Below are 43,698 nucleotides of genomic sequence, written 5' to 3'. Positions count from 1 at the left end.
ATGCCGAACACGGAAGTTAAGCGCTTCAGCGCCGAAAGTAGTTGGGGGTCTCCCCCTGTGAGGATAGGACGTTGCCAGGCCAACGCGAAAGACGATCAAGCATCCGCTTGGTCGTCTCTTTTTGTATATATATGTCGTATTTAATTCGGATGGGAAGGTGTCTAAATGACTCGAAAACCTAAACATAATCCTTTTACATTTATGGAGACGCTTGAGCAACATGTGCGAGAAGGACGGGTTTCTTTTCATGTACCTGGCCATCACAATGGAACGGTGAGAGATGAAAAGCTTCCGACGGCCTTCCAAAAAATTATGCCATATGACTTAACAGAGCTTGGTCACTTGGATGATTTACACCATGCGGAAGGTATTATTTTAGAAGGTGAAAAGGCATTAGGATCCCTTTACCAGAGTAAAAGCAAATGGTTGGTAAATGGCTCTACTGCAGGGAATTGGAGTCTATTAGCAGCAACCGTAAAACGGGGAGAACGAGTGTATGTACAACGTAATTCCCACAAATCGGTTTGGAACGCCATTGAGTGGCTCGGTTTAGAACCCATTTTACTCACTCCTGAATTAGATAGGGGGAGCAGTTTACCGACTGTCGTCACATTAGAAACAATTCAAGATGCTGTCACGCAGTACCCAGGTGGGAAAGCCCTCCTACTGACGTCTCCTACTTATTACGGAGATATGGCAAACATCCCGGAGATCAGTGCTTATTTGCGTTCGTTGCATATTCTTCTCTTAGTTGATGAAGCACATGGCGCTCATTTGATTCATCCTACATTTCCAAAGCGATCCGCTATTTTCGAAGGAGCTAGCGCAGTCGTACAATCAGCCCACAAAACATTGCCCGCTCTCACGATGGGGGCATGGATTCATTATAAAGAAGAAATCGATGAAAAACGTCTCTTTCATGCGCTTTCATCTTTCCAAACATCTAGCCCATCTTACTTGATTATGGCCTCGCTTGATTACGCCCGAGAGTACCTCGAAAACTTGAGTGACCGAGATTGGACTCATATTCAAACGAGTCATTTTTCATTCATCATGGAAATGAGACGTGCTGGGTTTTCAATCAAAGTGGGCGATGATTTCACCAAGATGACTGTGTTAACATACCCTAAAAATGGTCTGATCTTTAGCCAGCATTTAGCGTCAATCGGGATTGACGTGGAACTGGCTGCAGAAGATCACGTGTTATTCTGCTTGCCGTTAAGGGAATTAAAAAGCCAAGAGATTCAACATTGGGTCAAACTGATTAAAAATGCATCGCAGCACGTCCCGCTCATTGTTGAAGATGAGACAATCTATCCTTACCCGATGACTGAACGCGTTTCGTTGTTGCGTTCTATATCGGACGACGCTGATATTGAACGTCTACCGTTTGAGCAAGCGATTGGTTCTGTTGCGGCAGAGACCGTTATTCCGTATCCGCCGGGGATTCCTTGGATTCTAAGAGGAGAAGTCATCACAGACGAGAAAATCCGAGTTTTGAATGAATGGATTTCATTAGGACGGAACCTGCAGGCAAGTAGACATGTTATGATGAAACAAATTGATGTTATCGTAGAGGAGTTTTAAGCGTGAAAGGTATGTTTATTACTGTGGAAGGACCAGATGGTTCTGGGAAAACAACACAGCTACAATTGTTAGTTCAGTCATTGACTGAACAAGGGTATGAAGTGGTCGTCACCCGAGAGCCAGGGGGAACGAAGGTCGGAAACAGTATTCGAGAAGTCTTGCTCTCGCCAGAACATGATGAGATGACGCCTCGAGTCGAAATGATGCTCTATGCCGCATCCCGAGCTCAAAACATTGATCAAGTGATTCGACCGGCTCTCCACCGTGGAGCAGTTGTCGTATGTGATCGATTTGTGGATGCCTCGATTGCGTATCAAGGCTATGGGCTCCAATATGATTTGTCACAAATTTTGTCGTTAAACGACTGGGCGACTGCTGGGATCAAACCAGATTTGACGTTTCTCTTTGACTTGACCCCGGATCAAGCGAGCCATCGCATGAAAGATAGAGGCCAATTAGATCGAATCGAGAGCCGTGATGAGTCTTTCCATCAACGCGTATACGAAGGATTTCAAATATTATTAGAGCAACATCCAGAACGAATGGTACGTATTGATGCGAACGCCTCGATTGAAACCATTCAGGATGAAGTGTTAGATATTACGTTAGAACGATTAAAAGAAAGAGGAGTGATGCAATGATGAAGATGGTAATCGCGATTGTACATGATAAGGACAGTGCCCGCTTGTCAGATGCTTTGATTGAAGAGGACTTCCGTGCAACGAAATTAGCCACAACGGGAGGTTTTTTGAAAGAAGGAAACACCACGTTTATGATTGGTGTACCGAAAGAGCGGTTAGATGACCTACTTGCGTTAATCAAATCAAACTGCTCGAGCAGGGATCAAATGATTACGCCGATTTCACCGATGGGTGGACACGCTGATTCATACATTCCTTATCCTGTAGAAGTCCAAGTTGGCGGAGCGACTGTGTTTGTCTTGCCGATTGAAGGATTTCATCAGTTTTAATGGGGACGGTCACGAACATGAGTTTTCAGGAGTTATCAAAATCTCAAACGGTTATTGCGAAAGTGATTGAAAACTCGATCGTTGCTCAAAAGGTCGGTCATGCATATATCTTTTCAGGTGACTATGAACCGTACTTGATTGAAACGGCACAGTTGTTTGCGAAATCCCTTTTTTGCGAGTCGCCTGACGGGGTAGAACCCTGCGGTAACTGTCGAAACTGTAGACGAATGGATTCGGGAAACCTTGTCGACTACATGGAAGTCGAACCGGATGGAGCCAGCATTAAGAAAGAACAGGTGCAACAGTTATTGAGTGACTTGTCTTTACGTGGTGCAGAAGGTGACCGTCAAGTGTATGTGATTCACCAAGCCCATAAGATGACGCCACAAGCCGCCAACAGCCTATTGAAGTTCTTTGAAGAGCCAGGTGTAGGGAAACTAGCCATCTTGGTAACAACTCAGCCACAACTTCTCTTACCGACGATTCGTTCGCGAGCTCAGCATTTAGTATTCCGACCGATTGATCGAGAACGGCTTGTGGAAACGTTGGTCGCAGACGTGCAATGTACGAGCGATTTAGCGCGTCTTGCTTTAGAGACATATCCGAAATTCGAAGACGCGCGTGAGGCGCTTCACAACGACTGGTTTGTACAGGCGTATGGGCTAGTGGTACAATTAGTTGAAGTATTGACAAAACGCCCGCAAGAATTGCTTTTATTCGCCCAAGAAAAATGGCTCGGTCATTTTAAAGGGCGGAATGAACTGCGAGTCGGTCTCGAGCTGTTCGGAAATTGGTTGGAGCAAGCGCTCCACTTCAAAGTGCGAACAGACTATGTCCCGGAGTTGTTTACGAGAGAACAAGCGCTATATACCGCGTTTGTAAAAGATCGTCCGGTTCATAAAATCGTCCATGCTATTGAATCTGTCCATGAGGCGATTCGACGACTAGAGGCAAACGTCAATCCTCAATTAACGTTCGAACGGTTAACGTTCGATTTGCAGAAAGGATAGGAGAGCGTGCTTGAAGTAGTCGGAGTCCGTTTTAAAGAAGCGGGAAAAATCTATTACTTTTCACCAGGCGAAGCAACGCTTGAACGTGGGGACCATGTCATCGTAGAGACGGTACGAGGCATCGAGTACGGTGAAATCGTCCAAGTTGGTAAACAACTAGGTGAAGACGAAGTGGTTTTACCGCTAAAGACAATCCTTCGTGTCGCCGATCAAAAAGATGCCGAAATCGTACAAGATAATCGATTGGCCGCTTTTGACGCTCACGCCGTCTGTGAAGAAAAAATTCGTGAACATCGACTTGAGATGAAGTTAGTAGATGTTGAGTATACATTCGATCGTAATAAAGTCATCTTTTATTTCACGGCAGAAGGCCGTGTTGATTTCCGTGAGCTCGTTAAAGATTTAGCGAGTGTGTTTCGGACTCGAATCGAGCTTCGCCAAATCGGGGTTCGAGATGAAGCGAAACTGCTGAGCGGAATCGGACCTTGTGGCCGTGTGTTGTGTTGCTCCTCGTTCTTAGGGGAATTTGAACCGGTATCCATTAAGATGGCCAAGGATCAGAACCTATCCTTGAACCCGAACAAGATCTCCGGTGTATGCGGTCGTCTCATGTGCTGTCTAAAATACGAGAACGATACGTATGAAGAATTAAAGCGGGATTTGCCAGACGTCGGAAAACGAATCAAAATTCCAGAAGGTGACGGACGTGTCATCGGTCTCAACATCTTGGATCAATTGATTCAAGTCGAGTTGAATGATCGGACCCGTGTTGTGACGTATACAATCGACGAACTCGTCGAAGTCGGTGCAGTCAAACGAAAACCGTCGAAACAGTGATGGGGTGCTGAGCAGTGGAAAGAATGGATAAAAAGGAAGTCATGATGCGGGTCGATGCGATCGAGCAACAGATGCAATTGTTGACGGAGCATTTAGGGGTGCTCAAAGAGCAACTCGCCTATTTGCTCGAAGAAAACCAACACATGTATCTCGAGAACCATCATCTGCGCGAAAAAGTAGAACAACTCGCAGAAGTCGAGACACCTAACGGAGATCCTCAAATTGCCTTGTCTGGAAAAGGACAAAATAACTTGGCGGCGTTATACCAAGAAGGGTTTCATATCTGCAATTTGCACTATGGACAAGTCAGAAAAGACGGGGATTGTCTCTTCTGTATGTCAATGCTAAATAAACATTAATAAGGGGCGATAGACGGGTATATACTCGTCCGTCGCCTTTGTACGTTATGTAGGAGGGAAATGGCGTGACTGTAAAACAAGGTGAACGTCTTGATGATTTGTTAGGACGTCCCGGAAAAATCATTCAAAGTGATGATGTATTTTCGTTTTCATTGGATGCGGTGTTGCTGGCTGAATTTGTGTGGGTCCCGATTCAAAAAGGGAGACTCGTTGATTTATGCGCCGGTACGGGGGCTATTCCGCTCTTTTTATCGTATCGGACGAAAGGAACGGTGACAGGACTTGAAATCCAGCCCCGTCTCGTTGATATGGCGAATCGAAGCATTGCCGTTAACGATTTAAGTGACAGACTGCACATCCTTGAAGGCGATGTGAAACATGCGACCAGCGTACTAGGGCATGCTCGTTATGACGTTGTCACGTGCAACCCACCTTATTTTTTAGCAAACGAAACTTCGCTCCGTAATCAAAATGAACATCATACGATTGCACGTCATGAAGTGCTTTGCACGTTAGAAGACTGTATCCGCTCAGCCAGTCAACTCGTCAAACCGGGTGGGAAGGTAGCCTTCGTCCATCGACCGGAGCGATTACTCGATATTCTAACGCTCATGCGGGCGTATCGGATTGAACCGAAACGAATGCAACTCGTTTACCCGAAACAAGGCCGAGACGCAAATACACTTTTAATAGAGGGGTCGAAAGATGGAAAAGCAGGGCTCACAATCTTACCTCCGTTTGTCGTTTATGAGGAAGATGACACGTATACGAGCGACATGCGGGCCATCCTCGATGCGTAAGCACTTTGCCTATATTCTCGAGTGTAGCGATGGCACATACTATACCGGATATACGACGGATGTAGATAAGCGGATGGACGTGCACAACAGCGGTAAAGGTGCGAAATATACGCGAGCGCGTCTCCCGGTGACGTTACGATATGTCAGGTCGTTTGCGACCAAACGTGAAGCCATGCAGTACGAATGGTCCATTAAACAACTCACTCGGGCTCAAAAACAGCAATTGATGGAGGGAACGAGTAATGAACTCACAGAAAAGTTATCAGACTGATGGGCCCACGCTCTATGTTGTGCCGACGCCGATTGGAAATCTAGAAGACATGACGTATCGAGCGGTTCGAATTCTAGGAGAAGTCGATTTGATCGCGGCCGAAGACACACGCCAAACGATGAAGCTCTGTCGCCATTTCGGCATTGAGACGAAACTAGTCAGCTACCATGAGCACAATAAGCACGTGAGTGGCCCGCGCTTAATCGAAGATATCGAGGCCGGCAAATCAGTCGCCGTCGTCTCAGACGCGGGCATGCCGGGGATTTCGGACCCGGGGAGTGACCTCGTGCGGTTGGCCATTGAAGCGAAGCTCCCTGTCGTCGTGCTCCCTGGAGCGAACGCGGCGTTGACGGCTCTTGTCGCCTCTGGTCTTGCGACCGAGCGGTTTTTGTATTACGGATTCTTGCCACGTAAAAAGAAAGAGCGGCTCGATGTGTTATCTTCTTTGCAATATGAACCGGGCACCATCATTTTTTATGAAGCGCCACATCGGTTAAAAGAGATGCTGACCGGGATTCAGGACGCGTTCGGCAATCGGCAACTCGTTCTCGGACGAGAGTTGACGAAAACGTTTGAAGAGTTTTTACGCGGGACGGTAGAAGAAGCGCTTGTTTGGTGTGAAGGTGAGGTACGTGGTGAGTTCGTCGTCATGGTGGCTGGTTCGACGGAAATAGCACCGACACACGATTGGTGGGAGGCGTTATCGCCGCTCGAACACGTCGATCGTTATATCGAAGACGGATTGAAGCCGAACGCCGCTATCAAACAAGTTGCTAAAGAGCGCGGTTTATCACGTGGCGAGGTGTACGACGCCTATCATCAAGTCGACAAAAAAGAGTAAGCAAGGAATTCCTTGCTTACTCTTCGCTGTAGTAGTTTTCGAGCATGTTTTTCAACTCGACGAGAACGCGTTGTGCGCCTTCTGGTGAAAGGATCAATTTACCGTCAGCCAACTTGAAGTTGTCATCCGATACTTCGCCCGTCACTTGGCAAGTCATGTTCGGTTTGTATTTTTTCAACACGATTTGATCGTTGTCGACGTAGATTTCAAGAGCGTCTTTCTCAGCGATCCCGAGTGTGCGGCGCAATTCGATTGGAATGACGACACGACCGAGCTCATCAACTTTCCGTACGATACCTGTAGATTTCATTTTGTGTTTCCTCCTCCAATGGTGTCGAAATCTCTTGGTGACATGAGTCGTCAAAATTCGACAATGTTACTACAGCAAAAAGCATACTAAACTTTCCAATTGCAGTCAACTGCTTACTATTGGAAATCTACATTTTCGAAAATTGGCGATATGAGAACGATATATACCTAAAATTCCCCGAAAGTTAGGACATGAAACAAAGAAAGGGTTTTTTTGGAACATTTTTTATGAGGTAATAACAAAATAATTCCAAACAATTGGTTTGGAAATTCTTTTGTCGAACCGTGTATAATGGAAATTGCAAATGTCGAAAGGATGGAGAACATACAATGGCGAAGCCTACTTTTTATATTACGACTCCGATTTACTATCCGAGTGCCAAACTACACATCGGTCACGCCTATACGACGGTGGCTGGCGATGCTATCGCGCGTTATAAGCGTCTGAAAGGATTTGACGTCCGTTATTTGACGGGGACAGACGAGCACGGTCAAAAGATTCAGGAAAAAGCGAAAGAAGCTGGCGTGACGCCGCAAGCGTTTGTCGATGAAGTCGTTAAAGACATCAAGGTGTTATGGGACCGTCTTGAAATCTCGTACGATGATTATATTCGTACGACCGATGCCCGCCACAAGGCCGTCGTCGAGCACGTATTCGAGACGCTTCTGAAAAACGATGACATCTATCTCGGTGAATACGAAGGGTGGTATTCGATCCCTGATGAAACGTATTACACGGAGTCACAGCTCGTTGATGGGAAGAGCCCTGACAGCGGTCACCCGGTCGAGCTTGTACGCGAAGAGTGCTATTTCTTCCGTCTCAGCAAGTACGCCGATCGTTTAATCGAGTACTTCGAGTCGCACCCTGACTTCATCTTGCCAGAATCGCGCAAAACCGAGATGATCAACAACTTCTTGAAGCCGGGCCTCCAAGACTTGGCCGTCTCACGGACGACGTTTGACTGGGGTGTCCAAGTACCATCGAACCCGAAACACGTCGTGTACGTATGGGTCGATGCTCTCACGAATTACATCTCTGCCCTCGGCTATGGGTCGGACAACGACGAGTTGTTCAACCGCTATTGGCCAGCCGACGTGCACTTGGTCGGAAAAGAAATCGTCCGGTTCCATACGATTATTTGGCCGGCGTTGCTCATGGCGCTTGACCTTCCATTACCGAAACAAGTTTTCGCCCATGGTTGGTTGCTCATGAAAGACGGCAAAATGTCGAAATCGAAAGGCAATGTCGTCGATCCGATTCCACTCATCGATCGCTACGGACTCGACTCACTCCGCTACTATCTTCTTCGTGAAGTTCCATTTGGAGCGGACGGCACGTTCACACCGGAGGCGTTTGTAGATCGCTTGAATTTTGACCTTGCCAATGACCTCGGTAACCTGCTCAACCGGACCGTGGCCATGATTAAGAAGTATTTCGATGGCGAGATCCCTGCCTACGCGGGCAACGTGACGGAGTTCGATGCCTCGTTGCTTCAAGTTGTCAATGAGACGACAGAGAAGACGGAAGCGGCCATGGAACACATGGAGTTTTCCGTCGCGCTCACAAGCATTTGGCAACTCGTGAGCCGTGCCAATAAATATATCGATGAGACGCAACCGTGGGTCCTTGCGAAGGACGAAGCGAAGCGTGGTGAACTCGCATCCGTGATGACGCATCTGGCCGGCGTACTTCGCCATGTGGCGGTCATGATTCAACCGTTCATGACACGGGCACCAAAAGAAATGTTCCGCCAGCTCGGTCTTGAAGGAAAAGACATGTCATGGGAAGCGCTCGATACGTTTGCGGCCTTCGATGGAGCGGTCGTCACCGACGGGACACCGATTTTCCCACGTCGTGATGTAAAAGAAGAGATCGATGCAATTCAGGAAATGATGCGTCAAGCATCGAAAGCACGTGTCGAGGAAGCCGAAGTGGAGGCGAGCGATGCTGAGGATGAGGACGTCCGTCCAGAAATCACAATCGACGTCTTTGACCAAGTCGAGTTCCGTGTCGGTCAAATCGTCGAGGCCGATAAAATCAAGAAGGCGAAGAAGCTGTTGAAGCTTCAAGTCGACCTTGGTAGCGAGACACGTCAAATCGTCTCAGGCATTGCCGAATGGTATGCGCCGGAAGACTTGGTCGGGAAGAAAGTCATCGTCGTCGCCAATTTGAAGCCGGTCAAACTACGTGGCGAGTTGTCACAAGGGATGATTTTAGCGGCTGATAAAGACGGTAAGCTTGAGCTTGCGACCGTATCTGAGAATATGCCGAACGGGGCCGTCGTCAAATAATCGTTTGGGGGAGACTTCGGTCTCCCTCTTTGTCTATATAAGGAGGAAGCACCATGTTGATTGATACGCATACCCATATCAATGCCGAGCAGTTCAATGAGGATGTCGAGGCGACGATCGAGCGGGCTCGTGCCGCGGGCGTTTCCCCGATGCTCGTCGTCGGATTCGATAACCCGACCATCACGCGGGCAATCGAGCTCGCGGAAACGTATGAGGATATCTATGCCATCGTTGGCTGGCATCCGGTTGATGCCGTCGATTGTACGGATGCTGATTTGAAGAGAATCGAGACGCTAATGGCTCATCCGAAAGTGATGGCGCTCGGGGAAATCGGTCTCGATTACCATTGGGACAAGTCGGAGAAAGATGTCCAACAACGCGTGTTCCGGCAACAAATCGCTATCGCGAAGCGGACGAACATGCCCATCGTGATTCATAATCGGGAAGCGACAGCCGACGTGCTCGATATTTTAGAGGAAGAACATGCCGAAGAGGTAGGCGGCGTGTTCCATAGTTACAGCATGTCCGTCGAATTGTTGGAACGCTGTCTGCGCTTGAACTTCTATATCTCTCTCGGAGGACCAGTGACGTTCAAGAATGCGAAAGTACCGAAGGCGGTGGCGCAACAAGTCCCGCTCGATCGGCTCCTTGTCGAGACGGACTGCCCGTATTTAACGCCGACGCCGTTCCGTGGTAAACGGAACGAACCCGCTTACGTCACGTACGTCGCCGAAGAGATTGCATCGCTACGTGACATGTCCTACGACGCGCTCGCTGAAGCAACGACAGCCAATGCGAAGCGCCTATTCCGTCTCCCATGATGTTCAGGCGCATCATCTTGAGTATTGGTGTCGTAGCGACGGCAGTGTTCGCCTATATGGCGATGCAGCCTGAACCGATCACCATCGTCGACGACGGCGTGACAACCGTGCATGAAAGCCGCGGCGATTCGGTGCTAGAAGTGCTTAACGAGACCGGTATCGTGATCGACGAGGCGGATATGGTGACTCCCGCCTTAAGTGCCGACGTCCCGACGGATCGAGTGATTCATATCGAACGAGCTCGTACCGTGTCGCTTCAAATCGGTTATGGCCAGGTCGAGACGATCGAGACGCGTGAACGGACCGTCAAAGACGTGTTGCTTCGTTATGGAGTGAGTGTACGCGAAGGGGACGACGTGTACCCGGGCGTACGTGCACCGGTCACATCAGGGATGACGATTCGCTACCAGCCTGTCGTCGCCCTCGATGTCATCGTCGGGGACGAGGCGAAGACCTTGTATACGATGGCTCAAACTGTCGAACAGGCGTTACGGGAGGCGAATGTGACGGTTTCTGACCAAGATACGGTCGTCCCGGCTCTCACGACACCGGTACGGGATGGAATGACCATCAGCGTCAATGTGAGTCGAGACGTCGTACAATATGAGAGTCGTCTCATCCCGTTTGAAATCGTCATGGAAGAGGACGATACGCTCGAACTTGGAGAGACCGAAGTCGTGCAAGTCGGCATCCCGGGACTCGAACGGACGCGGTATGCACTGACAGTGGAAAATGGTACAATTACAAATCGGACCGAAACGAGCGTGGAAACGCTACAAAGCGTACGCCCTCAAATCATTAAACGTGGGACGAAAGTCGTGGCCGAACCGGAGATTGAACCGGCAACGAATCAAGAAACGACCGCCACGACCGAACCGTCGAGTCCGTTTCGAGACGAGGCGGAGATTAAGATTGAAGAGACACCTCGTGCCGAGGATGCGCTGGACTTCACTTCCGCGAAACAACTTCTCGTCGAAGCGACCGCGTATACGAACAATGCAGAAGACACGGTCACATTTGATGACAGGGTTCTGACCCGTAGTGGTTATGATGTGACGGATACGATTTTGTATGAAGGGATGCGAATCATTGCTGTCGACCCCGCTATTATTCCTCTTGGCACACGTGTGTACGTTGAAGGGTTTGGCATGGCGATTGCTTTAGATACAGGCAGTGCGATCAAAGGTCATAAAATTGACTTGATGATGGACACGAAAGAAGAAGCGGTAACGTTTGGGCGTCAGCCGCTCACGATTTGGGTTATCCCGAAGCAAGAAGAGAAAGAAGGAAACGATGATGCGTGAAAAAATACAAGAGGTGATTGTCGTCGAAGGTCGAGATGACACGACGCGGCTTCAAGAAGTATATGACGTCGATACGATTGAAACGAACGGATCTGCCGTCTCGAAACAGACGATCGAACGAATCAAACGCGCCCAAGAAACGCGCGGCGTTATCATTTTGACGGACCCAGACTACCCGGGTGACCGAATCCGGGCCATCGTCGAGGAGCAGGTTAAAGGATGTAAGCATGCCTATTTACCTCGGGCCGAAGCGAAAGATAAACGTGGCAAGATTGGGGTCGAGCATGCTTCACCGGCAACGATTCGCCGTGTACTCGAAGCGGTGTATGAACAGCGAGTTGAGACTGACATGCCGCTCGTCACCCGCCAGATGGTGCTCGAAGCCGATTTGATTGGCGGAGCGGACGCTGCGCGCCGTCGTAAACGGCTCGGCGTGTTACTCCGAATCGGTGAACCGAACGCCAAACAGTTTGTAAAGCGCGTGGAAGCGTTACGGGTCACGATTGAGGAATGGGAACGGGCACTGGCTCAGTTAGAGGAGGAAAATCATTGAAAGACATTGCAACAATCCAACGCACGAAATCAATTCTAGAACGTCACGGCTTCTCTTTCAAAAAGTCGCTTGGGCAGAACTTTTTAATTGATTTAAATATTTTGAACAAGATAGTGGATGCAGCTGAGTTGGGCGAAGCGAGCGGGGTTCTTGAAATCGGTCCCGGCATCGGGTCATTGACGGAACAGTCTGCCAAGCGGGCTAAAAAGGTCGTCGCCCTCGAAATCGACCAACGTCTGCTTCCGATTCTGGAAGATACGATGTCTCCTTATCCACATGTGCATGTCATCCACGGCGATGCCCTCGAGCTCGATATTCAAGACATCGTCGAGCGTGAGTTTTTCAGTCAAGGAATCGAAGACATCTCGGTTGTGGCGAACTTGCCGTATTATGTGACGACGCCGATTATCATGCGCTTACTGGAAAGCCAAATCAAGTTCCGTTCACTCGTCATGATGATTCAAAAAGAAGTTGCCGAGCGCATTGGAGCGAAGCCTGGGACGAAAGCATACGGCTCTCTCTCGATTGCGATCCAATATTACGCGGAGGCGAACGTGAGCTTTATTGTTCCAAAAAGCGTGTTCATGCCGGCCCCGAACGTCGATTCAGCGGTCATCACGTTGAAGATGCGTCCCAAACCGGCGGTCGACGTGAAAGATGAAGCCTTCTTCTTCGAGCTTGCCCGGGCCAGTTTCGCACAACGTCGAAAAACGATCTTAAATAACTTGACGAATCACCTCGGGAAAGACAAAAAAATGGAAATCGAACAGTTTTTAAGTGAAGCTGGAATCGATCCGAAACGGCGAGGCGAAACGCTTTCGCTTGAGGAGTTTGCACGGTTAGCTGACACAATTTTACCACTTAAAAACAGTTGACGACCGGATAACGAATCGATATAATATTAATCTTTATTTTTGTTTTTGAATGTGTTATACTTGTAACAGTGAGGTGAAGCGTATGCCAAAGACGTTGCAAGAAATCAGACAGAAACTCGAATCGCATGTTGGAGAACGATTGACGTTGAAAGCAAACGGCGGTCGTAAGAAAGTCGTTACTCGGTTTGGAACGCTCGTTGAGACGTATCCCGCGGTGTTCGTCGTCAAATTGGATGAAGACCATCATAACGTGGAACGTGTCTCATATAGCTACGCTGATGTCCTAACGGATACAGTTAAAATTGAATTCAGTAATTGAACGATAAATGAGGGGCGGATGCATTGGCAGCTGCTTCTTTTTTTGTGCGCTCGTTTACGGTACAATGGCGAACAGGAGATACATGGGAAGGGTGAACGATATGCGCACGATCAGTGTGAAAGCGCCGGCAAAAATCAACTTGACGCTCGATGTCCTTGGGAAGCGGACAGATGGCTATCATGAAGTGGAAATGATAATGACGACAGTAGACTTATCGGACCGGTTAGAATTGACTGTGCTCGATACAGATGAGATTCGGATTCAGTCCGAGCATGCCTACGTGCCGAACGACCATCGAAATTTGGCTTATCGTGCGGCTGAGCTGTTACGGAAGCGATTCAATATCAAACAGGGTGTCGAAATTGTATTAGATAAGCAAATCCCAGTGGCGGCAGGGTTAGCTGGCGGCTCGAGCGATGCGGCGGCGACACTTCGGGGTATGAACGAATTGTTCGACCTTGGCCTGTCGTTAGAAGAGTTGGCCGAACTCGGAGCCGCCGTCGGATCGGACGTATCGTTTTGTGTCATGGGAGGAACAGCCATCGCGCGCGGACGCGGCGAACAGCTGGAGACGATTCCGTCACCGCCGCCGTGCTACGTCGTATTGGCGAAGCCGAAAATCGGAGTGTCGACGGCTGACGTCTATCGTGCCGTGCAGATGGAGAAGATTGTGCATCCAAACACCGAGGCGATGGTCACGGCGATTCGGGATCGGGATTTTGATGGCATCTGTGTAAACTTAGGGAACGCCCTCGAGGCGGTCACGCTCGAACTTCATCCGGAAGTTCGCCAAATCAAAGAGACGATGCTGCACTGCGGAGCGGATGGTGTCCTCATGAGCGGCAGCGGTCCAACGGTATTCGCATTGATTGAGCACGAGCAAAAAGCACATCGTGTCTATAATGGACTGAAGGGATTTTGTCCTGAAGTGTTCGTCGTTCGGATTCTCGGCAAAAAACATTGAACAAAGACGAATGAGAATGATATATTCTGTTTAGAACATTCGTCTATTATTGAAGAAGTGAAGGGGAATCCGTATGAAAATTCGTAGAAGTGGTCGTCTTGTCGATATGACCCGTTATTTGCTGGACCATCCACACCAGCTCGTCTCATTATCGATGTTTTCGAGTCGTTATAAAGCAGCCAAATCATCCATCAGTGAAGATTTGGTCATCGTCAGTGAAATGCTTTCGCATGATGGCACGGGAAAACTCGTCACAGTGCCAGGGGCAGCCGGCGGTGTCATGTTCATTCCAGGCTGGAGCAAGGAAAAGTCGCTCTCGATGATCGACGGCCTATGTGAGCAATTGTCGAAACCGGAACGGTTGCTTCCGGGAGGCTATCTCTATTTGACAGATGTCCTCGGGAACCCGCGTCAAGTGAAGCCGATGGGGCAAGTCTTCGCCTCTGTGTTCGCCGATCGTAAAGTTGACGTCGTCATGACAATCGCGACAAAAGGGATTCCGCTCGCGTACGCTGTCGCCGAGCAACTTGGTGTCCCGTTCGTTATCGTTCGTTCTGACAGTCGTGTCACAGAAGGTTCGACGGTCAGCATCAACTACGTATCAGGCTCATCAAAGGCGATTCGCACGATGGCGCTCGCTCGTCGCAGCTTGCCGCGTGGCGCGAACGTCTTGTTGATTGACGATTTCATGAAAGCGGGCGGTACGATTCGCGGGATGATGAGTCTCTTGAATGAGTTCGAGGCGAACCTCGCGGGTGTCGGTGTCCTCATGGAAGCGGAAGGCGCCGAGAAGAAAATGGTAAGCGAATACGTCAGTTTGATGAAATTGACGAACGTCGATTCGGATGAAGGACTCGTCACCATTTCGCGAGGGAACGTCGAACAGTTCTTAAAGTGATTGGCAAAAATTTGATTTCGTTTTATGATGAAAGGGTATAAGATTCGTACGAAGTCAATCGGTTCGCTTGGAATCATCTCAACCTTTTAGAAGGTACACCACGGTCTAGACAACGATGAAAAGGGGATGCGAAACATGCAGATCACAGACGTAAAAATTCGCAAAGTCGCGACGGAAGGTAGAATGAAGGCACTGGCCTCCATTACACTCGACCATGAATTTGTGGTACACGATCTTCGAATCATTGAAGGGAGTACCGGTCTTTTCGTAGCGATGCCGAGCAAGCGGACGCCAGAAGGGATTTTCCGCGATATCGCTCACCCGATTAATGGAGATATGCGTCAAAAAGTCGAGGCGGCTGTTCTAGAGGCGTACGGCCAAGAGGACGTCGCTATTGCCGAGACGCAAGCACGATACAATGCCATGAATGAGTAATCTTTGACAGCGGATGGGGACCCTTCCGCTGCCTTTTTACGTTTCATTGGTTACGAATGGTTACAACGGTTGAAACCACGTCACGGTTTCGATATAGTAGATACGGTGTAAATAAGATTTGAATGTAGAAAAAAACCGAACAATTGAGTACATTACAGTCGATATGAGATAGGAGCGAATCAAGAATGGATCGTTTTGCAGTCATTTTGGCAGCAGGTAAAGGGACCCGTATGAAGTCGAAGCTATATAAAGTGCTTCATCCGGTCCTCGGAAAACCGATGGTCGAACACGTCGTCGATCAACTCGACAAAATCGGGGTCAGTCGTCAAATCGTCATCGTCGGCCATGGGGCTGAAGCGGTACAAGAGACGTTGGGCTCACGCGTGGAATATGCGGTCCAAGAAGAACAGCTCGGGACAGGTCATGCAGTGCAGATGGCAGAAAGCGAACTCGCGGGTAAACCGGGCGCAACGCTCGTCGTTTGCGGCGACACGCCACTGTTGACAGCGGAAACGCTCGAGGCGCTGTTGGCCCATCATGAAGCCCAGCAAGCGAAAGTGACAGTACTGACAGCCATCGCTGACGATGCGACAGGATATGGTCGTGTCATCCGTGGGGAAGACGGAAACGTTACAAAAGTCGTCGAGCATAAAGATGCGTCTGACACTGAACTAGAAATCCGTGAAATCAACACAGGCACGTACGTGTTCGATAACGAGCTCTTGTTTGATGCATTGAAGCAAGTCGGGAACAACAACGCTCAAGGTGAGTACTACTTGCCGGACGTCATCTCGATTGCGAAAGAAGCAGGCGAAGTCGTGGCAGCACACACGGCGCCGACATTCGATGAAACGATCGGCGTCAACGACCGTGTCGCTCTTTCACAAGCTGAAGCGGTCATGCGCAAGCGGACGAACGAACGCCTCATGCGTGAAGGTGTCACATTCATGGATGCAGCTTCGACATACATCTCACCAGATGCCGTCATCGGTTCGGATACGATCATCTATCCAGGGACGGTCATTCTCGGGAAAACGATTATCGGTTCAGAGTGCGTGATTGGTCCGAATTCAGATATCCGCAATAGCGTCATCGAAGACGGTGCGACGGTTCGTCAATCGGTCGTGAGTGACAGCCGTGTCGGAACTGAAGCACAGGTCGGGCCGTTCGCCCACCTTCGTCAACAAGCAGTCCTCGGCGCGAATACGCGCGTCGGTAACTTCGTGGAAATCAAAAAATCAACGTTCGGAGACGGTGCGAAAGCATCACATCTCAGCTATATCGGAGATGCTTCGATCGGGGAACGCGTCAACCTCGGCTGTGGCTCGATCACGGTCAACTATGACGGCAAGAACAAGTTCGAAACGGTCGTCGAAGCCGATGCCTTCGTCGGCTGCAATGTGAACTTGATTGCTCCGGTGAAAGTCGGAAAAGGCTCAATCGTAGCAGCCGGTTCGACGATCACGGATGACGTTCCTGAAGAGGCGCTTGCGATTGCACGCGAACGCCAAACGAATAAAGAAGGTTACACGAAACGATAAGTTGCTGCCTATTATTATGGAAAACGATGGAGGAGAATCCTAAACATGTCTACTGTATATGAACGTGAAATTCGCCTATTTAGCTTAAACTCAAACCGCCCACTCGCCGAAGAGATTGCCAAGGAAATTGGCATCCCGCTCAGCGATTGCCAAGTGAAGCGGTTTAGCGACGGAGAACTTTACATCAACATCGAGGAGAGCGTGCGAGGCGATGATGTGTACATCATTCAATCGACGAGCTCACCGGTGAACGAAACGCTCATGGAGTTACTCGTCATGATCGATGCGTTGAAACGAGCATCGGTTCGGACGATTAATGTGGTCATGCCATACTATGGTTACGCTCGCCAAGACCGCAAGGCGCGCTCACGTGAGCCAATCACAGCGAAACTTGTCGCTGATTTATTGACGGTTGCAGGTGCCACGCGTTTAATCACGATGGACTTGCATGCTGCTCAAATCCAAGGTTTCTTCAATATCCCAGTAGACCAATTATTAGGTGTTCCACTCATCTCGACGTATTTTGAGACAGATGAATTTAAAGCGAAAGACATTGTCGTCGTCTCACCGGACCACGGTGGCGTCACGCGTGCCCGTAAGCTTGCCGAACGCTTGAAGGCTCCAATCGCCATCATCGACAAGCGTCGTCCTGAAGCGAACGTGGCTGAAGTCATGAACATCGTCGGCAGCGTTGAAGGCAAGACGGCCATTTTGATCGATGACATCATCGATACAGCTGGAACAATCACGCTCGCGGCCGATGCCATCGTCCAAGCTGGTGCAAAAGAAGTGTACGCCTCGTGTACACACCCAGTCTTATCTGGACCGGCGATGGAACGGATCGACAACTCGTCAATCAAAGAACTCGTCGTTTTGAACACGATCGATTTAGAAGGTCGCGAATGTTCGAGCAAAATCAAGCAGATGTCGGTTGCCCGTTTGCTTGGGGAAGCGATCATGCGTGTCCACGAGCACAAATCGGTGAGCACGCTGTTCGATTAAAAAAACGAGGCCCGAAGGCGTTCGCCTTTGGGCTTTTTTGTTCAGGAGGAATAAGATGAAATGTATCGTCGGCCTCGGGAATCCAGGCAAAAAGTATGAGATGACCCGTCACAACGTCGGTTTTTTAGCGATTGATCGCTTAGCTGACAAACATGGGATTCAACTTGATGAAGCCAAGTTTAAAGCATTGATCGGAACGGGAAGAATCAATGGAGAACGTGTCGTCCTCGTCAAACCGCTCACCTACATGAATCTATCAGGGGAGTCGGTACGTCCGATTTTAGATTATTATAAGATTGAGATTGATGACTTGCTCGTCATTTATGACGACTTGGACATGGTGCCAGGGAAACTGCGATTCCGTCCGAAAGGCAGTGCCGGTGGACATAACGGCATCAAGTCGCTGATTCAACACCTGGGAACCCAAGATTTCAAACGTCTGAAACTCGGCATCGGTCGTCCGCCGCATCCGATTAAAGTCGTCGATTGGGTGCTCATGAACTACCGGAAAGAAGATATGCCAGAATTGAATGATACGCTCGATCAAGCGGTGTCCGCCGCGACTGATTTTGTGGACACGGAATGGATCGCGCTCATGAATCGATATAACTAAAGGGTCAACGTACCCTTTTTTGTCGTATGAGGTGGAGGAAATCAAAATGAATGCTTTAGAGAAATTCATGTTGGCATTGCCTGAGACGAATGTGATTCGGGAGCGGTTGCCAAAAGTTGATCGTCAACTCGTCACCGGATTGACGACGAGTGCCAAAGCGCTCGTGTTGGCAGGTTTGGCGAAAAATTCGCCCCGACGTCTCGTGGTCGTCACACATAACATGTACCAAGCCCAAAAAATGTACGATCAGCTCGAGTCGCTCGTCGGCCCGAGTCAAACATTGCTTTATCCGATCGATGAGACGCTCGCTGGAGAACTGTCACTCACATCGAGCCCAGAACTTCTTGCCGCACGGATTGAAGCTCGAACACGTCTCCTTGACGAAACGGGAGGCGTCCTTGTCGTGCCACTCGGTGGGTTACGTCGCTTTATCCCGAGCCCGACGGACTGGCGGACAAGCCATCGAGTCATCAAACCAGGTCAAGAGCTTGATTTGAAGCCGTTTGCTGAGACGCTGATCACGCTCGGATATGAACGAACGGCTACCGTCACCGCACCGGGTGAATTCTCCGTCCGCGGCAGCATTTTAGATGTCTATCCGCTCACGGAAGCGCGTCCGTATCGCATCGATTTGTTCGACACCGAGGTCGATTCGATTTTTACGTTTGATGCTGAGACACAACGCTCACTAGGGGTCGTCGCCGAAGCGGTCATTCCCCCGGCGACCGAGTTTATCGCTTCGACAGAACAATTGAAAAAAGCTGGACAGGCACTCGAACGTCAATATGATCGGACGCTCTCGTTGATTGAGACGGAGACGATTCGTCAAGCACTTGAGGACGGGATTGCCCGGGACATCGAACAGTTCGGTCGAGGTGAGGCGCCCGAAAAAGTTGGAAAGTACACGCCGCTGCTATATAGCTCGACACTCCTCGACTATGTCGGACCGGATGCTGTCTTGATTTTAGATGAAGTGGCCCGGATTGAAGACGCCGCCGATGTGCAAGATCGCGAGGAAGCCGAATGGTTCTCGTCGCTCATCGAACGCGGGGAATCCGTCAGCAACTATACGCTTGCCGTTCCGATGCATAAAGTGTTTCGTGATTTGAAGCAAGTGGCGTTCTCGCTCCTCCCGTCGAGACGGTCGGGGATTCCGGAAACGAACACGGTCCACCTCAGTTGCCGTCCGCTCCCGGCGTTTCACGGGCAGATGCACTTGCTGAAGCAAGAAGTCGAACGTTGGCAACAAGGTGACCATCGTCTCGTCTTCTTAGCAGGGGATCAAACGCGGGCCGACAAGGTGGTAGCATTGCTTGAAGACTATGGCATCTCGTCAACGTTCACAAATGTGGACGGCGAGTTGTTGCCGCGTCATGTCCACGTCATGATTGGACAAATCGAGGGCGGATTCGAGCTCTCGACGAGTCGCCTCGTCGTCGTCTCCGAAGAAGAGCTGTTCAAACGCGTCACGAAGCGGAAACGACAGACGAAGAATTTGACGAACGCCGAACGGATTAAAAGTTATCAAGAGTTGAAGCCGAACGACCACGTCGTCCACATCCATCACGGGATCGGGAAGTACCTAGGCATCAAAACGATTGAAGTCGGCGGCATTCATCAAGACTACTTACATCTCGTCTATGCCGGTGACGATGCGCTCTACGTCCCGGTCGACCAAATCGATCTCGTCCAAAAGTACGTCGGGGCGGAAGGCAAAGAGCCTAAGATTTATAAACTCGGTGGGACCGAGTGGAAGAAGGTCAAATCGAAAGTCGCCAAATCGGTCGAAGATATCGCCGACGAGCTGATCAAGTTGTATGCGGCGCGGGAAGCGTCCGTCGGTTATGCGTTCCCGACCGATGACGAGGAGATGGGTCAGTTTGAAAGCTCGTTCCCGTATGCGGAGACAGAAGACCAGGTCCGTTCCATCGCCGAAATCAAAGCCGATATGGAACGATCACGGCCGATGGACCGTCTCCTTTGTGGCGATGTCGGTTACGGAAAGACGGAAGTGGCGATTCGAGCCGCGTTCAAAGCTGTGCTCGCTGGTAAGCAAGTCGCGTTCCTTGTGCCGACGACCGTACTCGCACAACAGCACTACGAGACGATGCTCGAGCGGTTCAGTGAGTTTCCAATCAACGTCTCCGTCATGAGCCGCTTCCGCTCGAAAAGCGAGATGGCGGCGACGAAAAAAGGCTTGAAAGAAGGGACGATTGACGTCGTCGTCGGGACGCACCGCGTCTTGTCGAAAGATGTGACGTTCGCCGACCTCGGGCTCGTCATCATCGATGAAGAGCAACGTTTCGGGGTTAAGCATAAAGAACGGCTCAAACAGTTGAAGACAAATATCGACGTCTTGACGCTGACGGCGACACCAATCCCGCGGACGCTCCACATGTCGATGATTGGGATTCGGGACTTGTCAGTGCTTGAGACACCGCCGGAGAACCGCTACCCGGTGCAGACGTACGTCATGGAATATGACGGTATCGTCTTGCGTGAGGCACTCGAGCGTGAACTCGCGCGAGGCGGGCAGGCGTTCTTCCTCTATAACCGGGTCGAAGGTATCGAGCGGAAGGCTGAAGAGATTCGCGCTTTGTTACCGGAAGCGCGGATCGCGACGGCGCACGGTCGGATGACCGAGACTGAACTCGAGAGCCAGCTTATCAGCTTCCTCGAAGGAGAAGCCGACGTGCTCGTCTCGACGACGATCATCGAGACCGGCATCGATATTCCGAACGTGAACACGCTCATCGTCCACGATGCGGACAAGATGGGGCTGTCACAGTTGTACCAGTTGCGCGGTCGTGTCGGTCGTTCCAACCGAATCGCCTACGCCTACTTCACGTATCGGAAAGATAAACGCTTAACCGAGGTCGCGGAGAGCCGGCTACAGGCCATCAAGGAGTTCACGGAGCTCGGGAGCGGGTTCAAGATTGCGATGCGCGACTTATCGATTCGCGGTGCCGGCAATCTGCTCGGGGCTCAACAGTCCGGGTTCATCGATTCGGTCGGATTCGACTTATACTCGCAAATGTTGTCCGAAGCCATCGAAGAACGGAAAGACCGGATGCGCGGCCAGGCGAAACAAGTCGTCTTCAAACCGGAGATTGCGTTCCAAGCGGACGCGTATATCCCGGACGAGTATTTGTCAGACAGCGAATTGAAAATCGAGATGTACAAGCGCTTCAAATATGTCGATACACCAGAGGCGCTGTTCGCCCTCCAAGACGAGTTGATCGAACGGTTCGGGGAATTCCCAGAGCCTGTCGCCCTCCTCATCCAACTGACGCGTCTGCGCATTTATGGGGAAATGGCGAAAGTGGCCCGCATCAAACAGACGCCGGGTCGCATTGAGATGGTATTGTCGCTCGAATCGACGACAGCGCTCGACGTGCCGTCGTTCATGGAGTGGACGATGCCGCTCGGTCGGAAACTTGGCGTCGGTCAAGACAACGGTGCTCTCAAGTTGTCGCTTAGCGGCAGGATGCCGGTCATCGAACTGTTGAACGATGCCGATACGGTACTCGAGGAGCTTGTGAAGAGGTTGGCCCATGCGGTCGCCAAGTAAATTTGCGACCGGGGTCATCTTATTTGCGCTTGCGGGTTATCTTTCAAAATTCATCAGCTTCGCTTATCGGGTCCCGTACCAAAACATCGCGGGAGACTTTGGCTTATACGCCTATCAGACGGTATACCCGTTTGCTGCGATCGTCGCCTCGCTCGGCATGTATGCGATGCCGGTCGTGATTGCGAAAATTGGTGTCGGGGCCCAAGGGCCGAGACGCAAGCTCGAGGTGTTGTGGGGGAGTTTTTATGTCTTACTCGGCCTCGGCTTCGCCCTTGTCGTCGCGATGTGGATGCTCGCACCGGCGATTGCCCGTCTTCTCGGTGACATGCAGCTCGCACCGACGTTACGCGTGATCAGCCTCAGCTATTTGCTTATGCCCGCGTTGGCGGTGCTCCGCGGTTCGTTCCAATCGGTCGATGACTTAAGGCCAAGCGCCATCTCGCAAGTGCTCGAGAACCTTGTCCGTGTCACAGTTCTGCTCGTCGCTCTGTTGATTGGCGTCCGCTTTGGACAAGACGCCTATACGCTGAGCCGGTACGCGTACGCGGCGACGCTCGTCGGAGGTGTGGTGGCGATTATCATCTTATCGTTGTGGGCGAAGAAGCTGCGGGTCGTCCCGGTCCAACGTGCGACGTTGCGGTCTGTCCTTCGGATTTTACTGACGACCGGCTTTGCCGTTGGCTTCGCCTCGCTCGGGATTTTATGGATGCAGCTCGTCGACTCATTCACGATTGTCAATCTGATGGGTGGAGACTACGCCGCGAAAGTCGGGAAAGGGGTATTTGACCGAGGTTATCCGCTCGTTCAATTTGCGATTCTTTTCACGACGGCTCTCGGGATGGCGAACGTGCCAAATTTGGTGCGCCATTACCGGGCTGGTCGTGTCGAGGCGACGTCATCCGGACTCAGCTCGATGATCCGTGTGACGACGACAGTCGCCGCAGCGGCGACCATCGGCTTGATGGGTGTCATGCTTCCATTAAACATTGCCTTATTCGAAAATGCCGCTGGGACAATGGCACTCGTTCTGTTGGCGACAAGTACGTTTGCTGCTTCGCTTGCCGTGGCGAGTATGACGTGCCTACAGGCGATTGACCGGGAACGGACGGCCGCTGTCGGTATGATTCTCGCGATCGGTGTCAAACTCGTCAGCAATCTGTGGCTCGTCCCTCCCTATGGCATCGAAGGGGCTGCCCTCGGGACATCCCTTGCCTTTTTAACGATGGCCGCCTTCAATTTCAATCGGCTCGATCAAATCATTCCGCTTGGCATGCTCCGATTTCGACACTATGGGCGTCTCATCAAAACGGTGGCGCCAATGGGGGGTGTCTTGTTCGGTTTGAATGTCATCATAATGAACTGGCTGCCAAATCGTCTCGATGCTCTCGCTTGGCTCGGCTTTATGCTCGTAGTCGGGGCTGGCAGTTATGTCTGGCGGTTATGGAAAGAACAAATCTTGACGATAGACGAGTGGGAAATGATCCCGTTCGGAGGTCGTCTCATCAATCTGCTAGAGAAAAAGGAGAACTGATATGAGTTACGGAATTACGGTCGTCGGCCTCGGGTCCGGCGAACTCGAGCAATTGCCGCTCGGTGTCTATCGTCATTTGAAACAGCAACCTCTCGTTTGGTTGCGTACGAAAGAACATCCGGTCGTTCAAGAGCTGGAGACGGAAGGGGTCCACTTTGAATCGTTCGACTCGATTTACGAGTCGTGCGATACGTTTGAGGAAGTGTATGCCAAAATCGTTGAGACGTTGCTCGACAAGAGTGAGGAGTTGGCCATCACCTATGCTGTACCAGGTCATCCGTTCGTAGCGGAGCGGACCGTCGAACTGCTCGTCGAGCAAGGTGCGGACGTCACGTTTCTCGGCGGTCAGAGCTTTTTGGACGCCATGTTCCAAGCCCTGCGCATCGATCCGATTAACGGCTTCCAATTGCTTGATGCGACCGCGCTCGATGTGGAACGGATTCAAGTGACCCAACATGTGTTGATTGGCCAAGTGTATGATGGGTTCGTGGCCGGAGACGTGAAAGTCCAGTTGATGGAACGTTATCCAGATGAGCACATCGTTAAACTCGTGACGGCCGCCGGGACGAAACGCGAGCGGGTCAGTGAAATCCCGCTCTACGAGATGGACCGCGTGGCAGAAGTCGACAACTTGACGACGCTCTATGTGCCGCCGCTCATGGATGAGACGCATTTGGCGCGCGAGTTTTCGACGTTGAAGCATATCATTGCGACGCTCCGCGGACCGGACGGGTGCCCATGGGATCGGAAGCAGACGCACGAGTCGCTCCGCAAATATTTGCTTGAAGAAGCATATGAGTTGATTGAAGCGATTGACGCGGAAGACGATGATGCCATTGTCGAAGAGCTCGGTGACGTTTTGCTTCAAGTCATGCTCCACGCCCAAATCGGGGCGGACGAAGGCTATTTTGATATCCGGGACGTCATTGGCGCCGTCAGCGAGAAGATGGTCCGCCGTCACCCCCACGTGTTCGGTGACGTGACAGTAAACGATGCCGATGATGTCGTGACGAATTGGAATGCGATTAAACAAGTGGAAAAAGGGGAAAAAAGAAAATCGCAGCTAGATGGTGTCCTCATGACTCAACCCGGGTTGATGCGGGCCGAGCAGTTGCAGAAAAAAGCTGCACAAGTCGGTTTCGAATGGGACGATGTTCAAGGTGCGTTCGAGAAGTTGGAAGAAGAACTCCGCGAGTGGAGAAGTCAGCCGGAAGATGAACGAGAACTTGGCGATGTCCTGTTCTCAATCGTCAACGTGGCGCGCTATTTCAAGTTGAACGCTGAGCAGGCGCTCGAACGGACCAACCAAAAATTTAAGAGACGATTCGAATACATTGAAGCGAACGGCTCCCTCGACGAGATGACGCTCGACGAGATGGATCGGCTCTGGGATGAAGCGAAGGAGAAGGGATTATGAGATTAGACAAGTTTTTGAAAGTATCCCGTTTGATTAAACGGCGCACATTGGCGAAAGAAGTCGCCGACCAAGGCCGAATTCAGTTGAACGGACAAGTGGCGAAAGCGAGCACGGACGTCAAAGTCGGTGACGAGTTGCAAATTCGCTTCGGAAACAAGCTCGTCACGGTTGTCATCGACTCGATTGCCGAGCATGCTCGAAAAGAGGACGCGAAAGAAATGTACCGCTTGCTCAAAGAAGAAAAGGTGAACAGTGGTACGGAAGCGTAAAAAAAAGGTATACTGAACGTAACAGGACAGGAGGAAGGTGATTCGATGAATGGACGTAACCCGATGGAACGCAAACAGCGGATTCGGGCTCTTGATGAACGAAGAGAACAGCTGGAAAAAGAACAGAACCGGCAACGTATCCATCTTCGACGCCGCCTGGCTGCAGCCTCGCTTCTCTTTTTGTTGATGATTGTCTTCATCGGTCAGAGTTACTTCTCGAAAGTCGGATATGTGTCCGAGCAAGAACGGAAACAAAATGAAGCGCAAGTCGAACTTCGGGAAACGAAGGACGAACAGTCAGAACTAAAAGAGCAGGTCGAGCGTTTACAAGACGAAGAATACATCGCCAATCTAGCGCGCAACGAGTTGTTGTTCTCGAAAGATGGCGAGATTATTTTTTACTTCTCACCAGAGGAATAAGTGGGTTCGTTGACCGTTGACGAATCGACTCGTATAATTGTAGGGAATCAATCAAAAAAGGAGTACATTATTTTATGTCAATTGAAGTAGGAAGCAAGGTACAAGGTAAGGTTACAGGGATTACGCATTTCGGAGCGTTCGTAGAGCTTCCAAATGGCAAAACGGGTTTGGTGCACATCAGTGAAGTGGCAGATTCTTACGTCAAAGACATCAATGAGGTTCTAACGGTCGGTCAAGAAGTGACGGTCAAAATCTTGAACGTCGAAAACGATGGCAAAATCGGGTTGTCTATCAAAAAGGCCGTCGATCGTCCTGTCAGTGAACGCCCAGAGCGCCCAGCCGGCGAGCGTTTCTCTCGTGGCCCACGCCCAGGTGGCCCGGGTCAAGGCGGCCCACGCCCAGGTGGTCCAGGACAAGGTGGCCCACGCGGTGGCGGCGGTCCTCGCGGTGGCGGTCCACGTGGTGGCGGCGGACGTCGTGAAGTACGCCGTGAACCAGAAACGTTCGATACGTTGATGAGCAAGTTCTTGAAAGATAGCGACGAGCGCTTGACAACGTTAAAACGTCAAACCGACTCAAAACGCGGTGGACGTGGAGCCAAGCGCGGGTAACCCTTCGTAAACCATCAGCTTCTACTCGTAACAATAAAGACGACGAACCACAGACTGTCACAGTCTGTGGTTTTTTGTCGTCTATTTTTTTGTTATGAAAAATAACTAAAAAGGGTTGCATTTTTGAAAGGAAGCGAGCACAATAGGGAACATGAAAAAATAGTTATGTTTTATAAGTGAAAGGTGAGAGTTGAAATGAATGGATGGAAACTGTGGACAGCAGAATGGCGCAGTATCGGGAAAGATCGACGGGTATGGATTCCGATTCTCGCGGTCGCGCTCGTGCCGCTTATGTATGCCGGGATGTTTTTATGGGCTTTTTGGGACCCGTATGGACAAATGGAAGACTTGCCGGTGGCACTCGTGAACGAGGACCAGGGTGCAACGTTCGATGGGAAACAACTGACTATCGGTGATGAACTCGTAGAGAAATTAAAGACATCTGATGCGTTCGAATTTGTCGAGACGACAAAACGAGAGGCTGAGTCAGGATTGGACGACCATGACTATTACATGGCGATTGAGATCCCGGCGGATTTCTCGGAAAAAGCGACGACCGCGCTCGATAAAGAGCCGGAGAAGCTCGAACTGAAATACATCGCCAATGAGTCGTATAACTTTTTAGCGGCTCAAATCGGAGGTTCGGCGATGGAACAAGTGAAAGGCGAACTATCGACCGAGGTCGCCAAACAGTACGTCAGCGCGATGCGTGACGGAATTCAAGATGCCGCTTCTGGGCTCGATGACGCCGCAACCGGGGCTGCGAAACTAGCAGACGGTTCGAAGACGGCCGAGAACGGCGCGACCGAGTTGGCCGACGGGACTGCGCTGCTCGCTTCGAAACAACAGGAGTTGGCCGACGGAGCGAGTCAATTGAATAAAGGTGTCGCGCAACTCGAGGCAGGGACGACCGAGTTGGCGAACGGAAGCCGACAAGTACATGATGGCAGTGCCGCCTTATCAGACGGGGCTCGTCAAGTGAATGACGGGGCGTCCGCCCTTCAAGACGGGACGAACCAACTCGTCGAAGGGACAGACACGTTCGCTTCGAAGTTGGAGGAATTGCACAGCGGGACGGCTTCTCTCAATCAAGGCGTTCAACAACTCGCGGCTGGGATTCAGCGTTCGAAGGACGGCAGTGATCAATTAAGCGCCGGTTCGAATGAGTTGGCGGCCGCGATGACAGCGGCGAAAGAAGGCAATGCTGCTCTATTGGCAGGTGAGGCGGAACTCATGGCCGGAATCGGTCAGATGAAGACGGAGATGTTGGCCAGCCAAGACCAGTTGATCACCCAGCTGGCAGCACTCGCCGAGGCAGGGCAACCTGCTTCACCAGAGATGCTACAGGCGATCGTAGCCCAATTGGCGGAAGGTCAAACAGCGACCGCAGCCGGGTTCGATGAACTGGCAGCGGGAGCGACGCGTGTGAAAGAAGGACAGGCCGCGCTCGGTGACGGATTGACGCAAGCAGAGGCCGGTGCCAATGAACTTGCTTCGGGACTGGCGACGTTACGTGACGGACAAGCCGAGCTCGCAAGCGGGGCACAGGCGTTAGCGGATGGGTCGACACAAGTGGAACAAGGGGCTCAAACGGCCGCTACGAGTTCGAAAGAGCTGGCTGCCGCGAGCAACCGAATAAATGCCGGGGTCGGGGAGTTGAAAGACGGGACGTCCGAACTTGCGACCGGTAGTGACCGTCTGACCGAAGCGACAGGAGCTCTTTCAGAAGGAAGTTCAAAACTCGCGGACGGAGCGAAGAGTGCGGGTGACGGAACGGACACACTTGCGGACGGCGCTGTACGTTTGGCAGAGGGCGGTAAAGACCTTCAGTCAGGTAGCGACCAGCTCGCAGACGGAGTGTCCGAACTTGCGGCTGGCAACAGCAAGTTACGGGACGCGCTCGCCGATGGGGCCGAAGCAGCCGCAATCGACATTCGAGACGATAACGTTGACATGATGGCCGGACCGGTCACAGTCGTCAACGACTCGATTCATAAGGTGCCGAACTACGGAACGGGCTTTGCACCGTATTTCATGTCACTCGGTCTATTCGTCGGGGCGCTCTTGTTATCCATCGTCTACCCGCTGTACGATCCGGCTGGTAAGCCGAAACGCAGCCTGTCGTGGCTCGTCTCGAAATCGGGTGTCCTACTCGTGGTCGGCTTTGTTCAAGCGCTTGTCTTAGATGTGGCGATGGTCATGCTACTCGGACTTGAAGTCGAGGCACCGTTGCAGTTCTTCGGATTCAGTTGGCTCGTCAGCATCACTTTCTTGTTGATCGTACAATTGCTCGTCACGACACTCGGGAACCCAGGTCGTTTCGTGGCCATCGTCCTATTGATCCTGCAACTGACGACGTCGGCCGGAACGTTCCCGCTCGAACTCATTCCGAGCGCGTTACAACCATTCAACGCCTGGTTGCCGATGACGTATACGGTTGCTGGTTATAAAGAGATTTTGTCAGCGGACGGTTGGAGTTATTTGCAACAAGCCATTGTATATCTAGCGTTTGTATCGGCTATTTGTTTCTTCTTGCTTTGGGGTTATTTCCACATTGCCTGGAAGAAAAAATATCGGCTGACGACGTCAGAAGCGTGATACACAACGAACTGAAAATCGTGTATAGTGGATAAGACGACACTATACACGATTTTTTTGTGAAAAAACTTTTAAAAAAGAATTGACACTGGCGTGGGTACTGGTTATTATAGAAAATGTGCTTAGGACACAACAATAACATGGCGGTGTAGCTCAGCTGGCTAGAGCGTACGGTTCATACCCGTGAGGTCGTGGGTTCGACTCCCTCCGCCGCTACCATTTTATTTAGGCCCGTTGGTCAAGCGGTTAAGACACCGCCCTTTCACGGCGGTAACACGGGTTCGAATCCCGTACGGGTCACTTACCTAAGCGAAAAGAAGCCATCTCACTCGAGATGGCTTCTTTTGTTATATCAAGGAGGGCGACGGATGACGAAAGTATTGATTGCTGTGTCAGGTGGAGTCGATTCGGTCGTCTTGTTAGACCGTGCCGTCCAGAGCGGTCTTGAGATCGGGGTGGTCCACGTCCACCACGGATTGCGTCTCGAGTCGGATGAAGAGTATGAATTTGTGCGACGTCTTGCCGACTCGTACGACGTGCCGTTTCATGGCAAACGGCTCACTTTCCCGAACGGTGGTTCACAAGCTGCTTACCGGACAGCACGTTATGCATTCTTTGAAGAAGTCATGCGTGCGTTCGGGTATACACAACTGATGACGGCTCATCATGCGGACGATCAACTCGAGACGGTTCTCATTCAACTACACCGTAACGTCGTCGAAGTAACAGGAATTCCCGAATGTCGTCCGTTTGCAGGAGGGGAGCTCGTCCGCCCGCTCCTATCGGAAACGAAACGAGAACTGATTGCCTACGCCAATCGACATCGTCTCGAATGGCGAGAAGATGCGAGCAATGCCGAAGCGGATTACTTACGAAACAAGCTGCGGCATCAGCTCGTCCCGCAACTCCTCGCCTCTCGACCGGATCTCGTTTACGTCGTGAGCGAGACGGCAAGGCGTCAGCGCGAACTATGGGACGCTCGTTATCGACGGATGGAGATATGGATGGATACCTCAGTTCATTTTGAGATGAAAGCGTTTCATGTGAAACTAGACGACGTGCTCGGTTTAGATCGGTTTGAGCGACACGTCGTGGGGCGATTGCTCTCTACTCGATATGGGGTAGAGGTAGGAGAAGCGATGGAACGTCTTCTTGAGAATCCACGAGGGTCAGGACACTTTGATTTAGAAGGTCCGTGGCAACTTTGGAAACAAGGTGGAAACTTGTCATTGCAGATAACCGATCGACCGCTGCCTCTCCCGACTGAACTAGTGGTGACGACGTTCCCAGCATGCGTAACGTTCGGTGAGAGTCGATTTTCACTTGAAATCGTCGAAGAGGCACATGGCATCCCGCTCGAGGCGATCGAGTTGCCGTTGATCATCCGTTCTGTCGAGGCTGGGGACGCGATGAAACTGTCCATCGGGACGAAAAAAGTCGCCCGCATCTTCATTGACGCGAAGATTCCGCGAGAAAAACGGCCTTTTGTCCCATTGGTAGTTGACGCAACGGGACGGATTATCGCTATAGTAGGGGTAAGAGTTTCCGATTTTCCGGATAAGTCGGGTGCGATGTGCCCACGATTAATGGTAAAATGATGATTGTGTCGGATAAGAAAGAGGAGGATTTTAAGATGTCATTAATGAACGATATGGAGAAAGTACTGATTTCAAGCGAAGAGATTCAAGGTAAAGTGAAAGAACTCGCTACAACACTTAGCGAAGAATATAAAGAAGAGTTCCCACTCCTCGTCTGTGTGTTAAAAGGTGCGATGCCATTCATGTCAGACCTCGTCAAAGAAATGGACATCCATTTAGAAATGGATTTCATGGACGTGTCGACGTACCATGGCGGAACGTCATCGACGGGTGAAGTTAAAATTGAGAAAGATTTAAATACATCTGTAGAAGGACGCGACATCTTGATTGTAGAAGATATCATTGATAGTGGACTCACGCTCGGCTATCTCGTCGACTTGCTCAAGTACCGCAAAGCCAAATCGGTTAAAATCGTGACGCTTCTCGATAAACCGACGGGCCGCAAGAACGGATTGTCGGCAGATTATAGCGGTTTCGTTATTCCGCACGAGTTTGTTGTCGGCTATGGTCTCGATTACGAAGAGAAATATCGTAACCTTCCGTACGTCGGTGTGCTCAAGCCGAGCATTTACGGGGGCTAACGTTTTTCTTTTGAAAATGCGTCGTGTTAAGATAAAAGAAATACCCAAAGTATACACATATACTGAATGGGCGAGAACATCGTTTCTCGGAATAGGAGGCAGAGAATGAATCGTGCAGTGAAAAACACCTTAGTTTTCGGTGTGATTTTCCTAGCCTTGATCTTGTTCCTTCAATATTTACAAAACCCGAATAGCCAGAGCGAGACGCTTACGTATTCGAAGTTCTTGGAATATGTGGAAGAAGGTCGGATTGAAACGGCAACCGTACAAGAAATTCCGGGAGCCATCTCAATTACAGGAGATCTAACAGGAGACGAAGATCAGCGTTTTGAAACGAATATCCCGGCCAACGAGGCCGAATACGCCGAAGTGCTCTCGTCACTTCGCGCGGATACCGACATCCAAATCGAAGAAGCAGAGTCGAGTGGTAGCTGGTTCAGCATCGTATTCGCGATCTTACCGTTCATCATCATCTTCATCTTATTCTTCTTCTTGCTCAACCAAGCCCAAGGTGGCGGTGGTGGTGGTCGTGTGATGAACTTCGGGAAATCGAAGGCGAAATTATACGATCAAGAGAAGCGCCGTGTGACGTTTGAAGACGTTGCCGGAGCGGATGAAGAGAAGCAAGAGCTCATCGAAGTCGTTGAATTCTTGAAAGACCCACGTAAGTTCTCGAAACTCGGGGCACGGATTCCGAAAGGTGTCTTGCTTGTCGGTCCTCCGGGAACAGGTAAAACATTGCTCGCTCGTGCAGCTGCAGGAGAAGCCGGTGTACCGTTCTTCTCAATCTCAGGTTCTGACTTCGTCGAAATGTTCGTCGGTGTCGGGGCGTCACGTGTACGTGACTTGTTCGAGAATGCGAAAAAGAACGCACCGTGTATCATCTTTATCGATGAAATCGATGCGGTCGGACGTCAACGTGGCGCTGGCCTCGGTGGTGGACATGACGAGCGTGAACAAACGCTTAACCAACTTCTTGTCGAGATGGATGGATTCAGTGACAACGAAGGGATCATCATGATTGCCGCGACGAACCGTCCGGATATTCTTGACCCGGCCCTTCTTCGTCCAGGCCGTTTTGACCGCCAAATCACGGTTGATCGTCCGGATGTTAAAGGCCGTGAAGCGGTACTCAAAGTTCACGCCCGCAACAAGCCACTTGATTCGACTGTCGACTTGAAGTCGATCGCGCAGCGGACACCTGGATTCTCAGGTGCCGACCTTGAAAACTTATTGAACGAAGCAGCGCTCGTCGCAGCCCGGTCTGACCGTTCAGCGGTATCAGTCGTGGATGTCGAGGAAGCGATTGACCGCGTCATCGCCGGTCCTTCTAAGAAGAGCCGTGTCATCTCGGAGAAAGAACGACAAATCGTCGCCTATCATGAAGCGGGTCATACGATTATCGGGATTGAACTTGAGAATGCAGATGAAGTGCATAAAGTGACGATCGTTCCTCGCGGTAACGCAGGCGGCTATGTCGTCATGCTTCCAAAAGAAGATCGCTACTTCATGACGAAACCTGAGCTTGAAGATAAAATCGTCGGTCTCCTCGGGGGCCGCGTGGCGGAAGACGTCATCTTCGGTGAAGTGTCAACAGGAGCAAGTAATGACTTCCAACGTGCGACTGGTATCGCCCGGAAGATGGTCATGGATTACGGGATGAGCGATAAGCTCGGGCCGCTCCAACTTGGGTCAAACCATGGTGGACAAGTCTTCCTCGGCCGTGACTTCCAAACGGAACAGAACTACTCGGATGCGATTGCACAAGACATCGACCTCGAGATTCGTGATATCATCAACCGTTGTTACGCCAAAGCGAAACAAATCTTGACGGATCGTAAAGACGATCTTGAGCTCGTCGCGAAGACGTTGCTCGAAGTCGAGACGCTCGATTCGAAACAGATTCGTCACTTGATCAAGACGCGCGAATACCTTCCGCACGAACCGGAAGAGCCGTCTGAACCATCGAAAGATGATGCAAGCGACGAAGCGAAGAAAGATGAGGCGGCCGTCAAGCACGGACAAGTCATCGATCAGCCTGGAGTCGTTCAAGAAGCGAAGCCGGACGTTGTCCCTGAAGGCGATAAGCCGGAAGCGACGCCGACGGAACGCCCGAACAACGAATCACGCTAAGTGTAAGAGACGAATGCCCTAAACAAGGCATTCGTCTTTTTTCGTGTTATAATTCGAGCGAACTGTAATTGACAACAAAGTGAGGAACGCTATCATGATTTTAGTGATTGATGTTGGGAATACAAATATTGTCCTTGGGATGTATGACAGCGAGACGCTCGTCCATCATTGGCGCATCTCGACCGACCGCACGAAAACGACCGATGAATACGGCATGCTCGTGAAATCGCTGTTCGATCATTCGAACGTTTCGTTCGATCAGATTGACGGCGTGATTCTATCTTCGGTCGTCCCACCGGTCATCTTTCCGCTCGAGCAGATGTCGCAACGTTATTTCAACGTCCGGCCAATCGTCGTCGGTCCCGGCGTGAAAACCGGTCTCGACATTCATGTCGACAATCCGCGCGAAGTCGGAGCGGACCGAATCGTTAACGCGGTCGCTGGAATCGCCAAGTATGATGGACCGCTCATCATCGTCGATTTCGGTACGGCGACGACATACTGCTATATCGATGAGAATCGCCGCTATCACGGAGGAATTATCTCGCCGGGTATCATGATCTCGGTCGAGGCGCTCTACCAACGGGCGGCTAAATTACCTCGTATCGAGCTTGCGACGCCACCTACGGTCGTTGGGAAAAATACAATTCAAGCGATGCAGTCCGGGACGTATTACGGCTATGTCGCACAAGTCGATGGCATTGTCGGCCGCATGAAGCGTGAAGTCGGAGAAGCGACCGTGATCGCCACAGGCGGTCTCGCACGTTTGATTAGCGAGCATGCCGAGACGATTGATGTCGTCGATTCATTTTTAACGCTCGATGGGCTTCGTCTCATCTATGAGCGCAACCAGAAATAAACTTAAAGGAGTTACTCGATATGATTCAACCAGAACAACAAGCATTACTTGACCAAATGAAAGCCGATTACCTCGTCCGTGCCCTCGGGTTCAACGGGGAAGTCCGCGCGTTTGCCGTCCGGACGACGAAAACGATCTTTGAAACGCAACTCCGTCACCAGACGACACCGGTCGCTTCAGCAGCGCTCGGCCGCACGATGACGATCGGGACGATGATTGGTGCGATGCAAAAAGGCGCCGCTCGCGTGACGCTCAAAGTCGAAGGCGATGGACCGATCGGGAAAATCATCGTCGATGCTGATACGGCGGGAGACGTGCGCGGTTACGTGTCACATCCTCGTGTCGAAGGCGGCACGTTCGTGAATGATCACGGTTTGACGAAGCTGAAAGTCGGTGAAGCCGTCGGACGCGGGACGATTTCGGTGATTAAAGACCTCGGTTTAAAAGATTTTGTCGGCGGCTCGTCTGAGATTCAAACGGGTGAGATTAGCGAAGACTTCACGTACTACTTCGCGACGTCAGAACAAGTGCCGTCAGTCGTCGGTGCGGGTGTGCTCGTCCTCCCGGAAGATGAATCGATTCTTGCGGCCGGTGGCATTATCGTTCAATTGATGCCGGATGCGTCAGAAGAGACGATTCAAGCGCTTGAGCAGGCGCTCAAAACGTTCCCGCCAGTGTCGGTGCTCATCGGAGAAGAGAAGACACCGGAAGAGATGCTCCATATGCTCCTTGGCGACAGCCTCGAAGTGTTGGATCAAAAGCCGGTCCAATTCAATTGCACATGTGGTCGCGACCGTATGGAAAGCGCGATTATCGGGCTCGGTGCCGAAGAGATTCGTCACATGATTGAAGAGGATGGCGGCGCTGAAGCGGTTTGTCACTTCTGTGGCGAGAAATACCACTTCTCGGCGGAACAATTAGAAACGATGAAACAACAAGCACGCTGACCGCTTTGCTCCAAATTGCATATTTTGAATCTGATAGGGTATGATTACAATATCGGAATAGTCGGAATTATGGAGGAGGAAATAAAATGCGTATCGTAGATTCAGTAACAGACTTGATTGGAAAGACACCGATTGTGAAGTTGAATGGATTGACTGGCGCTGAAGATGCCACGGTTTACTTAAAATTGGAGTATATGAACCCGGGCTCTAGCGTAAAAGACCGGATTGCGCTCGCTATGATTGAAGCGGCGGAACGAGAAGGGGTCTTGAAACCAGGAGATACGATTATCGAACCGACCAGTGGGAACACGGGAATCGGTCTCGCCATGGTCAGTGCGGCCAAAGGCTATAAAGCGATTTTGGTCATGCCGGAAACGATGAGCATGGAACGTCGCAATTTGCTTCGTGGCTACGGCGCCGAACTTATTTTGACGCCGGGTCCTGAAGGGATGGGCGGAGCGATTCGCCGTGCGACGGAAGAGGCTGAACAAAACGGTTATTTCCTCCCGCAGCAGTTTAACAATGAAGCCAACCCGAACGTGCACGAGATGACGACGGGACCTGAAATCGTCGACGCGTTCGATGCGTCAGGCCTTCAAGTCGATGCGTTCATCGCCGGCGTCGGGACAGGCGGAACAATCACGGGAGCGGGTAAAGTGTTGAAAGCCCACTATCCGAACGTTCAAATCTTAGCGGTCGAACCGGTCGATTCACCGGTCTTGTCGGGTGGTAAACCAGGCCCGCATAAAATCCAAGGGATCGGGGCCGGGTTCATCCCGTCGATTCTCGATACGGAGATTTATGAAGGTGTCCTTCAAATCACGACCGATCAGGCGTTCGAATACGCACGTCTTGCGGCCAAAACGAACGGCGTGCTCGGAGGCATCTCATCTGGGGCGGCGATCGCAGCCGCTGTCGATACGGCGAAACGTCTCGGTAAAGGAAAAAACGTGTTGGCGATTATCCCGTCAAACGGAGAACGCTACCTCAGCACACCGCTCTATCAATTCGATGAAGAATCAGATAGCGTACGCTCGTAAACAAACGGCAGTTACCGGGAGACAACTTCTTTCGGTAACTGCCTTTTCTTGTGTACAATTAAAGGCATGAATCAGTGGAACGGGGGAATGTGGCGTGAGACAAACAGCGTTCAAAACCATGCGCATGACAAAAGAGAAGATGTACGACACGTATATGACATTAACTGAAGGGAAGAAGCACTATGCGTGGTTAGAGAGCGGACGCGCCGGCCGCTATACGATGGCCGGGATTGAGCCGTTCGCTTCGCTTCACGTGAAAGATGGGATCGGAACGCTCGAGACATCAGAGGCGACGGAAACACTTTACGGTGCCCCGCTCGACATCGTCGAAACAATTCGGACCCGGTACGCCACCGAGCGGCCAGCAGGTGCTCCCCCATTTTTCGGCGGGATGATCGGTTATGTGAGCTATGATGTAGCCCGTACCCTCGAACGTTTACCACGGCAAGCGGAAGACGATTTGGCAACACCGGACGTCTCGTTCTTGTTGTTCGATGAAGTAGCGGTCTTCGATGAAGAAGAATCGCTTTTATACGTGATGGTCACGGCCGATGAGCAAGCGGAGGCGAAGCTCGAGCGCTTTGCCGCCCTCTGGCGAACAGAAACACATTATGCGTTTCCGCCGCTTACGAGTGGAACGGTCGAGCGATCCCGTTCGCTGTCACAGGATGAATTCGTTGCGGCCGTGCAAAAGATTCAAGACTACATCGTCGAGGGCGATGTGTTCCAAGTGAACTTGAGCGTCCGGCAGTCGGAACCGCTTGTCGCACACCCGCGTCACATCTACGACACGCTCCGGAAAGTGAACCCTTCACCGTATATGGGTTATTTCGTTGACGACTCGCTCACGATGGTGTCGGCTTCACCAGAACTGTTGATTGAAAAACATGGCGCCGCCATCTCGACCCGCCCGATCGCCGGAACGAGACCGCGAGGCCGGGATGAGGCAGAGGATCTGGAACTGGCTCGGACGCTGCTCGACAATGAGAAAGAGCGGGCCGAACATGTCATGCTCGTCGACCTGGAACGAAACGACTTGGGCAAAGTCGCGGCTTACGGGACAGTGCATGTCGATGAACTGATGGTCATCGAGAAGTACTCGCACGTCCAACATATCGTCTCGAACGTGCGCGGTCTGATGCGGGACGGCGTATCGGGAGCCGAAGCACTCGGCGCGATGTTCCCGGGCGGCACCATCACCGGGGCGCCGAAAATCCGGACGATGGAAATCATCGAGGAACTCGAACCGGTCCGGCGTGGGATTTACACCGGCTCATACGGCTGGCTTAGTTGGGATGATGACCTCGTGTTCAACATCACGATTCGGACGATGGTCGTGAAGGACGGAATCGCCCATGTTCAGGCTGGTGCCGGGATTGTGATTGATTCGGATCCTGAAGCGGAGTACGCCGAATCACTTTCCAAGGCGAAAGCGCTATGGACGGCGAAAGAAATGACGGAGGCGACAGTATGATTTTACTCATCGATAACTATGACTCGTTCACATACAATTTAGTTCAATACTTTGGGGAGCTCGGTGAACAACTCGTCGTCCGTCGTAACGATGACATCACGATCGAGGAAATTGAAGCGCTCGCCCCAAGTTATCTCGTCATTTCGCCTGGTCCGTGCACACCGAGTGAGGCGGGTATCAGCATCGACGCGATTCAGGCGTTTGCCGGTCGCATCCCAATTCTTGGCGTCTGTCTCGGACATCAAGCGATTGCTCAAGCGCTCGGCGGGAAAGTCGTCCATGCCGAGCGGCTCATGCATGGCAAGACGTCAGCGATTCAACATGACGGAAACACGCTGTTTAACGGCATCCCGCAACAGACAATCGTGACACGCTACCATTCGCTCGCGGTCGAACGAGATGCGTTACCGCCGTGCTTGAAAGTCACGGCCGAGACGAGCCTGGGAGAAATTATGGCACTCCGGCATGAAACGTTACCGATTGAAGGGGTCCAGTTTCATCCAGAAGCGATTTTGACAGAACACGGCAAAGACATGATTCGTAATTTCGTCGAGGTGTATCGTCATGTGGCTTTGGCATAACGGCGAACTGCGGGGCAGCTCTGAAGTAACGATTCCGGTGGAAGATCACGGATTTTTATATGGGATGGGCCTATTCGAGACGTTTCGAACGTTCAATGGCACCCCGTTCTTGTTTGGCCTTCACTGGGAACGTCTCGAAAAGAGCTTAGCGGAACTATGGATTGATTTACCGTATACGAAACAAGAGATGGAGCAGGCGATTCAAGACGTCGTTCGTCAAAACGGGACCCCGAACCTGTATGTGCGCTTGAACGTGTCCGCGGGGGTGGCGCCACTTGGACTCTACGACGGACGCTACACTCGTCCAAACGTGACACTGCTCGTCAAGCCGTTACCGGAATCGATCCAGCCCACGGAAAAACGGCTGGAAGCCATCCCGTTTCCAAGAAGTCGGCCCGAAGCGGCATTCCGCTTAAAATCCCATCATTATATGAACAATATATTAGGGAAGCGCATGCTTGTTGATCGGGAGGCGGAAGGACTGTTCGCCGATGACTCAGGACATGTCGTAGAAGGGCTTGTCTCGAATATCTTCTGGGTCGAAGCTGACCAACTTTGGACGACGCCGCTCGCGACGGGACCTCTGGCTGGGGTCACGCGACGTTGGGTGATGGATACGTTTGATGTGAAGGAACGTGATGTGACGTTTGCGGAACTTACACAGGCAGACGAGATTTGGTTGACCAATTCGGTTCAACAGATTGCTCCGATCACAGACTATGCCGGGAACAGCTATCCAGGAAAAGACGGGGCAAAATTTAAAGCATGTTGGTCTGTCTTGTTGCATGCGATTGAAAGGGAAGAAACGCGATGACAAAAATCATGGGAATTTTAAATGTGACACCGGATTCGTTTTCGGACGGAGGACGGTATACGGCGCTCGAACAGGCGGTCGCTCACGCCAAGCAACTCGTTCAAGACGGAGCGGACGCGATTGATATCGGCGGGGAATCGACACGGCCGGGAGCCCGGTTCGTCTCGGCGGAAGAAGAAATCGAGCGAGTCGTTCCTGTCATTCGTCAACTGAAGCAAGAGCTCGACGTGCTCATCTCGATCGATACGTACAAACCGGTGGTGGCAAAGGCGGCATTAGAAGCCGGGGCCGATATCATCAATGACGTCTGGGGCTCGAAGTGGGGCGATCAATCGATGGCACAAGTGGCACGGGCGTTTAACGTTCCCATCATCTTGATGCACAATCGCGACAATCGAAATTATGGCCATTTCATTGAGGAGGTCGTCGGTGACTTGTACGAATCGATTGAAATCGCCCAAGCGGCCGGTGTGCCGGATGAGATGATTTGGTTAGACCCGGGAATCGGCTTTGCGAAAGACTATGCGCAAAACATGGAGTTGATGAATCGACTCGACGTGATCACGAACCTCGGTTATCCGGTGTTACTCGGAACGTCGCGGAAATCATTTATCGGGCAAGCGCTTGATTTACCGACCGAAGAACGACTGGAAGGGACACTGGCGACGACGTGTCTAGGCATCATGAAAGGCTGTGCGTGGATTCGGGTCCATGACGTACGAGAGAATAAACGAGCGTCACTCATGATGGACGCGATGCTGGGAGGCGGACAAATTGGATAAGATGTTTGTGAATGGGATGCGTTTCTATGGCTATCACGGTGTGTTTGAAGAAGAGAATCGACTCGGTCAACGGTTTAACATCGATTTGATGTGTGAGTTGGATTTGGCGCCGGCGGGACAATCGGATGATTTATCAGACGGGGTCAGCTACGCCGGTCTCTATCAATTGACGGAAGACATCGTCACCGGGGAGCCAGTCAATCTACTTGAGGCGCTGGGCGAGCGCATCACGACGGCTGTTTTGGCCCACAGCGACAAGATTCAAAGCGTCACCGTCAAAGTGATTAAGCCGGACCCGCCCATCCCGGGTCATTATGACTCAGTCGCAATTGAGATGACACGGAGACGGAACGTATGATGTACGTAGCGCTGGGCTCGAACATTGGGGAGCGTGCCAACTATCTGGCAGAAGCGATTCAAGCGATGGCGGTAAACGGTCTTCAGGTGACGAAAGAGTCATCCGTATATGAGACGGCACCGGTCGGATACACAGATCAGCCATCCTTCTATAATATGGTCGTCGAAGTCGAGCCGTCCCTTTCTGCGGAAGCAGCCTTGCTTCAACTCCAACAGATTGAACGGGACCTAGGGAGAGAACGACTATTCAAGAATGGACCGCGTACAATCGACCTTGACATCTTGGTCTATAACAGCGAAGATATACAATCGAAGCAGTTAACTGTTCCGCATCCACGGATGCATGAACGCGCTTTTGTCCTTGCCCCGTTCGCGGAGATTGCTCCGGCGGTCGAGGTAAAGGGAATGACGGTGCGGGCGTTGCTAGAAGCCCTTCCTGCGTCGGAACGACAAGATGTCTTCCGTCTCGGGCCGTTACAATCATTGGTCAGCTCGGTTTAACGTTAGCAAAGGAAGTGGAGAAGTGTCAGGGTTCAAAATTGGTAACATCGATATAAAGAACCGCGCCGTCCTTGCCCCGATGGCCGGAGTGACAAACCCTGCGTTTCGTCTGATCGCTAAAGAATTTGGCGCGGGACTCGTCTGTGCTGAAATGGTCAGCGATAAAGGGATTTTATTGGAGAACGCAAGAACGCTCCGGATGCTGTACGTCGATGAACGGGAAAAGCCGCTCAGCCTTCAGATTTTTGGCGGTTCGAAAGACACACTCGTCAGAGCGGCCCAGTACGTGGATCAAAACACGAATGCGGACATCATCGATATCAATATGGGTTGCCCAGTCCCGAAAGTCACGAAGTGTGAGGCGGGTGCCAAATGGTTGCTTGACCCGGACAAAGTTTACGAGATGGTGAACGCCGTGTCGCAAGCGGTGGATAAGCCGGTCACGGTCAAAATGCGCCTCGGTTGGGACGAAGACCATATTTATATTCTCGACAATGTTCGGGCGGCTCAATCTGGAGGAGCGGCGGCGATTGCGATTCATGGTCGTACGCGGTCTCAACAATATGAAGGAACTGCAAACTGGGATTGGATTGGCGAAGCCAAGAAGATTGCGACGGTTCCGATTATCGGTAACGGCGATATCTCGACACCTCAAGAAGCAAAACATGCGATTGATCACTACGGTGTCGATGCCGTCATGATCGGGCGGGCAGCACTTGGTAACCCATGGATGCTGTATCAAACGGTGCAGTATTTGGAGACGGGTGAACTTCCGCCAGAACCAGCGGCGCGTGAAAAAATCGACATCTGTATGTTGCACCTCGATCGATTGATTGCCATCAAAGGAGAAGTGACTGCCGTTCGCGAGATGCGTCAACATGCGGCGTGGTACTTGAAAGGGTTGAAAGGCAGCGGCCCGGTTCGGAAGCAAATCAACGAAACGGAATCGCGAGATGCTTTTGGCATCGTGTTGTATCATTTTGTGGAACAGCTCGAGCGACAAATGCAAGAAGTGTGAACTAGTGAAAAAAATTGATTTGTGGTAAGCTTGTTTGGCGAAAAAGTGAACCACACAAGCAAACGGTTTAGGCTGTGCTGTTGGCCGTGAGGCTGACAGTTTTTTATTAGACATCCCCAATACGTATAGAGGAGTGAATGGAGTAGTGAGTCACGAGTTGGAAATGAATGACCAAATGCAGGTTCGGTTTGAAAAAATGACCGAGATGCGTGAACAAGGGCTTGACCCGTTCGGACGTCGGTTCGAACGTTCTGCCCACGCCGGTGAATTACATGAACAATATGAGGCGATTGAAAAAGAAGCCTTGGCCGAACAAGACGTCGAAGTGACGCTTGCCGGACGAATCATGACGAAACGTGGAAAAGGGAAAGTCTTCTTTGCCCACATCCAAGACGTCACAGGACAAATCCAAATTTACGTTCGTAAAAATGACGTAGGTGACGAACCGTTCGATTTATTCAAATCATCTGACCTTGGTGACATCGTCGGTGTGAAAGGGAAGTTGTTCAAGACGAACGTCGGCGAATTGTCGATTCATGTTGAAGAGTTTGAACTCTTAACAAAAGCACTTCGTCCGCTTCCTGATAAATATCATGGTTTAAAAGATGTGGAGCAACGCTATCGCCAGCGCTACTTGGATTTGATTACGAATAACGATTCGCGTCAAACGTTTATTCTGCGTAGCCGCATCATCTCGGAAATTCGGAATTTCTTGAACCATCGCGGTTACTTGGAAGTCGAAACGCCGATGTTGCATACAATCGCAGGTGGAGCGGCGGCCCGTCCGTTCTTGACGCACCATAATGCACTTGATATGGAATTATATATGCGAATCGCCATCGAGCTTCATTTGAAGCGCTTGATTGTCGGTGGTCTCGAGCGCGTGTATGAGATTGGCCGTGTCTTCCGTAATGAGGGGATCTCAACACGTCATAACCCAGAGTTCACGATGATTGAATTGTATGAAGCGTATGCGGACTATAATGACATCATGGATTTGACGGAAGAACTCGTAGCTCACGTAGCCCAAGAAGTTCTTGGCACGACGGACGTTCAATATGGAGAAGATACGATTCATTTGGCTGTCGGTTGGAAACGTGCGCACATGGTCGACTTGGTTAAAGAAGAAACAGGCGTCGATTTCTGGCAACAGATGTCTGATGAAGATGCACGTGCACTTGCAAAAGAGCACGGTGTCGAGATTCAAGACCATATGACGTTCGGTCACATCGTCAATGAATTCTTTGAGCAGAAAGTCGAAGAAACATTGTTACAACCGACGTTTGTCACAGGTCACCCTGTCGAAGTATCGCCATTGGCGAAAAAGAACGATACAGATCCACGCTTCACGGATCGATTCGAATTGTTCATCGTTCGTCGTGAACATGCGAACGCCTTCACGGAATTGAATGATCCGATTGATCAGCGTGAGCGTTTCGAAGCTCAACTTCTTGAGAAAGAAGCAGGGAATGACGAAGCCCATGAATTGGACAACGATTTCCTTGAGGCGCTCGAATACGGAATGCCACCAACGGGCGGTCTTGGAATCGGAATCGATCGCCTCGTCATGTTGTTGACGAATGCACCATCGATTCGTGATGTTCTATTGTTCCCGACGATGAGACACCAACAGTAAAGAATCGTTTTAACCTCTCGCTCTTACGAGCGAGAGGTTTTTCTATGGAGAATGTTGCCGATTTAAAGAGGCTAAAAACTTTTTTAGAAAAACTTTTGCAAAAAGTCTTGCGTTCTATTTAGGGATGCGGTAAAGTAATAAACGTTGCCGCTGATGGCAGCGGAAAAGAATAAAAAAAGTGGTTGACAACTGTGTCGATGACTTGTATTATTTTAAGAGTCGCCAATGAGCGATAGACGAACTTTGAAAACTGAACGATGAGGCAAAAATAAGTTTTACAATTTTTGAATGAAGCGCAAGCTTCGTCATTTTTAAAGAGCTATATCAAATTCTTTGGAGAGTTTGATCCTGGCTCAGGA

Annotated in this window: 43 protein-coding genes, 2 tRNA genes and 1 rRNA gene; 45 read left to right on the top strand and 1 reads right to left on the bottom strand. The window is 51.0% G+C overall.

All coding sequences use genetic code 11. The annotated features are described in order from the left end of the window. From rrf to rsmI, 10 genes are all read left to right on the top strand, one after another. Nucleotides 1–80, top strand: a 5S ribosomal RNA gene (rrf, locus tag KNP86_RS15850); the annotation flags it as partial. Nucleotides 81–165: 85 nt separating this feature from the next. After that, nucleotides 166–1,587 (top strand): aminotransferase class I/II-fold pyridoxal phosphate-dependent enzyme, encoded by a 1,422-nt coding sequence (locus tag KNP86_RS15015; protein ID WP_251130541.1) that lies wholly within the window; start codon nucleotides 166–168, stop codon nucleotides 1,585–1,587. 2 nt (nucleotides 1,588–1,589) lie between these two features. Further along, a complete protein-coding gene (gene tmk, locus KNP86_RS15010; protein WP_034781763.1) occupies nucleotides 1,590–2,228 on the top strand; it encodes a dTMP kinase in 639 nt (212 codons plus the stop codon). Next, nucleotides 2,228–2,557, top strand: a complete 330-nt coding sequence (locus tag KNP86_RS15005) for a cyclic-di-AMP receptor (protein ID WP_029594397.1) — start codon at nucleotides 2,228–2,230, stop codon at nucleotides 2,555–2,557. Before tmk ends, KNP86_RS15005 begins: the two co-directional genes overlap by 1 nt. A 17-nt stretch (nucleotides 2,558–2,574) precedes the next feature. Continuing rightward, entirely contained in the window at nucleotides 2,575–3,567 is a 993-nt protein-coding gene (locus KNP86_RS15000) for a DNA polymerase III subunit delta' (RefSeq protein ID WP_214712705.1), read from the top strand. 6 nt (nucleotides 3,568–3,573) lie between these two features. Continuing rightward, entirely contained in the window at nucleotides 3,574–4,404 is an 831-nt protein-coding gene (locus KNP86_RS14995) for a PSP1 domain-containing protein (RefSeq protein ID WP_034781766.1), read from the top strand. Nucleotides 4,405–4,427: 23 nt separating this feature from the next. Further along, nucleotides 4,428–4,763 (top strand): DNA replication initiation control protein YabA, encoded by a 336-nt coding sequence (gene yabA, locus KNP86_RS14990; RefSeq protein ID WP_034781768.1) that lies wholly within the window; start codon nucleotides 4,428–4,430, stop codon nucleotides 4,761–4,763. Between the two features lie 65 nt (nucleotides 4,764–4,828). Continuing rightward, nucleotides 4,829–5,563, top strand: a complete 735-nt coding sequence (locus KNP86_RS14985) for a tRNA1(Val) (adenine(37)-N6)-methyltransferase (RefSeq protein ID WP_034781771.1) — start codon at nucleotides 4,829–4,831, stop codon at nucleotides 5,561–5,563. Continuing rightward, a complete protein-coding gene (locus tag KNP86_RS14980; RefSeq protein ID WP_034781773.1) occupies nucleotides 5,556–5,834 on the top strand; it encodes a GIY-YIG nuclease family protein in 279 nt (92 codons plus the stop codon). The genes KNP86_RS14985 and KNP86_RS14980 overlap by 8 nt, the downstream gene beginning before the upstream one ends. Next, a complete protein-coding gene (gene rsmI, locus KNP86_RS14975) occupies nucleotides 5,806–6,675 on the top strand; it encodes a 16S rRNA (cytidine(1402)-2'-O)-methyltransferase (protein ID WP_214709874.1) in 870 nt (289 codons plus the stop codon). The genes KNP86_RS14980 and rsmI overlap by 29 nt, the downstream gene beginning before the upstream one ends. 16 nt (nucleotides 6,676–6,691) lie before the next feature. Here the strand turns inward: rsmI and KNP86_RS14970 are convergent, their stop codons facing one another. After that, nucleotides 6,692–6,985, bottom strand: a complete 294-nt coding sequence (locus KNP86_RS14970) for a transition state genes transcriptional regulator AbrB (RefSeq protein ID WP_012727742.1) — start codon at nucleotides 6,983–6,985, stop codon at nucleotides 6,692–6,694. A gap of 329 nt (nucleotides 6,986–7,314) precedes the next feature. Between KNP86_RS14970 and metG the strand changes: the two genes are divergently transcribed. From metG to lysS, 35 genes are all read left to right on the top strand, one after another. Continuing rightward, nucleotides 7,315–9,276: a methionine--tRNA ligase gene (gene metG / locus KNP86_RS14965; RefSeq protein WP_034781779.1), complete on the top strand. Its 1,962-nt coding sequence runs from the start codon at nucleotides 7,315–7,317 to the stop codon at nucleotides 9,274–9,276. Nucleotides 9,277–9,329: 53 nt separating this feature from the next. Next, nucleotides 9,330–10,097: a TatD family hydrolase gene (locus KNP86_RS14960; RefSeq protein WP_034781781.1), complete on the top strand. Its 768-nt coding sequence runs from the start codon at nucleotides 9,330–9,332 to the stop codon at nucleotides 10,095–10,097. A 17-nt stretch (nucleotides 10,098–10,114) separates the two neighbouring features. Then, entirely contained in the window at nucleotides 10,115–11,401 is a 1,287-nt protein-coding gene (locus tag KNP86_RS14955; protein WP_251130540.1) for a 3D domain-containing protein, read from the top strand. Beyond that, nucleotides 11,394–11,954 carry a ribonuclease M5 gene (gene rnmV / locus KNP86_RS14950; protein WP_034781784.1) on the top strand — a complete coding sequence of 187 codons (561 nt, stop codon included), beginning with the start codon at nucleotides 11,394–11,396 and terminating at the stop codon, nucleotides 11,952–11,954. The genes KNP86_RS14955 and rnmV overlap by 8 nt, the downstream gene beginning before the upstream one ends. Then, nucleotides 11,951–12,829, top strand: a complete 879-nt coding sequence (rsmA, locus tag KNP86_RS14945) for a 16S rRNA (adenine(1518)-N(6)/adenine(1519)-N(6))-dimethyltransferase RsmA (protein WP_214755102.1) — start codon at nucleotides 11,951–11,953, stop codon at nucleotides 12,827–12,829. Before rnmV ends, rsmA begins: the two co-directional genes overlap by 4 nt. A gap of 82 nt (nucleotides 12,830–12,911) precedes the next feature. Next, nucleotides 12,912–13,148 carry a Veg family protein gene (locus KNP86_RS14940; RefSeq protein WP_021065751.1) on the top strand — a complete coding sequence of 79 codons (237 nt, stop codon included), beginning with the start codon at nucleotides 12,912–12,914 and terminating at the stop codon, nucleotides 13,146–13,148. A gap of 100 nt (nucleotides 13,149–13,248) precedes the next feature. Next, nucleotides 13,249–14,112 (top strand): 4-(cytidine 5'-diphospho)-2-C-methyl-D-erythritol kinase, encoded by an 864-nt coding sequence (gene ispE / locus KNP86_RS14935; protein WP_214755100.1) that lies wholly within the window; start codon nucleotides 13,249–13,251, stop codon nucleotides 14,110–14,112. Nucleotides 14,113–14,185: 73 nt separating this feature from the next. Continuing rightward, entirely contained in the window at nucleotides 14,186–15,010 is an 825-nt protein-coding gene (purR, locus tag KNP86_RS14930) for a pur operon repressor (RefSeq protein WP_114165389.1), read from the top strand. A gap of 135 nt (nucleotides 15,011–15,145) precedes the next feature. Further along, nucleotides 15,146–15,445: a septation regulator SpoVG gene (gene spoVG, locus KNP86_RS14925; RefSeq protein WP_034781793.1), complete on the top strand. Its 300-nt coding sequence runs from the start codon at nucleotides 15,146–15,148 to the stop codon at nucleotides 15,443–15,445. Nucleotides 15,446–15,630: 185 nt separating this feature from the next. Then, entirely contained in the window at nucleotides 15,631–16,986 is a 1,356-nt protein-coding gene (gene glmU / locus KNP86_RS14920) for a bifunctional UDP-N-acetylglucosamine diphosphorylase/glucosamine-1-phosphate N-acetyltransferase GlmU (protein ID WP_034781794.1), read from the top strand. Between the two features lie 45 nt (nucleotides 16,987–17,031). Beyond that, the gene (locus KNP86_RS14915) at nucleotides 17,032–17,988 is read left to right on the top strand and encodes a ribose-phosphate diphosphokinase (RefSeq protein ID WP_021065746.1); all 957 of its coding nucleotides are present in this window, start codon (nucleotides 17,032–17,034) and stop codon (nucleotides 17,986–17,988) included. A gap of 55 nt (nucleotides 17,989–18,043) precedes the next feature. Continuing rightward, the gene (gene pth / locus KNP86_RS14910; RefSeq protein ID WP_034781796.1) at nucleotides 18,044–18,601 is read left to right on the top strand and encodes an aminoacyl-tRNA hydrolase; all 558 of its coding nucleotides are present in this window, start codon (nucleotides 18,044–18,046) and stop codon (nucleotides 18,599–18,601) included. 46 nt (nucleotides 18,602–18,647) lie between these two features. Further along, nucleotides 18,648–22,172, top strand: a complete 3,525-nt coding sequence (gene mfd, locus KNP86_RS14905; protein WP_214755098.1) for a transcription-repair coupling factor — start codon at nucleotides 18,648–18,650, stop codon at nucleotides 22,170–22,172. Further along, nucleotides 22,156–23,703: a polysaccharide biosynthesis protein gene (locus KNP86_RS14900; RefSeq protein WP_214755096.1), complete on the top strand. Its 1,548-nt coding sequence runs from the start codon at nucleotides 22,156–22,158 to the stop codon at nucleotides 23,701–23,703. Before mfd ends, KNP86_RS14900 begins: the two co-directional genes overlap by 17 nt. Nucleotide 23,704: 1 nt before the next feature. Beyond that, complete coding sequence (gene yabN, locus KNP86_RS14895) at nucleotides 23,705–25,120, top strand: bifunctional methyltransferase/pyrophosphohydrolase YabN (protein ID WP_214755094.1); 1,416 nt, start codon at nucleotides 23,705–23,707, stop codon at nucleotides 25,118–25,120. Next, nucleotides 25,117–25,389, top strand: coding sequence for an RNA-binding S4 domain-containing protein (locus KNP86_RS14890; RefSeq protein WP_021065741.1), 273 nt, complete (start codon nucleotides 25,117–25,119; stop codon nucleotides 25,387–25,389). Before yabN ends, KNP86_RS14890 begins: the two co-directional genes overlap by 4 nt. Before the next feature lie 45 nt (nucleotides 25,390–25,434). Then, nucleotides 25,435–25,809, top strand: a complete 375-nt coding sequence (locus tag KNP86_RS14885; RefSeq protein ID WP_034781803.1) for an FtsB family cell division protein — start codon at nucleotides 25,435–25,437, stop codon at nucleotides 25,807–25,809. A 74-nt stretch (nucleotides 25,810–25,883) separates the two neighbouring features. Continuing rightward, entirely contained in the window at nucleotides 25,884–26,420 is a 537-nt protein-coding gene (locus KNP86_RS14880) for a S1 domain-containing RNA-binding protein (RefSeq protein ID WP_034781804.1), read from the top strand. Nucleotides 26,421–26,615: 195 nt separating this feature from the next. After that, a complete protein-coding gene (locus tag KNP86_RS14875; protein ID WP_214755092.1) occupies nucleotides 26,616–29,018 on the top strand; it encodes a YhgE/Pip domain-containing protein in 2,403 nt (800 codons plus the stop codon). 142 nt (nucleotides 29,019–29,160) lie between these two features. Continuing rightward, a tRNA-Met gene (locus KNP86_RS14870) sits at nucleotides 29,161–29,237 on the top strand. Between the two features lie 9 nt (nucleotides 29,238–29,246). Further along, a tRNA-Glu gene (locus KNP86_RS14865) sits at nucleotides 29,247–29,318 on the top strand. A gap of 68 nt (nucleotides 29,319–29,386) precedes the next feature. Then, complete coding sequence (tilS, locus tag KNP86_RS14860; RefSeq protein WP_251130539.1) at nucleotides 29,387–30,616, top strand: tRNA lysidine(34) synthetase TilS; 1,230 nt, start codon at nucleotides 29,387–29,389, stop codon at nucleotides 30,614–30,616. Nucleotides 30,617–30,651: 35 nt separating this feature from the next. Further along, entirely contained in the window at nucleotides 30,652–31,197 is a 546-nt protein-coding gene (gene hpt / locus KNP86_RS14855; RefSeq protein WP_021068188.1) for a hypoxanthine phosphoribosyltransferase, read from the top strand. A gap of 105 nt (nucleotides 31,198–31,302) precedes the next feature. Beyond that, complete coding sequence (gene ftsH / locus KNP86_RS14850; RefSeq protein ID WP_034781808.1) at nucleotides 31,303–33,330, top strand: ATP-dependent zinc metalloprotease FtsH; 2,028 nt, start codon at nucleotides 31,303–31,305, stop codon at nucleotides 33,328–33,330. A 94-nt stretch (nucleotides 33,331–33,424) separates the two neighbouring features. After that, the gene (locus KNP86_RS14845; protein WP_214755088.1) at nucleotides 33,425–34,189 is read left to right on the top strand and encodes a type III pantothenate kinase; all 765 of its coding nucleotides are present in this window, start codon (nucleotides 33,425–33,427) and stop codon (nucleotides 34,187–34,189) included. Between the two features lie 20 nt (nucleotides 34,190–34,209). Beyond that, nucleotides 34,210–35,136, top strand: a complete 927-nt coding sequence (gene hslO, locus KNP86_RS14840; RefSeq protein WP_051627654.1) for an Hsp33 family molecular chaperone HslO — start codon at nucleotides 34,210–34,212, stop codon at nucleotides 35,134–35,136. Nucleotides 35,137–35,222: 86 nt separating this feature from the next. Further along, complete coding sequence (gene cysK / locus KNP86_RS14835) at nucleotides 35,223–36,176, top strand: cysteine synthase A (RefSeq protein ID WP_021068192.1); 954 nt, start codon at nucleotides 35,223–35,225, stop codon at nucleotides 36,174–36,176. A gap of 94 nt (nucleotides 36,177–36,270) precedes the next feature. Next, a complete protein-coding gene (locus KNP86_RS14830; protein ID WP_214755086.1) occupies nucleotides 36,271–37,650 on the top strand; it encodes an anthranilate synthase component I family protein in 1,380 nt (459 codons plus the stop codon). After that, nucleotides 37,647–38,231 carry an aminodeoxychorismate/anthranilate synthase component II gene (gene pabA / locus KNP86_RS14825; protein ID WP_214755085.1) on the top strand — a complete coding sequence of 195 codons (585 nt, stop codon included), beginning with the start codon at nucleotides 37,647–37,649 and terminating at the stop codon, nucleotides 38,229–38,231. Before KNP86_RS14830 ends, pabA begins: the two co-directional genes overlap by 4 nt. After that, a complete protein-coding gene (locus tag KNP86_RS14820; RefSeq protein ID WP_214755083.1) occupies nucleotides 38,215–39,045 on the top strand; it encodes an aminotransferase class IV in 831 nt (276 codons plus the stop codon). The genes pabA and KNP86_RS14820 overlap by 17 nt, the downstream gene beginning before the upstream one ends. Further along, nucleotides 39,042–39,827, top strand: a complete 786-nt coding sequence (gene folP / locus KNP86_RS14815; protein WP_021068196.1) for a dihydropteroate synthase — start codon at nucleotides 39,042–39,044, stop codon at nucleotides 39,825–39,827. Before KNP86_RS14820 ends, folP begins: the two co-directional genes overlap by 4 nt. Further along, complete coding sequence (gene folB, locus KNP86_RS14810) at nucleotides 39,820–40,185, top strand: dihydroneopterin aldolase (protein ID WP_034781816.1); 366 nt, start codon at nucleotides 39,820–39,822, stop codon at nucleotides 40,183–40,185. Before folP ends, folB begins: the two co-directional genes overlap by 8 nt. Then, a complete protein-coding gene (gene folK, locus KNP86_RS14805) occupies nucleotides 40,182–40,685 on the top strand; it encodes a 2-amino-4-hydroxy-6-hydroxymethyldihydropteridine diphosphokinase (protein WP_034781818.1) in 504 nt (167 codons plus the stop codon). Before folB ends, folK begins: the two co-directional genes overlap by 4 nt. 79 nt (nucleotides 40,686–40,764) lie before the next feature. Then, the gene (dusB, locus tag KNP86_RS14800) at nucleotides 40,765–41,703 is read left to right on the top strand and encodes a tRNA dihydrouridine synthase DusB (RefSeq protein WP_233005531.1); all 939 of its coding nucleotides are present in this window, start codon (nucleotides 40,765–40,767) and stop codon (nucleotides 41,701–41,703) included. Nucleotides 41,704–41,848: 145 nt separating this feature from the next. Next, a complete protein-coding gene (gene lysS / locus KNP86_RS14795; protein ID WP_021068200.1) occupies nucleotides 41,849–43,339 on the top strand; it encodes a lysine--tRNA ligase in 1,491 nt (496 codons plus the stop codon). Nucleotides 43,340–43,698: the final 359 nt, after the last annotated feature.

Origin of the sequence: Exiguobacterium sp. s16, from assembly GCF_018618115.1 — a bacterium.
GTDB classification, from domain to species: Bacteria; Bacillota; Bacilli; order Exiguobacteriales; family Exiguobacteriaceae; genus Exiguobacterium; species Exiguobacterium mexicanum_A.
This window is presented reverse-complemented; position numbering and strand designations above follow the sequence as displayed.

Excerpts from the sequence above, each read along its gene's own strand:
- KNP86_RS14980 (WP_034781773.1), top strand. The coding sequence starts at position 5,556 with ATGCGTAAGCACTTTGCCTATATTCTCGAGTGTAGCGATGGCACATAC.
- ftsH (WP_034781808.1), top strand. The coding sequence starts at position 31,303 with ATGAATCGTGCAGTGAAAAACACCTTAGTTTTCGGTGTGATTTTCCTA.
- ispE (WP_214755100.1), top strand. The coding sequence starts at position 13,249 with ATGCGCACGATCAGTGTGAAAGCGCCGGCAAAAATCAACTTGACGCTC.
- KNP86_RS14940 (WP_021065751.1), top strand. The coding sequence starts at position 12,912 with ATGCCAAAGACGTTGCAAGAAATCAGACAGAAACTCGAATCGCATGTT.
- KNP86_RS14880 (WP_034781804.1), top strand. The coding sequence starts at position 25,884 with ATGTCAATTGAAGTAGGAAGCAAGGTACAAGGTAAGGTTACAGGGATT.
- KNP86_RS14845 (WP_214755088.1), top strand. The coding sequence starts at position 33,425 with ATGATTTTAGTGATTGATGTTGGGAATACAAATATTGTCCTTGGGATG.
- pth (WP_034781796.1), top strand. The coding sequence starts at position 18,044 with ATGAAATGTATCGTCGGCCTCGGGAATCCAGGCAAAAAGTATGAGATG.
- KNP86_RS15015 (WP_251130541.1), top strand. The coding sequence starts at position 166 with ATGACTCGAAAACCTAAACATAATCCTTTTACATTTATGGAGACGCTT.
- KNP86_RS15000 (WP_214712705.1), top strand. The coding sequence starts at position 2,575 with ATGAGTTTTCAGGAGTTATCAAAATCTCAAACGGTTATTGCGAAAGTG.
- glmU (WP_034781794.1), top strand. The coding sequence starts at position 15,631 with ATGGATCGTTTTGCAGTCATTTTGGCAGCAGGTAAAGGGACCCGTATG.
- KNP86_RS14820 (WP_214755083.1), top strand. The coding sequence starts at position 38,215 with ATGTGGCTTTGGCATAACGGCGAACTGCGGGGCAGCTCTGAAGTAACG.
- KNP86_RS15005 (WP_029594397.1), top strand. The coding sequence starts at position 2,228 with ATGAAGATGGTAATCGCGATTGTACATGATAAGGACAGTGCCCGCTTG.
- hpt (WP_021068188.1), top strand. The coding sequence starts at position 30,652 with ATGTCATTAATGAACGATATGGAGAAAGTACTGATTTCAAGCGAAGAG.
- rnmV (WP_034781784.1), top strand. The coding sequence starts at position 11,394 with ATGCGTGAAAAAATACAAGAGGTGATTGTCGTCGAAGGTCGAGATGAC.
- KNP86_RS14900 (WP_214755096.1), top strand. The coding sequence starts at position 22,156 with ATGCGGTCGCCAAGTAAATTTGCGACCGGGGTCATCTTATTTGCGCTT.
- folK (WP_034781818.1), top strand. The coding sequence starts at position 40,182 with ATGATGTACGTAGCGCTGGGCTCGAACATTGGGGAGCGTGCCAACTAT.
- KNP86_RS14890 (WP_021065741.1), top strand. The coding sequence starts at position 25,117 with ATGAGATTAGACAAGTTTTTGAAAGTATCCCGTTTGATTAAACGGCGC.
- KNP86_RS14915 (WP_021065746.1), top strand. The coding sequence starts at position 17,032 with ATGTCTACTGTATATGAACGTGAAATTCGCCTATTTAGCTTAAACTCA.
- dusB (WP_233005531.1), top strand. The coding sequence starts at position 40,765 with ATGGCCGGAGTGACAAACCCTGCGTTTCGTCTGATCGCTAAAGAATTT.
- folP (WP_021068196.1), top strand. The coding sequence starts at position 39,042 with ATGACAAAAATCATGGGAATTTTAAATGTGACACCGGATTCGTTTTCG.
- KNP86_RS14970 (WP_012727742.1), bottom strand. The coding sequence starts at position 6,985 with ATGAAATCTACAGGTATCGTACGGAAAGTTGATGAGCTCGGTCGTGTC.
- yabA (WP_034781768.1), top strand. The coding sequence starts at position 4,428 with ATGGATAAAAAGGAAGTCATGATGCGGGTCGATGCGATCGAGCAACAG.
- mfd (WP_214755098.1), top strand. The coding sequence starts at position 18,648 with ATGAATGCTTTAGAGAAATTCATGTTGGCATTGCCTGAGACGAATGTG.
- hslO (WP_051627654.1), top strand. The coding sequence starts at position 34,210 with ATGATTCAACCAGAACAACAAGCATTACTTGACCAAATGAAAGCCGAT.
- rsmI (WP_214709874.1), top strand. The coding sequence starts at position 5,806 with ATGAACTCACAGAAAAGTTATCAGACTGATGGGCCCACGCTCTATGTT.
- purR (WP_114165389.1), top strand. The coding sequence starts at position 14,186 with ATGAAAATTCGTAGAAGTGGTCGTCTTGTCGATATGACCCGTTATTTG.
- spoVG (WP_034781793.1), top strand. The coding sequence starts at position 15,146 with ATGCAGATCACAGACGTAAAAATTCGCAAAGTCGCGACGGAAGGTAGA.
- KNP86_RS14960 (WP_034781781.1), top strand. The coding sequence starts at position 9,330 with ATGTTGATTGATACGCATACCCATATCAATGCCGAGCAGTTCAATGAG.
- tilS (WP_251130539.1), top strand. The coding sequence starts at position 29,387 with ATGACGAAAGTATTGATTGCTGTGTCAGGTGGAGTCGATTCGGTCGTC.
- cysK (WP_021068192.1), top strand. The coding sequence starts at position 35,223 with ATGCGTATCGTAGATTCAGTAACAGACTTGATTGGAAAGACACCGATT.
- KNP86_RS14885 (WP_034781803.1), top strand. The coding sequence starts at position 25,435 with ATGAATGGACGTAACCCGATGGAACGCAAACAGCGGATTCGGGCTCTT.
- yabN (WP_214755094.1), top strand. The coding sequence starts at position 23,705 with ATGAGTTACGGAATTACGGTCGTCGGCCTCGGGTCCGGCGAACTCGAG.
- KNP86_RS14875 (WP_214755092.1), top strand. The coding sequence starts at position 26,616 with ATGAATGGATGGAAACTGTGGACAGCAGAATGGCGCAGTATCGGGAAA.
- metG (WP_034781779.1), top strand. The coding sequence starts at position 7,315 with ATGGCGAAGCCTACTTTTTATATTACGACTCCGATTTACTATCCGAGT.
- pabA (WP_214755085.1), top strand. The coding sequence starts at position 37,647 with ATGATTTTACTCATCGATAACTATGACTCGTTCACATACAATTTAGTT.